A 57,339-nucleotide genomic window follows, 5' to 3' on the forward strand; every position below is an offset into this window, starting at 1 on the left:
GGTTGGTGATGCGAGCCCGACGCAATGGCGACCGCCGCACCTCGATGGTGCGGCTGACCGAAGAAGGGTCGAAGACTTTCGCCGTGATCGCCGCCGCGCATGAGAAATGGGTCGGCGAATTGCTGGGCAATGTGAGCGAGGACGAGGCGCGCCGGCTGACCGGCATGCTGACCTCCTTCCGCAGCAATTGGGAGGGACGGGAATGACGAAGATGGCTGGCCGCAAGCCGAAGCATTTCCTCTGGCAGGTCGAAGGCAAGGTCGCAAAGATCCGGCTCGATCGGCCGGAGCGCAAGAACCCGTTGACCTTCGACAGCTATGCCGAATTGCGCGACATTTTTCGCGATCTCGTCTATGCCGACGATGTCGATGCGGTGGTGTTCCTTCCCAATGGCGGCAATTTCTGCTCGGGCGGCGATGTCCACGACATCATCGGCCCGCTGGTCGAGATGGATATGAAGGCGCTGCTCGCCTTCACCCGCATGACCGGCGATTTCGTCAAGGCGATGCTGAATTGCGGCAAGCCGATTATCGCGGCGGTCGACGGCGTGGCGGTTGGCGCCGGCGCGATTATCGCCATGGCTTCCGATATCCGCATCGCCACACCTCAAGCCAAGACGGCATTCCTGTTCACCCGCGTCGGCCTTGCCGGCTGTGACATGGGCGCCTGCGCGATCCTGCCACGCATCATTGGCCAGGGTCGCGCCGCCGAGCTGCTCTATACCGGCCGCACGATGAGCGCCGAGGAAGGCGAGCGCTGGGGCTTCTACAACCGGCTGGTCGATGCCGCAACGCTCGAGGCCGACGCGCTCGACATGGCTGCGCGCATCGTTTCCGGCCCGACCTTCGCCCATGGCATGACCAAGACGCAGCTGAACCAGGAATGGTCGATGGGGCTTGACCAGGCGATCGAAGCGGAAGCGCAGGCGCAGGCGATCTGCATGCAGACCCGTGACTTCGAGCGGGCGTACACGGCTTTCGTGGCCAAGGAGAAGCCGGTGTTCGAGGGGGATTGAGGATGATCGTTTCCGTGGAGACGTTGGCGGGACAGCGCCCCCCTCTGGCCTGCCGGCCATCTCCCCCTCAAGGGGGGAGATCGAATGTCGCTGCGGCCTTCGCCAATCGCCACCGCCGCAAGATGGGAGCCGACGCCGGAGCTGCCAATTTCCCCCCTAGAGGGGGAGATGTCCGGCAGGACAGAGGGGGGCGCCGTGGAGCGCCAGGGCCGGAGAACTGTGGAGGCAGCAATGCCTGACCGTTCCTTCCTCTCCTGGCCGTTCTTCGAGGACAATCACCGCGAGCTGGCAGAGCGGCTGGAGGCATGGTGCGCCAAGAACCTGCCGGTCGCGCATGACGATGTCGACGCGGCCTGCCGCGAGCTGGTGGCCAAGCTCGGCAAGGACGGCTGGCTGAAGCCGACGGCGCTCGACACCGACAACCCCTCACCGCTCGACGTGCGCACGCTCTGCCTCACACGCGAGACGCTGGCCCGGCATGACGGGCTGGCCGATTTCGCCTTCGCCATGCAAGGGCTCGGCACCGGTGCGCTCAGCCTGTTCGGCACGCAAGACCAGCAGCGCTGGCTGGCGAAGACACGGGCTGGCAAGGCGATTTCGGCTTTCGCGCTGTCGGAGCCGCGTTCTGGCTCGGACGTTGCCAACATGGAAATGACAGCCACGCGTGACCGCGACAGCTATCTCTTGTCCGGCGAAAAGACCTGGATCTCCAACGGCGGTATCGCTGACTTTTATGTTGTCTTTGCCCGTACCGGCGAGGTGCCCGGCGCCAAGGGGCTTTCCGCCTTTGTCGTGCCTTCCGAAACCGAGGGACTGATCGTCGCCGAGCGGCTGGAAGTGATCGCGCCGCACCCGCTCGCCCGGCTATCCTTTGACAACGCACGCGTTCCAGCCTCGGCGCTGGTCGGCAAACCCGGTGACGGTTTTCGCATCGCCATGTCCGTGCTCGATGTGTTCCGTTCGACTGTCGGCGCAGCGGCGCTCGGCTTTGCCCGGCGCGCGCTGGACGAAAGCATCAAAAGAGTGGCCGAGCGCAGGCTGTTCGGTGCGCCGATGGCCGAGCTGCAGATGGTGCAGGGCCACATCGCCGACATGGCGCTGGATGTCGATGCCGCCGCCTTGCTGGTCTACCGCGCCGCTTGGACCAAGGACATGGGGGCCGCTCGGGTTACCCGCGAAGCCGCCATGGCCAAGCTGTTCGCTACCGACAAAGCGCAAGCGGTGATCGACAAGGCTGTGCAGCTGCATGGCGGCGACGGCGTCCGCAGGGGCCATATCGTTGAAAGCCTGTATCGCGAGATCCGGGCGCTGCGCATCTACGAGGGGGCGTCGGACGTGCAGAAGGTGGTGATTGCGCGACAGGTATTGGGAGCGGCCTGAGACCGGAGTTTATGTGGAAGAATTGATTGTCTTCGAGTTTTGAGCGACCGGATTTGAGCATTGGGAGGCTTTGATATGCACACCATCCTGCAGCCGGAAGGCTGGGCGAAACCCGTCGGCTACGCCAATGGCGTCGCCGCGCGTGGGCAGCTTGTCTTCGTCGGCGGGCAGGTCGGCTGGAACGGGCAGGGCCGCTTCGAGACAGATGATTTTGTCGGCCAGGTGCGGCAGACGCTGGCCAATATTGTTGCTGTGCTCGCCGAGGCCGGCGCCAAGCCGGAGCATATCACCTCGATGACCTGGTACTTTACCGACAAGGCAGAATATTTGGCCAATCTCAGGGGGATCGGCGAGGTCTATCGCGAGGTGATCGGCCGGCATTTTCCGGCGATGGCCGCCATGCAGGTGATGGCGCTGGTCGAGGATCGCGCCAAGGTTGAGATCCAGGCCACGGCGGTTATTCCGGACTGACGGCAACATGCGCAATTTTTTAAGCTTAAAACTTTCGCCTTGAAAAGCGCGGTACTTTGGATAGCATCCGATGTCTTGCGACTGCCGTGCCGGGAGGGCTTTCCGGCAGTCCGGTCACTTGGCGCATCAAAACCGTGCGGGGCCAAACCCGCCCGATCACAACCAGAGGGAACGAAAATGAACTTCACCCGTCGCAACCTGCTTCTTGTTGCTGCCGCTATCGGCATCGCCGGCGGCCCGGCCTATGCCGAAGGCACGCTGAATGTCGGCGCCTATCCGACCAATCCGCCTTTTGAATACAAGAACGAGAGCGGCACATTCGAGGGTTTCGAAGTCGACATCATCAACGAAGCGGCAAAGCGTATCGGCATGACCACTGATATCGCCGACCTCGGTTTCCAGGCGCTGTTCGCCGCCACCACCTCGAAGCGCATCGACGTCGCCATCTCGTCGATCACCATCACGCCGGAGCGGCTGAAGTCGCAGTCGTTCACGCAGCCCTACTATGATTCCGACATGGGCATCGCCGCGAAGGCCGACAGCCCAATCAAGGCCGAGGCCGACCTCAAGGGCAAGATCGTCGGCGTGCTGTCCGGCTCGACCGGCGAAGCCTGGGTCAAGGCGCACCAGGAAGCGGACGGGTTCAGTGACGTCAAGGGCTACGACACCCAGCAGAATTTGCTGCTCGATCTCGGGTCAGGCCGCGTCGATGCGGTGGTCAGCGATATTCCGGGCCTGGAATATTCCTTCACCAAGATGAAGGATCTGGCGGTAAAAGAGCGCATCAAGACCGGCGAGCAGTACGGCCTGATGATGACCAAGGACCACCCGCTGCTCGGCAAGCTGAACGACGCGCTGACCGCGATGAAGACGGACGGCACGCTGGCCGCGATCCACAAGAAGTGGTTCGGCAGCGACGCACCGGCCGATTCCTCGACCGTCAAGGAAATGCCTATGCCGAAGGCCTGAACGGCAGTTCGCGCTTAAATGTCGTGCCGGCTTTCGTGCCGGCACGATTTCGGATTTCGGGCTCGGGCTCGAGCGTCGCGGGACGCCAAACGTTTCGGGAATGCTGCGATGTCGCTGCTGGACACCTTCTTCAACGCCGACGTCATGGTCTCCAGCCTGCCGGCGCTGCTGCGCGGCTTCCTGAACACGCTGCTGCTCGGAATCATGAGCATCGGCATCGGTATTCCCGTCGGCCTCGCGGTCAGCCTGGTGCGGCTCTATGCGCCAAAGCCGCTTCGGCTGCTGGCTGTCGGCTACATCGACATTTTCCGGGCGATGCCGGTGCTGGTCGTGCTGATCCTGATCTACTATGCGCTGCCGTTCCTCGGCATTCGCCTGTCATCGTGGACGTCCGCGGTGATGGCCTTCGCCATCATCATGGCGGCCTATTCGGCCGAGGTGTTCCGCTCCGGCATAGAAAGCATTCCGCGCGGCCAGTTCGAGGCGGCGCAGGCACTCGGCCTGCCGTTCTTGCTGACCCTGCGCAAGGTGGTACTGCCGCAGGCGATCCGCGTCGTCATTCCACCGATGACCAGCAATTGCGTTTCGATGTTCAAGGACACCTCGCTCGCCTCCACGGTAGCATTGCCTGAACTGCTGAAGGAAGCGACCAATGCGCAATCGCTCTATGCCAATCCTTCACCGCTGATCGGCGCGGCGCTGGTCTACCTGATCTTTCTCTGGCCGATGGTCCGTCTCGTCAGCCTCCTGGAACGCCGCTTCCAGACCGAAAAGACCCGCTGAGGGCGCGAACGATTTCCATCGGCCAATTCTCCTAAATATCAACTTTCCTATCCGTTAGGCACTTCGCAGGAGACGACCTTGAACCAGCATCAGATTTCGAAAACCGGCGATGCCGCAGCGTTCCCGGTCGAGACGATCCGCGCGATGTTTCCCGCCTTGCAGAAGGCGGGCGACTTCGTCTTCATGGACAACGCCGCCGGCGCGCAGATCCCGCAAAGCGTGCTCGATGCGGTCACCAACCATTTGGTCGCGCATAATGTGCAGCGCGGCGGCCGCTATGGCCGCAGCGTCACCGTCGACCAAGCCGTCGCCGGCGCGCGCGAAAGCGTGGCCTTGCTGATCAACGCCGCCAACCCGGCGGAGATCTGTTTCGGCATGAACGCCACTTCGTTCATCCGCCTGGTCAGCCTCGGCATCGGCCAGATGCTTTCTGAGCGCCCAAACGGGGACCGTGACGAGATCGTCATCACCGACATGGATCACGACGCCAATATCGCGACGTGGCTGGCGCTGGCGCCCGCCGGCGCCAAGTTCAAATGGTGGCGGATGCGCGATGACGGCAATCTGCATGCCGATGATTTGCGCCCGCTGGTCTCCGAGCGCACCCGGCTCGTCGCCTGCACGGTGACGGCGCATTCGATCGGCTCGATTGTCGACGTTGCCTCCGCGGCTGGGATCGCACATGCGGCTGGCGCCGAAGTGTTCCTCGACTGCGTGCATTATGGGCCGCACGGATTGATCGATGTGCAGGCCTGGGACTGCGACTATCTGGTCTGCTCCGGCTACAAGAATTTCTCGCCGCATATGGGCTTCCTGTGGGGCCGCTTCGAAACGTTGAAGCGCCTGCCGACCTTCCGCGAGGATTTCATCCCCGACGAGCCGCCTTACAAGATCGAGGCCGGTACCTTCATCTACGAGAACGTCTCCGGCATGGATGCCGCGGTGCGCTACCTCGAATCGATCGGCCGCAATTTCGCTCCAGCCAATAACCGGTCGCGCCGCGACAACATCGTCGCCGGTATGAATGCCATCCGCGACTACGAGCAGGTGCTGGCGCGCGAAATGCTGGCGGTGCTCAAAGATTGCGGCGCGACGATCTACGGCGTGGCCGAAGAGGCACGCCTCAGCGAGCGCGTGCCGACTTTCTGCTTCAACATCGGCACGCTGTCGCCGCAGAGGATCGTCGAGGAGATGGCCGAGATGCAGATCGGCATCCGCGACGGCCACATGTATGCGCCGCGCCTGATGAAGCGGCTCAATCTCAGCATGGACAGCGGCGCCGTGCGTGCCTCGCTGGTGCATTACAATACGATCGAGGAAGTCCGGCGCTTCGGCGAGGCGCTGCGCACCATCATCGCCCGCCTGTCCTGATCGGGCTGGCCGGCGGCGCCGGCGCGATTCTCGTGGAGCGCGAAGGCCGTCGCACCCGGGTTCTCCAAGCCGGGGCGCAATTGCATGCTTGGGATCAAGTAATCGCCGCCATTCTGCTGCCGATAGGGAATGGGCCGGATTGTCTCGAGCGTCCGCATCCTCTCGCGCAGTCGCTCCGCGACAGGCTCGAAATCGGCCTCCCCGAAACGGTCCACCCTGTAGACCACGAACGGCGGAAGCACGTCGTAGCCCGGATAGTAGAGAATCCCGTGATTGATCGGGAACAGCAGGTCGTCGATCGGGCCGTTGACGCCGCGGGCGGAATAATGCTCCTCCCAGCCGCCGGTGGTCACGATCAGCATTGCGCGCTTGCCGGCGAGCGTTCCCTCACCAAAGCGGTCACCCCACCGCTTGTCGCTGTGCTCGCCAACGCCATAGGCGAAGCCGTAGGCGTACACCCGATCGACCCAGCCCTTGAGGATCGCCGGCATGGCGTACCACCACAGCGGGAACTGGAGGATCAGGGTGTCGGCCCATAGCAGCTTGTCGATCTCGGCTTTGACGTCATCGGTCAGAGTGTTGGTCGCAAAGGCCTTTTTGGAGGCGCCGGCCGGCAGGAAGCGCGCTTCGGGCGGCCACGACGGAAAGTCGGCACGGTCCACCTCGGCTTTCCAGCCATCGGCGTAGAGGTCAGACACCCGCACCTCGTGGCCCTGGGCCTCGAGTTCCCTGATGGCGACGTCACGCAACGCGCCGTTGAGCGAACGCGGTTCAGGATGAGCAAAAATAAGCAGGACTTTCATGGGTCTACTCCGAAGAAGGACGATAGACACCAAAGGTAGCCAGCCGTGGGCTGCTCCACTATATGTAGGAAATGTATAAGATAATGCCGAATAATGGATAGATCTGACGTCACTCTCGAGCGCATGTGCACCTTCGTTCGCGTCGCCGAGCGCGGCAGCCTCTCGGCGGTGGCGCGCGAGCTCGGAGTTGGGCAGTCGACGGTCACACGGCATTTGCGAGAACTCGAGGAGGCCGTCGGCGTGCCCTTGCTCAGCAGGACCACCCGGCGCGTCACGATGACCGATGAAGGCAGCCGTTACTATGCCGACAGCGTCCAAATCCTGCGCCTCGTTGAGCAGGCCGGCGACGAGGCACGGGGCACGCGCGGCGCGTCGGCCGGCACGATCCGGATATCCTGCACGGCGGCGCTCGGGGTCTTGCATGTCAGCCGGCTGATCTTCGGCTTTCAAGACAGCTATCCCGACATCGGGATCGATCTCAGCCTCACCGACGAGCGCATAGATCTTGTGCGGGAGGGCGTCGACATCGCGCTTCGCCTTGGCCCGCTCACCGACAGCTCAATGAAACTGCGGGCGCTCGGCCAGTCCCGGCGTTTGCTGGTGGCGGCGCCGGCCTATCTGGCGGCGCGGGGCAGACCGGCTGTCCCGCAGGATCTGCCTGGCCATGAAGGCATCCGGATGTCGAACATCGCGGGAAGCGACATGCTCGCCCTGCAGGGGCCAGGCGGCGAACGCCACGCAGTGCCTTTCGCTGGCCGGTTTCGGGTCGATCATGGGCTGGCTGCGCGCGAAGCCCTTGTCGCCGGGCGCGGTATCGCACCCGCCCACCACTGGCTTGTCGACGATCTTCTGGCGGCCGGCCGGCTGGAAGTGGTCCTGCCGGGCTATTTTCCGCCTCCCGTCCCGCTGAGCATGCTGATCGTTCCGGAGCGTGCGGGCATTGCCCGGGTGCGGCTGCTGGTCGACTTTCTCGCCGAGCAGATCTCCGGCATTCCGGGGATTGAGAAGCGGTAGCCGGCCGGCAAACCTTGCCGGATCAGGCGGCCTTCTTCTTCGCCAACCTTGCCTTGATGCTGGCAACGTCGGCACGCGGCGTCGCCGCGAACAGCGTCCTGGTGTAGCTGTGCTTGGGGTCGGCGAATACCTCGTCGCGCGAGCCGTATTCGACCGCTTCGCCGAAGTACATTACCATCACGTCGTCGGCGATGTAGCGCACCACCGACAGGTCGTGGCTAATGAAAACATAGGTCAGCTGAAATTCGTCCTGCAGGTCGGCGAGCAGGTTCAGCACCTGCGCCTGCACCGAAAGATCAAGTGCCGAGACCGGCTCGTCCAGCACCAGGAGGCTGGGGTTGAGCATCAGCGCGCGCGCAATGGCGATCCGCTGGCGCTGGCCGCCCGAAAACATATGCGGGTAGCGATTGTAGTGCTCGGGGCCGAGACCGACCTTCTTCAGCATCTTCATGGCAAGATCGCGCCGCTCGTCGGCCGTGCTGTCGGTGTTGATGAGCAGCGGCTCGCCAAGCACGTCGCCGATCTTCTGGCGTGGATTGAGCGAACCATAGGGGTTCTGGAAGACGATCTGCACCTTGCGGCGCATTTCCTTCGACAGGCCGTCCCTGGCTATGTCTACCTTCTTGCCGTCGATGAAAAGCTCGCCGGAGGTCGCCGGATCGATCAGTGTGATTATGCGAGCGAGTGTTGACTTGCCGCAGCCGCTCTCGCCGACGATGGCCAGCGTCTTGCCCTTGTCGACGCTGAACGAAACACCCTTGACCGCATGAACCGTACGGGAGGGGCGGAAAAGCCCGCCGCCGACATGATAGTCGCGCACGATGTTCTTGCCTTCGACTACCGTCACGCTCATGAGGCGGTTCCTCCTGCGGATCGGGCTGCGACTACAGATGGGGCCGGCTCGAACAGCATGTCGGAAACAGTAGGCAACCGGTCGCCGACGGCATTTTCCGGCAGCGCCGACAGGAGCGCGCGCGTGTAGTTGCTCTTGGGGGACTCGAACAGCGACAGCACGTCGGCCTCTTCCATCTTGCGGCCCTTGTACTGGACGATGACACGGTCGGCGGTCTCGGCAACCACTCCCATATTGTGGGTGATCATGATCAGGCCCATGCCATATTTGGCCTGCAGGCCGACCAGCAGATCGAGGATCTGCTTCTGGATGGTGACGTCGAGGGCCGTGGTTGGCTCGTCGGCGATCAAAAGCTTCGGATTGCAGGCGATGGCAATGGCGATCATGACGCGCTGGCACTGGCCGCCCGACATCTGGTGCGGGAAGGAGCCCAGCCGTTCCTCGGGGTCGGCGATGCCGACGAGCTTCATCAACTCGATGGCGCGCGCCCGGCGCTGGGCGCGGTCCATGCCCATGTGGAAGCGCAGCACCTCCTCGATCTGGAAGCCGACGGTGAAGCACGGGTTGAGGCTGGCGACTGGTTCCTGGAAGATCATCGAAATGTCCTTGCCGACGATCTTGCGCCGCTCGGATGGGCCGAGCTTGAGCAGGTCGATGCCGTCGAAGGCCATGCGGTCGGCCCTCACTGTGGCGGTGTTGGGCAAAAGCCCCATCACCGCCAGCATCGCCACCGATTTGCCGGAACCGGATTCGCCGACGATCGCCAGCACCTCGCGCGGTTCGACCGACAGGTCGATACCTTGTACCGCCATGAATGGTCCGGCGGCGGTGTCGAAGGAAACGGTCAGGTTCTTGATCTCGAGAAGAGGCATTGGATTATGACCTCTTCAGTTTGGGATCGAAGGCATCGCGCAAGCCGTCGCCGATCAGATTGATTGCAAGCACAGTGATCAGGATGGCAAGGCCGGGGAAGGTCACCACCCAAGGCGCGCGCAGGATGAACTCGCGCGCCGAGGCGAGCATCGTGCCCCATTCCGGCGTCGGCGGCTGCGCACCGACACCGAGGAAGCCGAGCGCCGCAGCCTCGAGAATGGCGTTGGAGAAGGACAACGTCGCCTGTACGATCAGCGGCGCCAGGCAGTTCGGCAGGATCGTCCTCACCATCAAGCGAAGATGACCGGCGCCGGCCACCTTGGCGGAGATCACATATTCGCGGTTCTTTTCGGCCATCACGGCGGCGCGGGTGAGACGCGCGAAATGCGGCTGCAGCACCAGCGCGATCGCCAGCATGGCGTTGAACAGGCCGGGGCCGAGGATCGCCACCAGCACCAGCGCCAGAAGCAGCGACGGGAAGGCCAGGATGATATCCATGATGCGCATGATCAGCGTGTCGACCCAGCCGCGGAAATAGCCGGCGAGCACGCCAAGCACGATGCCGCTGGTAAGCGAGAAGACGACGACCACCAAGCCGATGAACAGCGAGAAACGCGCCCCGAAGATCAACCGTGAAAGCATGTCGCGGCCGACCGCATCGGTGCCGAGCAGGAACATCGATTTGCCGCCTTCCTGCCAGGCAGGAGGTGCCAGCAGCGCATCGCGAAACTGCTCGTCGGGCGAATGCGGCGCGACGAACGGCGCAAAGATCGCCACCAGCACCAGCGCCGAAAACACGACAAGGCCGATGACGGCCCCGGTGTTCATCGAGAAGTAGTGCCAGAACTCGGCAAACGCCCTTTGCCTGCCGCCTGTCGGGATGGAGGCAGCGGTGGCTTCGGCGGCGGATTCGTCGGTCATCTCACTGCACCCGGATGCGCGGATTGATGACGGCGTAGAGCACGTCGACGATCAGGTTCACCGCCATGACGATCAGCGCGATGATCAGCAATCCGCTCTGGACGACGACATAGTCGCGCTTGCCGATGGCGTCGATCATCCATTTGCCAATGCCTGGCCAGGAAAAAATGGTTTCGGTCAGAATGGCGCCCGCCATCAACGTGCCGACCTGCAAGCCAATGGTGGTGACCACCGGGATCAGCGCGTTGCGAAAAGCGTGCAGCCCGATGACGCGGCGCGGCGCCAAGCCCTTGGCGCGCGCGGTGCGCACATAGTCCTCGCCCAGCACCTCGAGCATCGCCGAGCGCGTCTGGCGCGCTATGACGGCAAGCGGGATCGTCGCCAGGACGATCGACGGCAGGATCAAATGGCTGACGGCGGATCTGAAAGCGCCGCTCTTGCCGGAGATCAGGCTGTCGATCAGCATGAACCCCGTTGTCGGCTTGAAGAAATACTGCAGGCCGATGCGGCCGGAAACCGGCGTCCAGCCGAGATAGCCTGAGAAAAAGATGATCAGCAGCAATCCCCACCAGAAGATCGGCATTGAATAGCCGGTCAGCGCGACACCCATCGTCGCCTGGTCGAACCACGAGCCGCGCTTGACCGCAGCGAAAATGCCGGCGGGGATGCCAAGCAGAATGGCGATGATCAACGCCACCGTCGCCAGTTCCAGCGTGGCCGGAAACAGCGCCTGGAATTCGCCGAGCACTGGCCGCTTGGTGGCAATGGATATGCCGAAATCGCCGGTCAGGACCCTGCCGATATATTCGAGGTACTGGATGACATAGGGCCGGTTGTAGCCAAACTGCTCGATGAGCTGGGCATAGCGTTCGGGGCTGACGCCACGCTCGCCGGCCAGGGCCAGGATGGGATCGCCAGGCAGAAGCCGGACGAAAGCGAACGCCGCCAGCGATATGCCGAACACGGTCGGGATGATCAAAGCGAGCTTGTGGAGGAGATAACGGAGCATCTTGCTTCATAGAACGGCGGCGCGGGAAGTCCAGCGCCGCCATTCAATTTCTCAGGGCTTATTCGGTGACGTCGACGCCGTCAAACCGATGAATGCCGAGCGGGTCCATAACGAAGCCCGTCACTTTCTTGTTCATCGGCATGAAGACCTTGGAGTGGGCGATGGTCAGCCACGGGGCCTCACGCTTGAACACGGCCTGAGCTTCCTCGTAGATCTTGGTGCGCTCGGCGACGTCGGTCGTCGCCTTGCCCTTCTTCAGCAGGCCTTCGAACTCCTGATTGCACCAGATTGCATAGTTGGACTGGCCGATGGCATCGCAACCGAGCAGGAAAAAGAAGTTGTCCGGATCGCCATTGTCACCGGTCCAGCCCAGCTGGAAGGCGCCGTCGCGATCCTTAGCCTTGCCGCGCTGGCGGTACTCGGTCCATTCGTAGCTGACGATCTCCGCCTTGACGCCGACGGCGGCATAGTCGGCCTGGATCAACTCGGCGACGCGCTGGGCGTTCGGGTTGTAGGGACGGCTGACTGGCATAGCCCAGATCTTCATCGACAGATCCTTGACGCCCGCGTCGGCCAGCATCTTCTTGGCCGCCTCTGGATCATAGGGATCGTCCTTGATGTCCTTGTTGTAGGACCACATGGTCGGCGGGATCGGGTTGATGGCCGGCGCGCCGGCGCCCTGATAGACCGCGTCGATGATCGCCTTCTTGTTCACCGCCATGTTGAGAGCCTTGCGGACCTCGACCTTGTCGAAGGGCGGCTGCGTCGTGTTGTAAGCCATGTAGCCGATATTCAGGCCTTCCTGCTCGTCAACCTTGAGGTTCGTGTCGGCCTGCAGTCCGGCGATGTCGGCCGGCGCCGGGTACGACATGATATCGCACTCGCCGGCCTTGAGCTTCTGCGCGCGCACGGCCGGATCGGGCGTGATGGCGAAGATCAGATCGTCGATCTTCTGGCGGCCGCCATAGTAGCCGTCCCATGCCGCGTAGCGGATGACCGCATCGACCTGATAGTCGACGAACTGGAACGGACCGGTGCCGATCGGTTTCTGGGTGAACTGCTGCCGAGTGCCGGCCTTGTCGAGCTGGTCGGCATATTCCTTGGAGACGATCGAGGCGAAATCCATGCCGAGATCCGGCAGGAAGGCAACCTCGGGCTTGTTCAGCACGAATTTCACGGTCAGATCGTCGACCTTGACGATTTCCTTCAGAAGTTCCGGGAAGCCCATGCCGGCAAAATATTCCCAGCCGGTACCTTCCAGATAGCTAAACCACGGGCTTTCCTTCTTCCACTGGCGTTCGAAAGAAAAGATCACGTCGTCGGCGTTAAGGTCGCGCGTCGGCGTGAAATAGTCGGTCGTCTGGAATTTCACACCCGGGCGAAGCTTGAACGTGTATTCGAGACCGTCGTCGGAAACCGTCCAGCTCTCGGCGAGGCCGGGCGAGATGGTGGTCTTGCCATGCTCGAACTCGACCAGGCGCGAATAGATGGTGCGCGACGAGGCGTCGAAGTCGTTGCCGCCGCTCCATGGTGACGGGTCGAAGCCGGCCGGCGATGCCTCCGAGCAATAGACCAGTTGTTTTGCATTGGCCATGCCGCCGAGGACGCTTGCAGCCAGCAACGCGGCTGCAAAAGTCAGTTTCTTTTTCATTGAGCACTCCCTGATGTTCTTCCAAGCCCCTCTGTCAGGCTCGCGAAGCGCGCATATAAGCACCGTTTTTCTAGCTTTGGAACTCCTCGTTTGCCTAACCCACGGGAAGCAGAAAAAAATTCCGACATGCGGCAAATTGTGGAAAAAACTAGCCGAATCCGCAGATCACGGGTTTGTTAACGACCTCAATTTTTTATTGATCGACGACACAGCAAACTCGCAGATTCGAGCCGTTCGGTTCGCCACCGGTACCAAAAAGATGCCTGTCCGAAAACCGGGCGCGGCGGAGAGGTTTGACGGCAAGTCTTGCCGCACTGCCAGGTGGGCGAGGCTTGCACGGCCGCCGCTAGTGGCAATACATAGATAGATGGACGGCGTGCTGGATTTCCCAGGTTCAGGACATTGCGGCAAACGTGGATACCTTTGTTCGTCAGGGGCGGCGGTGGCGCTCAAGCGTGCCGAAACAATAAGAACGATTGAGGGAGCGACAGGTGGCAAAACCGGCAAAGACAACGACCGCGGCGAAAGCAAAGGCCGAGGCAACATCGAAAGTGGTCAAGCCAAAAGCAGCCGCAACCAAACCGAAGGCTACCGCCAGGCCGGCGGCGAAAACCGCGGCTGGAAAGGCTGCCAAGCCGACAGCCGGCAAGACGGCGCCTGCCGCAAAGTCCGCCGCCGCCAAGCCGGCGGCGAAGGCAGTGCCGACAGCGCCCAAACAGGCGGCAGGTCCAGCCAAGAGATTACCGAAGGCGATCACGTCGCTGGCCGCCGGCCTGCCGGAAAAACCGTGGCTCAAGAGTTACCCAAAGATCGTGCCGGCTGAGATCGGCAACCTGCCCTCCAGCTCGATCGGTGACTTTCTCGTCGCCGCCTGCAAGCAGTTTGCGAATCGGCCGGCCTTCGTCTGCATGGGCAAATCGATCACCTATGCCGACCTCGAGCGACAATCGGCGGCCTTCGGCGCCTATCTGCAATCAAAGGGGCTGCAGAAGGGCGCGCGCGTCGCGGTGATGATGCCGAATGTGCTGCAATATCCAGTGGCGATGATGGCAGTGCTCCGCGCCGGCTATGTCGTGGTGAACATCAATCCGCTCTACACGCCGCGCGAACTGGAGCACCAGCTCAAGGATTCCGGCGCTCAAGCCATTGTCATCCTCGAAAATTTCGCCTGCACCTTGCAGGCGGTGATCGCCAGGACCGCGGTCAAGCATGTCGTGGTCGCCACGATGGGCGACATGCTCGGTGGGCTCAAGGGAACGATCGTCAACTTCGTTGTACGCCGCGTCAAGAAGATGGTGCCGGCATGGTCACTGCCCGGCCATGTCAAATTCAACGCCGCATTGAAGGCCGGCTCCGGCGTGACCTTCAAACCCGCCGAGGTCGTGGCCGACGACATCGCCTTCCTGCAATATACAGGCGGTACGACCGGCATCTCCAAGGGCGCGATGCTTTTGCACAGCAATGTCTTGGCGAACGTCGCGCAGAACGCGCTCTGGGTCGAAGACGCCTACACGGTCAAACCGAAACCGGCGCATATGAACTTCCTCTGCGCGCTGCCGCTCTACCATATCTTTGCGCTCACCGTGAACGCGATGATGGGAATGCAGCAGGGCGCACAGAACGTGCTCATCCCCAACCCGCGCGACATTCCCGGCTTCGTCAAGGAGCTGCAGAAATACCCGATCCACATCTTCCCGGGCCTCAATACGCTGTTCAACGCGCTGCTCAACAATGAGGATTTTCGCAAGCTCGACTTCAAGCCGCTGATCCTGACGCTGGGTGGCGGCATGGCGGTGCAGAAGGGCATCGCCGAGCGTTGGAAGGCGCTGACCGGCTGCCCGATCAGCGAGGCCTACGGACTCTCCGAAACTTCGCCGGGGGCGACCGCCAACAAATTCAGCGACGGAGTCTACACCGGCACGATCGGCCTGCCGCTGCCCTCGACCGAGATCGCCATCCGCGACGACGACGGCAACAATTTGCCGCTCGGCGAAGTCGGCGAAATCTGCATCCGCGGACCGCAGGTGATGGCCGGCTACTGGAACCGGCCGGACGAGACCGCCAAGGTGATGACCAAGGACGGCTTCTTCAAGTCGGGCGACATGGGCTTCATGGACGAGCGCGGCTACACCAAGATCGTCGACCGTAAGAAGGACATGATTCTGGTTTCCGGCTTCAACGTCTATCCGAACGAACTCGAAGAGGTGGTGGCGCAGCATCCGGGCGTGCTCGAAGTGGCGGCGATCGGCGTGCCGGACGAGCACTCGGGTGAAGTGCCAAAGCTGTTCGTCGTCAAGAAGGACCCGGCACTGACCGCCGAAGCGCTGGTGGCTTATTGCAAGGAGAACCTGACCGGCTACAAGCGCCCCAGATACATCGAGTTCCGCACCGAGCTGCCGAAGACGCCGGTCGGCAAAATCCTGCGCCGGGCGTTGCGGGGCTAGGCGCAGCTTGAGACATTGCATCGCCGACGCCCACGCCGTGGATACGGGTACGCGTCCAGACCCGGCAGAGTTCATCCAGGCGAACATGCGGATCGCCGCAGTGCCTGCGATTCCCGAAATCCGGCTTTACACTGCCCATCCCGGAAGCGGGCTCAGGCGGCTTGTCGAGGGGAACCAACACGGCATCGAGGAAGACGGACCTGAACCGGAACCACCGTACTGGGCCTATGTCTGGGCCGGCGGCGCGGTGCTCGCCCGCTACATATTCGACCGGCCGGAGACCGTGGCCGGGCGTCGCGTGCTCGATCTCGGCGCCGGCTCGGGCCTTGTCGGCATCGCGGCGGCGAAAGCCGGAGCCAGCGAGGTCGTCGCGGCCGAAATCGATCGCAATGGCGTGGCCGCTCTCGGCCTCAATGCGACCGCGAACGGCGTCGCTATCATGATCATTGGCGAAGACATCACCGGCGGTCCGCCGCCACCGGTGGACATCGTGGTGGTCGGCGACCTGTTTTACGCCCACGATCTCGCCGGCCGGGTCGTTCCCTTCCTCGAACGCTGCCTTGGAGCCGGCATCGCCGTGCTGATCGGCGATCCTGGCCGCGCCTATCTGCCCCGCTCGCGGCTTCGCCTGCTGGCCGAATACGAGGTGCCGGATGTCGGCGAAGGCAGGAATGCGGCGATGAAACCGAGCGGCGTGTTCTCGTTCGGACCAGCTAGCTGCGAGTCTAGACCGTCTCGCTGACTCGGGCCGCAAGAAAATCGGGCAGATCGGCAACCGAATCCAGAATGATATCGGCGATCTGCGACAGCGATTCACGTGTACCGGTGCCGGACAGCACGCCGATCGCCAGGCCGCAGCCGCCGGCGCGCGCCATTTCCAGATCGTGGCGATTGTCGCCGACGACGGCGATCGCCGTTGGCCTGAGTCCTGTCAGATCCGAGAAGGCAAGGATCGTATCCGGCGCCGGTTTTGGATTGGCCACCGCGTCGTAACCATAGGCGGCTTCGAAAAGCTGCGCGACGCCCAGTGTGACCAGGGTCTTTTCCGCGCCGCTGGTCGAGTCGTTGGTGGCGACGCCAAGCCGGTAGGATTTTCTGTGAAGCAGCCCAAGCGTCTCGACCACACCCGGCAGCGCCACCGCCATTGCCGATCCTTGCGCCGAGGTGATGGCGTTGAAGCGGGCGACGGCAAGCATCTGGTCCTCGTCGGACAGCCGCGGAAACCACAGCTCGACGACGTCCATGTTGGTGCCGGAGGCAAAAATCGAATCCGGCTTGAAGCGCTTGGTGGCGAAGTCGAAGCCCGCCGCCGCAAGCAGCCTGTCTGCTTTCCAGCGATCGCCTTCGGCCGCATCCATCGCCATGAAGTCGGCGATGCCCAGCCATGTCGCGTTGAAATCGACAAGCGTGCCGTCCTTGTCGAACAATATTCCCTTGATGTCCGCCAAGCTTTTCACTCCGGGCCGCGCAAGCGGTGAATGTATTCCACCAGTCCGGCAGTCGAGGCATCCCGCTTTGCGGCATTCTCCTTGCCTTCAACGACGGGCAGCAGGCCGGTCGCCAGTTCCTTGCCGAGCTCGACGCCCCACTGGTCGAAGGAGTTGATGTTGAACAGCGTGCCTTCGACGAAGACGCGGTGCTCGTAGAGTGCAATCAGCCGTCCGAACGTGTGGGGGTCGAGTTTCCTGTAGAGGATCGTCACCGAGGGGCGGTCGCCGGAGAAGACGCGATGCGGAGCAATCCTGTCGACATCGGCGGGCTTCATGCCTTTCGCCAGCATCTGTGCTCGGGCTTCCTCCAGCGTGCGACCCTTCATGAAGGCTTCCGACTGCGCCAGGCAATTGGCGAGCAGAAGGTCGTGGTGATGCTTCAGTTCCGGCTCGTGGCCGACGGCAGCGGCAAGGAATTCGACCGGAATGAAATCGGTGCCCTGATGCAGAAGCTGGAAGAAGGCATGCTGGCCATTGGTGCCGGGCTCGCCCCAGACCAGCGGGCCGGTCGGCATCGTTACAGCGCCGCCGTCCAGGGTGACGCTCTTGCCGTTCGATTCCATGTCGAGCTGCTGCAGATAGGCCGGCAGCCTGGACAGACGCTGATCGTAGGGGATGACGGCGCGAGCGGGGTATTTGCAGATCACGCGGTGCCACCAGCCAATTAGCCCCATCAGCGCCGGCAGGTTCTTCGCCAGCGGCGCAGTGCGGAAATGCTCGTCCATCTCATGGGCGCCGTCGAGAAAGGCGCGAAAATCCTTCGGGCCGATGGCGATCATCACCGGCAGGCCGATCGCACCCCAGACGGAATAACGGCCGCCGACCCAGTCCCAGAAGCCGAAGACGCGGTCGGGCGCGATGCCGAATTTGGCGACCAGGTCGAGCGCCGTCGAGACAGCGGCGAAATGCTTGCCGACTGCTTCCTTGCCGAGCGTCTTCTCGACCCATCCGCGCGCGGTCTCGGCATTGGTCATCGTCTCGACCGTGGTGAAGGTCTTGGAGGCGATGATGAACAGGGTGGTTTCGGCGGAAAGACCCTTCAGTGTGTCGTGAATATGGGCACCGTCGATATTGGATACGTAATGCGAGCGCGGCCCGTCATGATAGGGCGCCAGCGCCAGCGTCGCCATGGCCGGGCCGAGATCGGAGCCGCCGATGCCGATGTTTACGATGTCGGTGATCTTCTTGCCGGTCGCGCCGGCCGCCTTGCCGGAACGCACCGCGTCCGCGAAGGCACCCATCGCGTCGAGTACGGCAAGGACTTCCGCCTTCACGTCCTGGCCGTCGAGCACGATGCCCTTGCCGGTCAGGTTGCGCAGCGCCGTGTGCAGCACGGCGCGGCCTTCGGTGACGTTGATCTTCTTGCCAGCAAACATCGCGTCGCGCCGGCCTTCGAGGTCGGCGGCCTCAGCCAGCTTCTCCAGCAACTCCATCGTCCGCGCATCGACCGCGCATTTCGACCAGTCGAGCAGCAGGTCGCCGTCGCTGGCGGAGAATTTCTCGAAGCGCTGCGGATCGGCAGCGAAAGCCTCGCGCATCGAGCCCGATTTGGCCGCACGATGATCGCGCAATGCGTCGAGCTGCTTTTGAAAGGACGATTGATCCACTGCTTCGCTCCGGTCTCTTGAGATGCATCTTATCAGGCCGGATGTTTCCGGCGCGTGTCGTCGCGGCAAACTATCGGGTCGAATTCCATCTGTTTCAATGCGCAGCGATGCCGCAGCGCAGCGTGGGCCGGCTCAAAGGATCACTGGCATAAATCCCAGCGATCAGAAAAATTGATTGGCGCAACACCTTGTGCCACCGGTACATTCGACTGGTCCAGCCAAGTGAAAAAAGCTGGCCATCGAGGAACATCTCCCATGCCACAGCGAAACGACACGGCCATATGGTCCGGCCTGTTCCGGATTTCGGCGGAATCCGGTCAGACCCTGCAGGCGCAGATCCGCCAGGCGATCGTCGCCGCCATCCTCGACCGGCAGATCGCGGCTTCGATGCCGCTTCCCTCCTGCCGGATTCTTGCCGAAAAACTCGGCGTAGCGCGCGGCACCGTGGTGCTGGCCTTCCAGCAGCTGGTCGACCAGGGCTTCCTGGTGGCGCGCGAGCGCCGCGGCCATTTTGTCAATCCCGAAGTGCTGGCGACGCCGGCCAAACCGCACCAGAAGGCGCCCGACCAGGCCAATGAGATCGACTGGAAGGCCCGCCGGCAGATCGCGGCGAGCGACATGCCACCGCCGGCCAAGCACGACAACTGGATCAAGTCGTCCTACCCCTTCGTCTATGGCCAGTTCGACCCGGCGCTGTTCCCGACCGCCGAATGGCGCGAGTGCAACCGCATGGCGCTGGCGGTGCTCGAAATCCGCAACTGGGCGTCCGACATGGTCGACCGCGACGATCCGCTCCTGATCGAGCAGATCCAGGCACGGCTGCTGCCGCGACGCGGCATCTTCGCCAATCCGGACGAGATCATCGTGACGCTGGGCGCGCAGAACGCGCTTTACATGCTGGCGACGCTGTTGATGACCAAGGGCTCGAAGGTGGCGATGGAGGACCCGGGCTATCCCGATGCACGTTCGATCTTCCGGCTGGCCGGCGCCGACATCCAGCCGGTTCCGGTCGACCACTCCGGCATCGTAACCTCGGCCATTCCCAATGATTCCGGCTTCGTCTTCGTCACGCCCAGCCACCATTGCCCCACCATGGTGCCGCTATCGGCGGAGCGGCGGCAGGATCTTCTGGCGCGCGCCAACCGCTACAACCAGATCATCATCGAGGACGGCTATGACAGCCAGCTCCTGGACGAGGCGCCGCAGCAGGCGCTGAAGAGCCTCGATCGGTCCGGCCGCGTCGTCTACGTCGGCTCGATGTCGAAGACGCTGGCTCCCGGCCTCAGGCTCGGCTACATCGTCGCCTCGGCCGGGCTGATCTCCGAGCTTCGGGCGCTACGCCGTTTCATGCTGCGCCATCCGCCGGCGAACAACCAGCGCGCCGTCGCATTGTTCCTGTCGCTCGGCCATCACGAGGCGCTGGTGCGGCGGCTGTCGAGCGCCTTTGATGAGAGGCGCAAGCGTCTGGTCCATGCGATTTCCGCCTTCCTGCCGGAGTGGCGCTCGACCGATTCGGCCGGCGGCACGTCGCTCTGGCTCGAGGGGCCGCGCGGCACCGATTCGCGCGGGCTGGCGGAGGCCGCAGCCTCGCGCAGCGTCATCATCGAGCCTGGCGACCGCTTCTTCGACCGCACCGAAAAGCCATCGCGTTTCATGCGCTTGGGCATTTCCTCGATCGCGTTGCAGCACATCGAACCCGGCATCCGCGAACTGGCGACGGCAGCTGGACGCAGGCCGGCAGCGGCTTGATCACCCTCCCGACCGGAGCCTGGTGCATGTAGTGCGGCTCCGGTTCTTTAGCTCCTTGGCATATGCGACGGGACCGGCTGGCACATAGGCTGTGCCAATGCCGGCGGCATAGTCGGAGTATAGGGGACGAAGCAGGCTGATGGTGGACCAACCCCGCGCCCGCTCCGCAGCTAAAGTTGGAGTGCCTTCATGCCAGTGGCCCATGAGAAGCAGGACGTGTCCGCAGACCAGCGTTCGCGGCGGTCCGGCGGGCGCGAGGCGCGCCGCGCCATGCGGGCGGCACCGCTCGCCGACGACGTCAAGCCGGTGCGCGCCGGCCTCGAAGGCGGAAGCTACAGCCCGCTCAGCGGCAATGATTGCGAACGTATCCACGAGGCCGTGCTTACTCTTTTGGAGACAGTCGGTTTCGCCAACGCCATCCCCTCCTGCATCGAGGCACTGACCAAGGCCGGCGCGACCCTCAGTGAGGACGGCCGCCTGCGCTTTCCCCGCGGTCTCGTGCTCGACACCATCAAGAAAGCGGCACGGCATTTCACCCTGCACGGCCAGGATCCGAAGCATGACATGGTGATCCAGGGCAAGCGTGTGCATTACGGCACGGCCGGCGCTGCGGTGCATCTTGTCGATGTCGAAAAGCGTGAGTATCGCGAGTCGCTGCTGCAGGACATTTACGATGCCGCGCGCTTGGTCGAAGGGCTCGACAACATCCATTTCTTCCAGCGGCCGATGGTGCCGCGCGACATTCCCGACCCGCTCGATATGGATTTCAACACGCTCTACGCCTGCGTCATGGGCACGTCGAAGCATGTCGGCACCTCGTTTACCGTGCGTGAGAACGTCAAGCCGGCGCTCGACATGCTCTATGCGATCGCCGGCGGCGAAGAGAATTTTCGCGCCCGGCCTTTCGTCTCCAATTCCAACTGCTTCGTCGTGCCGCCGATGAAGTTTGCAGAAGACGCCTGCGGCGTGCTCGAAGCCTGCGTCGAGGGCGGCATTCCGATCCTGCTGCTGTCGGCAGGACAGGCGGGTGCGACGGCACCGGCGGCGATTGCCGGCGCCGTGGTGCAGGCGGTCGCCGAAGTGCTCGTCGGCCTCATCTACGTCAACGCCATCAAGCCAGGCCATCCAGCGATTTTCGGTACCTGGCCGTTCGTCTCGGATCTCCGGACCGGCGCCATGTCGGGCGGTTCGGCCGAGCAGGCGGTGCTGACCGCGGCCTGCGCGCAGATGGCGCAATTTTACGACCTGCCGGGCGGTTCGGCCGCCGGCATGACAGATTCGAAACTGCCTGACATTCAGTCCGGCTACGAAAAGGGCATAACCGACGTGATGGCCGGTCTTGCCGGCCTCAACCTCGTTTATGAATCGGCCGGCATGCACGCCTCGCTGCTCGGCTTTTGCCTTGAGAGCCTGATCATCGACAACGACATGCTCGGCCACTGCCTGCGCTGCGTGCGCGGCATCGAAGTGACGGACGAATCGCTGTCGATCGACACCATTGCCGATGTCTGCCTGAAGGGCCCGGGCCATTATCTCGGCAACGAGCAGACGCTGCGGCTGATGCAGACCGAATATTTCTATCCGGCCGTCGGCGACCGCTTTTCGCCGAAGGAATGGAATGAGAAAGGCAGGCCCGATATCCTGCAGCGGGCGATTATCGAGAAGAAACGCGTGCTTGCCGAACGCTTCCCGCGCCACGTGCCAAAGCCGGTCGACGACAAATTGCGCGCCCGCTTCGGCGATATGATCAAGCTGCCGCGCGGCAGAATGGGCGGCTGAGCGTTACCCGCTCGCCGCCAGCAACAAGACACCGGCCAGCGCCGATCCGGCAAGCGTCGGCAGCATACCGATCTTCAGCTTCAGAATGGCGATCATCGAGGCACAGGAAAGCAGCGCCGCGCGCCAGTCTATCGATGAAAGCACCGGCACGTCCATTCCAAGCCCGACATTGCGCACTTCGCCGAAGATGACGTGCAAGCCAAACCATAGAGCGAGATTCATGATGACGCCGACGACGGCGGCGGTGATCGCACCAAGCGCCGCCGACAGCGCCTTGTTGCCGCGCAGCGCTTCGATGTAAGGCGCGCCAAGGAATATCCATAGGAAACATGGGGTAAACGTCGCCCACAGCGTGAACAGCCCGCCAAACAATCCCGCAAGCAGCGGCGCAAGCAAGCCCGGCTGGCGGAACGCGGCAACGAAGCCGACGAACTGCAAGACCAGGATGAGCGGACCCGGCGTGGTTTCGGCAAGCCCAAGGCCGTCGACCATTTCACCGGGTGCCAGCCAGCCGAAGGACTCGACCGCTGCCTGCGCAACATAGGCAAGCACGGCGTAGGCGCCGCCAAAGGTGACGACCGCCATGACACTGAAGAAGCCACCGATTTGCGTCCAAACGCTGGCAGGGCCGGTGACAGCCCAGACCAGCAGAACAGGCCCCAGCCAGATCGGCAGCCAGATCGCCAAAGTGCGCGGCGCATGCCATCGCGTCGGCCTGACGTGGGTCAGTTCGCCGCGCTCGAACATCAGATCGACCACGCCCTTTATGTCGGGAACATCGCCCTTGCCGTGCGACGCGCCGGAAAAAAATACCGGCGCACTATGGTTGCCGATCCAGCCTGCCAGGCCGGCAAGCAGCACGATCAGCGGAAACGGCACGTTCAACGCGTAGATGGCGATGAAGGCGGCGAGTGCGATCGACACCATGACCGGGTTTTTCAGCGCGCGTCTGCCGATCCGGATCACCGCCTCGATGACAATGGCGAGCACGGTCGCCTTGACTCCGAAAAACAGCGCCGCGACGAGTGGTACATCGCCATAGAGCGCATAGAGGCTGCTCAGGACGAACATGACAAGCGCGCCCGGCACGACGAAGAGAATGCCGGCAACAAGGCCGCCGACCGTTTTGTGCAGCAACCAGCCGATATAGATGGCGAGCTGCTGGGCCTCGGGGCCAGGCAGCAGCATGCAGTAGTTCAACGCATGCAGGAAACGCTGTTCGCCGATCCAGCGCCGTTCCTCGACCAGTTCCTTGTGCATGAGCGCGATCTGCCCGGCCGGGCCGCCAAAGCTGAGCACGCCGATTTTCGCCCAGACCTTCACGGCCTGCCGGAAGCTCGGCACAACCGGCTCCTGGATCTCCGGCGGCTTCTTCGAGAGGACGGCGCTCACGATGGTTTGCCTGCGCCGAGACTGACTGCGCCGGCGGCCGGCCAGTTATGCGTCTCCTCGGTGGCATCGCGGCACCAGCGGAAGAACGCATCGTAAAGCAGCATGCCGGCCTCGAGCTGCTCCAGATCATCGCGAAACATCCGTGACAGGCCAAGCGAGGCGGCCAGGAACCCGGCCGCCTGTGGAACAAGATCGAGGCTCGCAGTATCGGCAGCGCGTATGATCGTGGCCAGGCGATCGAGCGCTTCGGATTTAAGCCCGAACTCCTCGATCATGGTGTCGAAAGTACAGCGTTCGCCGCGATGGCTCCAGAACACGTTCTCGATGTCGAAAGGCACGGCCTGAAAGCGATCGGCGACGGCCGCCACTTCGGCCGGCTCGACGAAGAGAAAGACTGCATGAGGATCGATGAAGCGCCGGATCAGCCAGGGGCAGGCGATGCGATCGACCTTCGGGCGCGTACGCGTCACCCAAACGGTGCGGCCCTTGGCATCGGCGGGCGGTATCTTGTCGGCGTGAACGAGAATGCCCTTGGCATCGCGCCATGCTTCAAACCCGCCGTCGAGCGATTCGGCGGCAATGCCGTCCTGCCGCAGCCATGCGGCCACGCCTTGCGAGAGCTTTTTTCCCTGCTGGCAGACGACTGTCACTTGCCTGCCGGCGAAGTCGGCAGCCCAGTTCGAGACAGTCCTGAAATCACGACGATCCGACCCCGGCAGCAGGCGCGGATCGGCGTTGTAGTCATCATCGATGCGGACGTCGATGATTGCGGGTGCACCCGGCAGCCCAATCAGACGGGACAGTTGCGATACAGTGATAGCGGTTGTTGACGGCATGGCGTCCACCTCCTTGAAAGAGAAGCTTGGACGCGAACGTTGGGCTGACGCCTCACGGGGTCGTCGCGATGCACCCCTTGCGATGATCGTGGATTTGTCACGCCCGCTTGTCAAGCATTTGTCCCTGCTGTCGCAGGGCAATCGCTTTTGACAAATGACCGCATCCAACTCTGTGGCGGGCATTTCTCCCCGTTAGCGGGCTGTTAACGGGGAGAAATGAGGTGACCGCAAAATTGGCGACCTGACGGCCGCCTCATGCGACGGACTCTGGTCAGTGATTGTCCCTCGGCACGCCGCTTGTATGAGCCACATCCTGGTATTTCACCGCCGGCTTCAGCACCATGCCTTCGGAAAACTGGTCGACCATGCCGCGCTGGATTTCCTGCCAGGGCGTCTGGTGCTTCGGATAGTGATAACCACCATTGCTCTGCAGCTCGGCGCGGCGCCGCGTGATCTCGTCGTCGCTGACGAGGATGTCGGCGGTGCCCTTGCGCAGGTCGATGCGGACGCGGTCGCCGGTCTTCAGCAGCGCCAGGCCGCCGCCGATGGCGGCTTCCGGCGAGGCGTTGAGGATCGATGGCGAGCCCGACGTGCCCGACTGGCGACCGTCGCCGATACAGGCTAGCGCGTGGATGCCCTTTTTGATCAGATATGCAGGCGGCTGCATGTTGACGACTTCGGCGCCGCCGGGATAGCCGATCGGGCCGGCGCCACGCATGAACAGGATGGTGTGCTCGTCGATGCCCTGTGCCGGGTCGTCGATGCGGGCGTGATAGTCCTCGGGGCCGTCGAAGACCATGGCGTTGCCCTCGAAAGCTTCGGGGTCCTTCGGGTTCGACAGATAGCGCTCGCGGAATTCGGGCGAGATGCCGCTGGTCTTCATGATCGCCGAATCGAACAGATTGCCCTTGAGGTTGATGAAGCCGGCATTGGCTTTCAGCGGCTCGGCAACCGTGCGGATGACGTCGAGGTTCTCGTTGACGGCGCCGCTACAATTGTCGCCGATGGTCTTGCCATTAGCCGTCATGGCTTCCGGATAGGGCAGCAGGCCGCCCTTCATCAGTTCGGCGACCACGGCCGGCACGCCGCCGGCATGGTGATAGTCTTCGCCGAGATATTCGCCCGTCGGCTGCAGATTGACGATGAGCGGTATGTTGAGGCCGACCTTCTGCCAATCGTCATTGTCGAGCGGCACGCCGAGATGGCGGGCGATGGCGTTGAGGTGGATCGGCGCATTGGTCGAGCCGCCGATCGCCGAGTTGACGACGATGGCGTTCTCGAAGGCCTTACGGGTCATGATGTCGGAGGGCTTCAGATCCTCATGCACCATGTCGACGATGCGCTTTCCGGTCTCGTAGGCGATCTGGCCGCGCTCGCGATAGGGGGCGGGGATAGCGGCCGAGCCCGGCAATTGCATGCCGAGCGCCTCGGCCAGCGAATTCATCGTGGTGGCGGTACCCATCGTGTTGCAATAGCCGGTCGACGGCGCCGAGGAGGCAACGATATCCATGAACTCGTCATAGCCAATCTCGCCGGCCGACAGGCGCTGGCGCGATTCCCAGACGATGGTGCCGGAGCCGGTGCGCTTGCCCTTGTGCCAGCCGTTGAGCATCGGGCCGACCGAAAGCGCGATAGCCGGAATGTTGACGGTGGCCGCGGCCATCAGCATGGCCGGCGTCGTCTTGTCGCAGCCGATGGTGAGCACCACGCCGTCGAGCGGATAGCCGTAGAGCACCTCTACTAGGCTGAGATAGGCAAGGTTGCGGTCAAGTGCAGCCGTCGGCCGCTTGCCGGTTTCCTGGATCGGGTGGCAAGGGAACTCGAAAGGAATGCCACCCATCGAGACGATGCCTTCGCGCACGCGCTTGGCCAGTTCGATGTGATGGCGGTTGCAGGGCGACAGGTCCGAGCCGGTCTGGGCGATGCCGATCAGCGGCTTCCCGGACATCAGTTCGGCCCGCGTCAGCCCGTAGTTCAGGTAGCGTTCCAGATAGAGTGCCGTCATGCCCGGATTGTCGGGATTGTCGAACCACTCCTGCGAGCGAAATTTTTTCTTGTGGGTGGGGGCGCCTGCCATCGTGGTCTCCGTATTTGTATGACAAATCGATATGACAACGCGCGGAAGCAGGCAAGGGGCACGCGCCATCCGAATCCGCACTTTGGTGCGATAGACATACATCTGCCCCCCACGCTAGATGGGATCGCGGTTTCTCAGCCCGCTATCCCGGAAAAGTTGGAGCGTGTCGCCGCGGACCCTACCTGACCCTTCCGGCCACCCTCCCCCTCAAGGGGCCCACTTGGGGGAGGGACATCCGCCTCACTCGAATACGATGCTCGGCACTGCAGCCTCGGCCGCGCCGCGCTCTTCATTGACGCGGTCCCAGACCTTGGCGGCGATGTCGCGATAGATTTTCGCCTCAGCGCCATCCGGCTTGGAGACCACCACCGGCGTGCCGGCATCGGAGCTTTCGCGGATGCCCATCTCGAGCGGCACTTCACCAAGGAAGGTGACACCGAGACGCTCGGCCTCGCGGCGCGCGCCGCCATGGCCGAAGATGTCGTAGCGTTTTCCCGTATCGGGGGCGAGAAAATAGCTCATGTTTTCGACGATACCCAATAGCGGCACGTCGACCTTTCTGAACATGTTGAGGCCTTTGCGCGCATCGATCAGGGCCAGGTCCTGTGGCGTCGAGACGATGACGGCGCCGGCCAGCGGCACCTGTTGGGCCATGGTCAGCTGGGCGTCGCCGGTGCCGGGCGGCATGTCGACGACGAGCACATCGAGCGGTCCCCATTCCACCTCGCGCAGCATCTGCGTCAATGCCGACATCACCATCGGCCCGCGCCAGATCATCGGCGTCTCCTCATCGACGAGGAAGCCCATCGACATGACCTTGAGGCCATAATTCTGCATCGGTTTCAGGATCTTGCCGTCGACGGTCTGCGGCCTGCCACGAATGTTGAGCAGACGCGGCATGGAGGGGCCATAAATATCGGCATCGAGCACGCCGACCCGCAACCCGTTGGCGGCAAGCCCAAGGGCGATATTGACGGCGGTAGTCGACTTGCCGACGCCGCCCTTGCCGGAAGCAACAGCGATGATCGCCTCGATGCCGGGTACGCCGCGCTTGCCCTGGCTGTGTGAGGCCGGCGCCTGGGGCATGGGACGCGCAGGTGCGGCCGGTGGAGCGGGCCTCTGAGCCGGTCTTTGCGGAACCGGCGCCTCCATGCCGCCGCCCTTCTTTTCCGCCGTCAGCGCGACCACGGCGCCGGCGACACCGGGGATCGCCTTGACGACACGTTCGGCCGCCGCACGCAGCGGCTCCATCTCCTGGGCACGGGCAGCGGGAACGGTGATCGAGAAGAACACCTTGGCATCGGCAATGAAAATCTCGGACACCAGGCCGAGGTCGACGATATTGCCGGTGAAATCCGGCCCATTGACCGTTTTCAGGCGCTCGATAACGATTTCCTTGGTCACGTTTTCATGGGCGGCGGGCATGAGTTTTTCCTCTACTTTTCCGCTCCAGATAATGCAGTTCCGGAATAGAACCAAGCGATGGACCAACAGTTGCAGCGGCGTACCGGGGAGGCAGCGAACATATGACGGCATTTCCAGTGGGAGTAGCCGTCGCCAAATCGTCAACGCAGCCTATTTCAATGGACATGGAATGACCGTCAGGGAAGGAGACGAATCATGCTCGCAAACAGCAACGCAACGGCCAATCTCGCTGTGAAGGACCTGGCCAAGGCCAGGGCTTTCTACGAAGGGACGCTCGGCCTCAAAGAGGTGCACAATGAGGGTGGCGAACTGATCGTCTATGAAAGCGGCGATACCGCCATCAACGTGTACCGTTCGAACTTCGCTGGGACCAACAAGGCGACGGCTGTGACCTGGACGGTCGGCGATGAACTCGGCAAAATCGTCGAGGCATTGAAATTGAAGGGCGTGACCTTCGAGCATTACGACATGCCGGGCCTGACGCTGGAGGGTGACGTTCATGTCGGTCAGGGCATGAAGGTCGCATGGTTCAAGGATCCGGACGGCAACATCCTGAACCTCGTGGATAGGTAGATACGGCGCATCGCCTGCCGCGCAGTGCTGCGGTGCTGTCACCATGCCAGGCCGACCGCGAGGTAGGTGAGAGCCGCGATCGCCGCGGTTGCCGGCAGGGTGACGATCCATGCCACCACGATGTTGCCGGCAATGCCCCAGCGAACGGCGGAGACGCGGCGGGCGGCGCCGACGCCAATGATGGCGCCGGTGATCGTGTGCGTGGTCGATACCGGAATTCCGAGCCAGGTGGCGGCGAACAGGGTGATCGCTCCGCCGGTCTCGGCGCAGAAACCCTGCATCGGGTTCAGCCGGGTGATCTTCGAGCCCATTGTGTGGACGATGCGCCAACCGCCGAGCAACGTGCCCAGCGCCAGCGCCGACTGACAGGTGATGACGACCCACAGCGGCACGTAAAAATTCGCGCCGAGCATGCCTTGCGAATAGAGCAGCACGGCGATGATGCCCATGGTCTTCTGCGCGTCGTTGCCGCCATGGCCGAGCGAATAGAGCGAGGCGGAAAAGAACTGCATGACGCGGAACGTGCTGTCGACTGCGAACGGTGTCTGCCGCACGAACAGCCAGGAAACCGCAAGGATCAAGATGAGCGCCAGCAGAAATCCCGCCGCCGGCGATAGTACGATGGCTGCCGTGGTCTTGCCCAATCCGGCCCAGACGATAGCGCCGGTGCCTGCCTTGGCAACGCCGGCGCCGACCAAACCGCCGATCAGTGCGTGTGAGCTGCTGGACGGGATGCCGATGAGCCAGGTGACGATATTCCAGACGATGGCGCCGACAAGTGCTGCGAAGATCACTGCCGGTGTGACGATGCTGGCGTCGATGATGCCGGTTCCCAGCGTCTCCGCCACGTGGAGACCGAAGAACATGAAGGCGATGAAATTGAAGAAGGCCGCCCAGAACACCGCATAATGCGGCCGCAGCACCCGGGTGGAGACGATGGTGGCGATGGAGTTGGCGGCATCGTGCAGGCCGTTAAGGAAATCGAAGAACAGCGCGACGACGACAAGGCCGACCAGCACGGGAAAGGCTATTGCGGCTTCCACTATACGTTCTCGATGACGATGCCGCTGATTTCGTTGGCGACCTCCTCGAAGCGATCGACCACCTTTTCCAGCTCGCCGTAGATCTCGCTGCCGATCAGATAGGCCATCGGATCGCTGCGGCCGTGCCGCTTGAACAGGTCCTTCAGGCCCTGCTCGTGCAGGTCGTCGGCCCGGCCTTCCGCGCGCATGACCTCCTCGGCGATGGCGTTGAGGCGCACCGTATGCGCCCCGACCTCGCCGAGCAGCGGGATCGCCTCGGCCACCAACTTGGCGGCCTCGACGATGACGCCCCCCATTTCCTGCATCAGCGGGTCGAATTCCTTCTTTTCGAACAGCCTTACCGTCTTGACGGTCTTGTGCATCATGTCGATGGCATCATCCATCGACTGGATCAGGTCCTTGATGTCGCCGCGGTCGAAGGGCGTGATAAAGGAGCGGCGCACGGCCAGCAGCACTTCCGCGGTGATCTGATCGGCTTCGTCCTCGAGATCGATGATCGTCTGACCCCAGCGGTCGATGTCGTTGCCCTGCAAAAGCTGCTGCAGTGCCTCGGCGCCAGCGACCACGGTGCGGGAATGCCGCTCGAACAGGTCGAAGAAGCGATCTTCGCGCGGCAAAAGCTTGCGGAACCAGCCCAGCATGTTCGGTCTCCCGTCGTGTCCAGTCCACGACCCCCGTCCCCTCCACGACCCCGTCCCATCCACATAGCGCTGCATGCCATTGCGGGAAACAGTAAGCCGGCTGAAAGATGTGGATGCGGGCGATTGCACAGGCGGCTTGCAGCCGAAGGCGATTTCCCCGACCTTGCGCGCTACGATCGGACACAGCGTCCGTGACAGGCTCCCGACGGCATGATCGACAAGCTGGAATTCTTCATAGCACTTGCCAGGGAAGAACATTTCGGCCGGGCGGCCGAGGTGTGCGGCGTCACCCAACCGACGCTTTCGGCCGGCATCAAGCAGCTGGAGGGCCAGCTCGGCGTGATGCTGGTGCTGCGCGGCTCCCGCTTCCAGGGGCTGACTCCGGAAGGCAAGCAGGTGCTGGTGTGGGCGCGCCGCATCGTCGGCGATAGCAGGACCATGCGCGAGGAGATGCGGGCGGCGCGCCACGGCCTGTCAGGGCGCATCCGCATCGCGGCGATCCCGACGGCGCTGGCCATGGTGGCGCGATTGACGACGCCGTTTCGGGCAAAGCACCCCGGCGTCACCTTCTCGGTGCTGTCGCGGACATCGATCGAGGTGCTGTCGCTGCTCGGCAATTTCGACATCGACGCCGGCATCACCTATCTCGACAACGAGCCGCTCGGACGCGTCACCAGCGTGCCGCTCTACGACGAGCGCTACCAGCTGATCACCGCCGTCGGGAACCCCTATTTCGACCGCGACAAAGTGACATGGGCGGAACTCAGCCAGCTGCCGCTCTGCCTGCTGACACCGGACATGCAGAACCGCCGCATCATCGACCAGCATCTGGCCGAAGCCGGCGTGCAGGTGCGGCCGACTTTGGAATCTAACTCGATGATCGTGCTGTTTTCGCATATCCGCACCGGCAAATGGTCGTCGATCATGCCGCTTAACCTTGCGGAAACGTTCGGCTTTTCCGAGCCGATCCGGGCTATCCCGATCGTCGAGCCGGATGCCAGCCACACCGTCGGGCTGGTGGCGGCGCCGCGCGAACCGCACACGCCACTGGTCTCGGCGCTGTTGGACGAGGCAATGGCGCTGGCGGACGATTTCCGCGCCCGTCGCTAGGCTAGAAAATACAGGTGACCGCGAACGATAGAAAATTTCTATCGAGCAACGGATCGGCTTTATTGATTTGGCGGGTTTCCTCTGATTTCCTAAGCACTTAGCGGAAGACCGCCACGACCAGGGAGGGCGCTGCATGACGATGCAGCCTGCAAGTACCGAGATCGCATCTCGCACGGCGGCGATCATCCAGGAGCTGAAAGGCCTCGAAGGCCCGCTGTTGCCGATACTGCACGGCATACAGGAAGAGTTCGGCTATGTACCGCAGGACGCGCTGCCGGTCATCGCCGAGGCGCTGAACATCTCCAGGGCCGAGGTGCATGGCGTCGTCACCTTCTATCACGATTACCGCAGCCAACCGGCCGGCAGGCATGTGCTGAAGCTCTGCCAGGCGGAAGCCTGTCAGTCGATGGGTTCGGATGCGATTGCCGCCAAGCTCAAATCATTGCTGGGCATCGGTTTCCACGAGACAACCCGCGACGGGTCGGTGACGCTGGAGCCGGTCTATTGCCTCGGCCTTTGCGCCTGCTCGCCGTCGGCGATGCTGGACGGCGAGGTGATCGGGCGGCTCGACGACGAAAAGCTCAATGAAATCGTAGCCGAGGTGCGCTCATGATCCCGCGCATCTATATTCCCGGCGATTCCGGCGCGCTGGCGCTCGGCGCGGAAAAGGTCGCCAAGGCGGTTCGGGCGGAATTGGCCGAGCGCGGCATCGAGGCCAAGATCGTGCGCAACGGCTCGCGCGGTGCCTATTTCCTCGAGCCGACGGTCGAAGTGGCAACAGCCACTGGCCGCGTCGCCTACGGGCCGGTGAAGCCCTCCGACGTCAAAAGCCTGTTCGACTGCGGCTTCCTCACCGGCGGCCACCACAAGCGCTGGCTGGGCGCGCCGGACAAGATCCCGTTCCTGGCCAGGCAGACGCGGCTGACCTTTGCGCGCTGCGGCGTCACCGATCCGCTGTCGCTCGATCATTACAAGGCGCATGGCGGCCTGAAGGGCCTGCAGAATGCAGTGGCGATAACGCCGGCGGACATCGTCAAACAGGTGACCGAGTCCGGGCTGCGCGGTCGTGGCGGCGCCGGCTTCCCGACCGGCATCAAGTGGAAGACGGTGCTCGACACGTCGGCCGACCGCAAATACATCGTCTGCAATGCCGATGAAGGCGATTCCGGCACGTTCGCCGACCGCATGATCATGGAAGGCGACCCCTTCGTGCTGATCGAAGGCATGGCGATCGCCGGCATAGCCACCGGCGCGACCAAGGGCTTCATCTATATCCGCTCCGAATACCCGCATGCGGTGGCGGTGATGCAGAAGGCCGTCGAGATCGCCCGCAAGGCCGGCGTGCTCGGCGTCAATGTGCTCGGCTCGCCCAATTCATTCGACATGGAAGTCCGCGTCGGTGCCGGCGCCTATGTCTGCGGCGAGGAGACCGCGCTGCTCGACAGCCTCGAAGGCAAGCGCGGACAGGTGCGGGCCAAGCCGCCGCTGCCGGCGCACAAGGGCCTGTTCGGCAAGCCGACGGTGATCAACAACGTCATCTCGCTGGCCTCGGTGCCGGTGATCATGGACAAGGGCGCCGCCTTCTACAAGGATTTCGGCACGGGCCGTTCGCGCGGCACCATCCCGATCCAGATTGCCGGCAACGTCAAGTATCCCGGCCTCTACGAGGCGGCGTTCGGCATGACGCTGGGTGAGATCGTCGACGATATCGGCGGCGGCACGGCGACGGGGCGTCCGGTCAAGGCGGTGCAAGTGGGTGGCCCGCTCGGCGCCTATTTCCCGCGCGCCCTGTTCGATACGCCGTTCGACTACGAGGCGTTTGCCGCCAAGGACGGGCTGATCGGCCATGCCGGCATCGTCGTTTTCGACGACAGCGCCGACATGCTGAAGCAGGCACGCTTTGCCATGGAATTCTGCGCTATCGAAAGCTGCGGCAAGTGCACGCCGTGCCGCATCGGCTCGACGCGCGGCGTCGAGGTGCTGGACCGACTCGCCCAGAACGTCGAACCGGAAAAGCAGATCGCGCTGGTCACCGACCTTTGCAACACGATGAAGTTCGGCTCGCTTTGCGCTCTCGGCGGCTTCACCCCATATCCAGTGATGAGTGCACTCAACCATTTCCCGGACGACTTTCGGCCGACGCCGGTCGCCGAAGCAGCGGAATAGGAGCGGACAGGCATGAACGCGGCATTCGACATCAAATCGCTGGTCCAGGAAATCGACTACGGCACACCCGCTTCGGAAGCGGAACAGCAGGTGACGCTGACCGTCGACGGCAAGTCGGTGACGGTGCCGGCGGGTACGTCGATCATGCGCGCTTCGATGGAAGCGGGCGTCGAAATCCCGAAATTGTGCGCGACCGACATGCTGGACTCGTTCGGCTCCTGCCGGGTCTGCCTCGTCGAGATCGATGGGCGCGGCGGCACGCCGGCCTCGTGCACGACGCCGGTCGGCGAAGGCATGGTCGTGCATACACAGAGCGACCGGCTAGACGCCATCCGCCGCGGCGTGATGGAACTCTATGTCTCCGACCACCCGGCGGCGTGGGGCGAGAAGGCCGGCACCGGCGCCAGCGAGTTCGACAAGGTCGCCAGGACGGTCGGCCTGACCGAGAACCGCTATGGCGTGGACGGCCGCAACCACGTCCAGCAGGAAAACGGCGTGGCGCCCGGCCATGGCTCGCTGACCATCGACTATATCGCCCGCGATGAATCGAACCCCTATTTCACCTACGATCCGGCGCAGTGCATCGTCTGCTCGCGCTGCGTGCGCGCTTGTGAAGAGGTACAAGGCACGTTTGCGCTGACCATCGAGGGCCGCGGCTTCGAATCCAGGGTCTCGGCCGGCATGCACGAGGCGTTCGTCGATTCCGAATGCGTGTCGTGCGGGGCCTGTGTGCAGGCCTGCCCGACCGATGCGCTGAGGGAAAAGACCGTGCTGGCGAAAGGCGTGCCCGAGCGCTCGACCGTCACCACCTGCGCCTATTGCGGCGTCGGCTGTTCGTTCAAGGCCGAGGTCAAGGGCGACGAGGTCATCCGCATGATGCCCTACAAGGCAGGCAAGGCCAACCACGGCCACTCCTGCGTCAAGGGCCGCTTCGCCTATGGCTATGCGACGCACAAGGACCGGATCCTGAAGCCGATGATCCGCGAGAAGGTCAGCGATCCGTGGCGCGAAGTGTCATGGGAAGAGGCGCTCACGCATACCGCGAATGAATTCCGTCGCATCCAATACCAGTACGGCCGCACCTCGATCGGCGGCATCACCTCGTCGCGCTGCACCAACGAGGAGACCTACCTCGTCCAGAAGCTGGTCCGGCAGGGCTTCCGCAACAACAATGTCGATACCTGCGCCCGCGTCTGCCATTCGCCGACCGGCTATGGCCTCGGCCAGACCTTCGGCACCTCCGCCGGCACGCAGGATTTCGATTCGATCGAGCAGACGGATGTCATCCTGCTGATCGGCGCCAATCCAACGGATGCGCATCCGGTGTTCGCCTCGCGCATGAAAAAGCGCATGCGCCAAGGCGCCAAGCTGATCGTGCTCGATCCGCGCCGTACCGATATCGTGCGCTCGGCCCATGTCGAGGCGCAATTCCATCTGCCGCTGAAGCCGGGCACCAACGTCGCCATGCTGACAGCGCTCGCCCATGTCATCGTCACCGAAGGCCTGTTCGACGAGGCCTTCATCCGCGAGCGCTGCGACTGGGACGAGTTCCAGGATTGGGCATCGTTCGTGGCACTGCCGGAAAACAGCCCGGAGGTCGTCGGCGAGCTTGCCAATGTCGATCCCGACGACATACGCGGTGCAGCCCGGCTCTATGCCCGCGGCGGCAACGGCGCGATCTATTACGGCCTCGGCGTGACCGAGCACAGCCAAGGCTCGACCACCGTCATCGCCATTGCCAACCTCGCAATGGCGACCGGCAATATCGGCCGGCCGGGCGTCGGCGTGAACCCGCTGCGCGGCCAGAACAATGTGCAGGGCTCCTGCGACATGGGCTCGTTCCCGCACGAGCTTCCCGGCTATCGCCACATCTCAGGCGACGCCGTGCGCGCTATCTATGAGAGCCTGTGGGGCGTCAAGCTCGACGAAGAGCCCGGCCTGCGCATCCCCAACATGTTGGACGCAGCCGTCGACGGCTCGTTCAAGGGCCTCTATGTGCAGGGCGAGGACATCCTGCAGTCGGACCCCGACACCAAGCATGTCGCCGCGGGTCTCGCCGCGATGGAATGTGTGGTCGTGCACGACCTCTTCCTCAACGAAACGGCCAACTACGCGCATGTCTTCCTGCCCGGCTCGACCTTCCTCGAGAAGGACGGCACCTTCACCAATGCCGAGCGCCGCATCAACATGGTGCGCAAGGTGATGGAGCCGAAATGCGGCTATGCCGACTGGGAGACGACGCAGGAGCTCGCCAAGGCGCTCGGCCTCGGCTGGAACTACACGCATCCGTCGCAGATCATGGACGAGATCGCCAAGACGACGCCGAGTTTCGCCGGCGTTTCCTTCGACCTTCTCGACCGGGTGGGCTCGGTGCAGTGGCCCTGCAACGAGAAGTCGCCGGAAGGCACGCCGATCATGCATATTGGCGGCTTCGTGCGCGGCAAGGGCAAGTTCATCCGCACCGAATACGTGGCGACCGACGAAAGGACCGGACCGCGCTTCCCGCTGCTGCTGACCACCGGCCGCATCCTGTCGCAATACAATGTCGGCGCGCAGACCAGGCGCACGGAGAACGTCGTTTGGCATAGCGAGGACCGGCTCGAGATCCATCCGCATGACGCCGAAAATCGCGGCCTGCGCGACGGCGACTGGGTGCGGCTGACCAGCCGCTCGGGCGAGACGACGCTGCGCGCGCTGATCACCGAGCGGGTGTCGCCGGGCGTCGTCTATACGACCTTCCACCATCCCGACACCCAGGCAAACGTCATCACCACCGACTTCTCCGACTGGGCGACCAACTGCCCGGAATACAAGGTGACCGCGGTGCAGGTGGGTGCATCCAACGGCCCGTCGGAATGGCAGCGCGACTATGACGAGCAGGCGAAGCAAAGCCGCCGCATCGCGAAGTTGGAAGCGGCGGAGTAGTCCTTGACCGCGCGCCGCAAAGCCATTGCGCAGATCTCGCGGCTGGCGCGCCGCGCCGGCGGCACCGCGGCCGCCAACCGCATGGTGCCGGAAGAGACGCCGGTAGCATTCTCCTTTGCCGGCACCACGCATGCGGTGATGATGGCAAGCCCGGCTGATTTCGAGGATTTCGCGCTCGGCTTCTCGCTGACCGAAGGCATCATTGCCTCGCCAGATGAAATCGAAGCGATCGAGGTCGAGGATCACGGCGCCGGCATCGATATCCAGATCAGGCTGAAGGACAGCGCCAACACCCGCTTCGAGGCGCGTCGCAGACGGCTGGCCGGCCCGGTCGGCTGCGGGCTGTGCGGCATCGAATCGATCGAGGAAGCAATGCGCTCGGTCGATCCGGTCGGCGCGTCAACACTTACGCTTCAGGCCGACGACATCGTTCGCTCGGTCAAGCTTTTGTCGAAAGTGCAGCCGCTGCACGCCGAGACCGGCGCGGTCCACGCCGCCGGCTTCTATATGCCCGGCAAGGGCATCGTCATGGCGCGCGAGGATGTCGGCCGTCACAATGCGCTGGACAAGCTGGCCGGCGCGCTGGCCAAAGCCGGTATCGACGGCAGGTCGGGGGCCGTCGTCGTGACGTCGCGCGTTTCGGTCGAGATGGTGCAGAAGACCGCGGCGATCGGTGCTGCCGTCATCATCGCCGTCTCGGCACCGACGGCACTTGCCATCCGCACCGCAGACGACGCCGGCATGACGCTGGTGGCGCTGGTGCGCGGCGATGATTTCGATATTTTCACCCATCCTGACCGCGTGGTTTCCGGAGTTGCCAAGCATGTCGCATGACGAGGGCCACCTCATGAGCACCAGCGAAAAGCTGGTTCGCATGGCCAACCAGATCGCTGCCTTTTTCCACTCCAAGCCGCGCGAGCAAGGCATTGCAGGCGTCGCCGAGCACATCAACAAATTCTGGGAGCCGCGGATGCGCCGGCAATTGTTCGAGATGCTCGACAGCGGCGGCGAAGGCTTCAACGAGCTTGTCGTCGCGGCCGCGCCACACATCAAGCGGCCGGGCGCGCCGGAGGGCGCAGGTTTTAGCGTCGGCGGAGCGAACACCGAGACTGCCGCCGCGTCACAGAAATAGCCGGCGGCGGCCTACATTCACACTCTCTGTAGTTTCATCTGCCGCAAGCTGTGCGCCTCTGCTATGATCCGGCGATAAGAAATCGTCGGGTCGGGCGGACAAACCTCGTGAGGCCGATCGAAACTCGATACGCGCTTAGCGGCGACGTGCGGATCGCCTATCAGGTGGTCGGCCAGGGATCGCTCGATCTGGTGTTCGTGCCGGGTTTCATTTCCAATCTCGACCTGCACTGGGAAAACGAGGGCTACACCCGGCTGTTGGCGTTCCTTGCGGAACACCGCAGTCATACATCATCTCTTATGCAAGGTGGCGGCAGCCGGGGCAGCGCAAGCCTCCAAGATTACGAAGCGAAAAACCCCTACTCGCTCTCACCCTCCAGCGCCGGCACCGACACACCGGCAAGCTCCGCTGCCAGCAGCCGCGCAGCACCGGCGCGCGCGATCCTCAGCATCAGCGCCTTGCGCGTCGCCGCCGCTATGCGGTGCTCGGGCGCATCGCGCAAAATCTCGGCGCCGTAGCCGTCGGAGAGGATGAAGCCGCACTCCTGCGGAAAGATCTCGGAAGGCACGCCGGGATGGGTGGCGAAGAAGAAGCGGTCGGAGTGCAGCCGGTAGTCCGGCCATTTGCGGTCGACCCTGAAATCCTCGATCGAGGATTTGATCTCGATGATCCAGATGTCGCCCTGGCGGGTCAGCGCCACGAGGTCGGCGCGGCGGCCGGTGGCCAGCGACAGTTCGGGCAAGACATGCGCGCCCATCTGTTTGAGCAGCCGCTGCACGCCACGCCTGACCAGCATGGCGCGTTCCGACTGGCGACCGTCGATGAGCGGGTTGAGGGGTAGAGGTGAGATGATCGGCATGGCCGCACCATGCCAGATTTTGTTCACGGTTTGAACCCGGTTTTTGCTGGCGATTATCTGGCTGACAAACCTAATCTGCAAAATACTGTGGAGCGAGCGCTACAAGGCCCGCCCTTCCACAAGGCGGGCCGCTCGCGTTATGAATGCGGTTCTTACTGGTGAGGGGAGCTATGTTTTCGCGAGGCGTCGCGGTTGATCTAATATTCACCGCTGCAGGCCCGATAGTGGTCGCAGCATAATCAAAAAGGTGGCGAAGCATGGTTACTGAGATTGCAAGTTTGACGGTCGACCAGACTAGGCTCAATAGGATGCTCACGCGGGGCGTCGTATTTTCCGTTATTTGGCTCGCCGGTTTCGGGTCTTCTTATGCACTCTACCAGGGGCTTCTGGCGCGACGGATGATAAAAATGAATCCCATGCTTCGGGGAAATGGCCGCGCCTGGTGGTGCATCATTGTGGGAGGGCTTGGGGCCGCAGCCTTATGTGCGATAGTTGGCGCCGGCATTTTCAACGCCATGACACAACCCTAGGTCACACTGTAACACCGCCTGCCGATCCGGTGTTGGGTCATATTGATATGTAGGTCCCATTCAATGAGCGCTTCCGGCGTCATCCTCCCATCGTTGGCCGTCATTCCCGGCCGCAAGTTTGAAGCTTGCTGATTCATATCAAAATGCTCCTGTCCTGTCGCCGGGCCGCACCAGATATGGCAACTCAGATTTGCCATTGTCATCGAACAGGCCTCAACTAACCGGCATCATGCCCTCGAGAGCAATGATCCTGGTCTTTGCGCAGCGTTCGCGGATGGCCTTGAGCCGGCCGTATTCTGGAGAGTCGTACCATGCCAGGAGGGAAGCCATGTCGGGGAATTCGACAATGACAAGGCGATGAGGTTCCCAATCGCCTTCCAGCACTTTGGTGGCTCCGCCGCGAGCGATGTACCTACCCCCGTAGCGGGCTTCGGTTGCAGGCACGTCCCGGCGGTATTCCTCGAAAACGGCGGCGTCGGTTATGTCTACGTCAGCAATGAGATATGCGGCCATTGACCTTACTCCCCTTGGGAAAGGCAATTGAAACAGGTCTATTAGCGGTCCCGCAACTAAGCCAGCGGTACTACGCCTCGGAAACGACTCGCGTTCTCCCGGATTGCGGCGCTTAACTGTCTTGGTGGGGGCAGCTCTGGGAGGAGACGAACCATGCCGATGTATCTCACGCGATTCAGCTACAGGCCCGAAACCTGGGCGCGCTTGATGGACAATCCCGAGGATAGACGCGAGGCTGCCCGTTCCTACATCGAGTCGGTGGGCGGAAAGCTGCACGGGTTCTGGTATGCCTTCGGAGAGTACGATGGCTGGAACCTGTGGGAGGCGCCGGACAATGTGTCGATGGCATCCGTCATGCTCGCAATCGGTGCGGGAGGCGCGCTCAGCTCGTACGAGACCACCGTGCTGTTAAGTGTCGAAGAGACGATGGACGCGCTTGGGAAAGCGAAGTCGATCCGCTATCGCCCACCGGGATCGTGACGGCCGCCCCTGCTTTGCGGAGTGTCGAAGGCTGGGGAACGCTTGCTCTCGAACGGCGCCCGTTCCTACACTTTTGCGCAAAAAATGTCCGCTGCACCCTCTTGGCAGCGCCGGCAGCTTGCGCTTTCAATGTCGGCCACGGGATTTTTTACGAGGAGCACACCATGGACGGAAGATGACGACCGGAAATCGGCGACGCCGGAGGAAATCCGCTCGGCCATCAGAGGCTGGGCGGTGCTTGGGGCAATCATCGTCGCCGTGTTTGGCGCCGCCTACGTCATGATCGATAGTTGAATGGCCGACGATCCTGGTCGCCCCGATGGACTGCCTGAAAAGATCGGCACGGTCCTTGGTGCATTGGTGGTGATCGGCACGTTCGGGCTTCTGGCTTGGACCGTGCTTCGCGGCGTCCTTTATTGAACCCGGCCCGTCAGGATTATCTCCTGCAGCGGCCGCGTCTCAGGCCGATCTCCTCGTAGGAACGGATGGTCTTGGCCGGCAGGCCAGAGCGCTGGGCAGCGTCACCGACATTCATGGTGATTTCCTTGTCTTCCGGTTCCTGTTCTTGGCCCATTGATTTTGCAGCATAATCCTGCGGGGGCTGTTGCCGAAATGCCATAGTCGCAGGTTTACCAGCACGCAAGCCCAAGGATATAGGCATCGCCCGCTTGGCAAGCAAAGCAAATGCCAGCATGAATGAAGATGAAAAAGCGGCCGACTCGAGCCGCTGTTGTTTGGGCAGGGCATCGGACCTTTTCATGCGCATGAAGTCACTTGCAATCGTCGCGGCCCTGGCGCTGTCGACGGCTGTCGCCGGTTGCAGCACCATCGGCTCGCAGATCTTCACCAACAACTACGGCGCGGTGACCGATGCCGGCTATCACCTGCCGCGCATCACGATCGAAAAGGTGCCGTTCAAATACCGCCGGCAGATCGTCGACTACGACACCAGGGAAAAGCCGGGCACCATCATCGTCGATACGCAGAACAAATTCCTCTATTTCGTCATGGGCGACGGCGAGGCGATGCGTTACGGCATCGGCGTCGGCCGTGAGGGTTTCGAATGGCACGGCACCGCCCATATCGCGCTGAAGCGCGAATGGCCGACCTGGACGCCGCCGTCGCAGATGATCAGGCGGCAGCCGGAGCTGGCCAAGTTTGCCGGCGGCATGGAGCCGGGGTTGAAGAATCCGCTCGGCGCCCGCGCCATGTACCTGTTCAACAAGGGCGGCGATATGGGCTATCGCCTGCATGGCAGCCCGGAATGGAATTCGATCGGCAAGGCGATGTCGTCGGGCTGCATCCGGCTGATGAACCAGGACATTATCGACCTCTACGACCGCACCTCGGTCGGCGCCAAGGTCATTGTAATATAAAGCCCTCATACGCGGACCGTCTAGGCAACAACACAGACGTCGCAAACAGAAAACCGGGCCACTTGAGCCCGGTTTTTTGTTGCCTGCGGAAGTTGAAGATGGAACGGCGCGTCAGGAAACCTGTTCGACATGCTGCACTTCCGGCACAAAGTGCCGGAGCAGGTTCTGGATGCCGTGCTTCAGCGTCGCGGTCGAGGACGGGCAGCCGGCGCAGGCGCCCTTCATGTGCAGGAACACGGTGCCGTTCTCGAAACCGCGGAAAGTGATGTCGCCGCCATCCTGGGCGACGGCCGGGCGCACCCGCGTGTCGAGCAGCTCCTTGATGGTGACGACCAGCTCCTCGTCGGCCTTGTCGTAGAATTCGCCGGTCTGGCTGGTCTCGGCGGCGGGGCCGGCCTTGGCCATCACCGGGGCGCCGGACATGAAATGCTCCATGATGGCGCCGAGGATAGCCGGCTTCAGATGCTGCCAGTCGGGGCCGTCTTTGGTCACGGTGATGAAATCATAGCCGAAGAAGACGCCGGTGACGCCGGGGATCTCGAACAGCCGGCCGGCAAGCGGCGAAGCCGTCGCGGCGCTATCGGCATCGCGGAAATCGGCGGTGCCTTCTTGCAGCACTTCCTTGCCGGGCAGGAATTTCAGCGTCGCCGGGTTTGGCGTCGACTCGGTCTGGATGAACATGGCCGTCTCCGTGCCCGTTTCGGGCAGCTAGTTTGGAATAATTCTAATTAGGCTTTATCCGCCCGACATTCAAGCGAAAGGCATCGCGGGGAACGGCTGGCTGGTGGAATGAATTTTCTTCTGTAGCGCCGTGCGTCTTCCTGAAGCGCCAACGATGCCGTTCATGGATGATACTCACCGGCCGTAAGCAACCACTGCATCGCTGCGTTCTTGGACCACTGTAACGGCATGGATCCCAGGGTCTGCGCCGCGTCGCTTCGCTCCTTGCTCCGCCCTGGGATGACGAAAGGAGGGACGCTCCGGCTCATTTTGAACGCCTGCGACTTGCCATCGGCCCACCCGAGAGCCGTATCTCTGACGCCTGCGTTAGCCATAAGCCACCACGCCTTCGTCATCCCAGGGCGAAGCAGGAGCGAAGCGACGTAGCGGAGACCCTGGGATCCATGCCGTGACCTTCGAGCGTCGCGGCGCTGAACGACAGGGTCCTTTTTGGCCCCGCAACATTGGCCCGATCGGTTCGTCGCAGGCCCGCTGAACGTACCCTAGGCCAAGCTGTCGATCTCCTCGTCCGACAGGTTCTGCGGCACCACCGTGACCGGGATAGGAAAGGCGGCGCCCTTGCCGGCGACCGCGCCGACCAGCGGCCCAGGCCCTTCCTTGCCGGCGCCTGCCGCCAGCACCAGGATGGCGATGTCCTGGTCTTCCTCGATCAGCTTGTGGATCTCTTCGGTCGGCTTGCCTTCGCGCACCACCAGCTCCGGCTCGATGCCGAGCTTCTGGCGCACCTTGTTGGCGTAGCTGTCCAGTGCCGCGCGCGCCGTGGCGGTCGCCTCCTCGCGCATGATCTTCTCGACGCCCAGCCAGTGCTGGAAATCATCCGGCTCGATGACATAGAGCAGCACCAGCACGCCGCTCGTGCTTTGCGCCCGCTTCGAGGCGTAGGCGACGGCGCGCTCGCATTCGGGCGTGTCGTCGATGATCGCCAGGAACTTGCGGCGATGACCGGCTTCGCGGCTGAGGCGTTTGGAGACCATATTCACCCTGTTCGATGGTTTCGATCGCAATCTGCCACCGCCGCAGCCCGCCCGCAAGCGACCGGCGGCTGTGGCAATGCTGGTGCAGCCGTTTCAGGTTGGCGCTGCCCCTCATCTGCCTGCCGGCATCTTCTCCCCGTATAGTGACGGGGAGAAGGGGCTGGCCGCAGACTCGGCTCCCTTTCTGCAATGCTGGAGATTGGTGAAATCTTTTGCGAAGGCGTCCTTCTCCCCGTCACTATACGGGGAGAAGTGCCCGGCAGGGCGATGAGGGGCGGCGCCATCGTCGAGAATTAGTCATTCGCAATTCAGCCTTGCAGCAGGCCGATAATGTCGCGCACGGTCTTCATCGTCGCTTCGGCCAATGTGCCGGCACGCTCGCCGCCATCCCGCAACACCGCGTCGACATAGGCGCGGTCATCGGAGATGCGGCGCATCTCGCCGGCGATCGGCGCCAGCTTTTCCACGGCGAGATCGGCCAGCGCCGGTTTGAACACCGAAAACTGCTGGCCGCCGAATTCCTTCAGCACGGCCTCTTTCGAGAGTTCGGCGAGGCCGGCATAGATGCCGACGAGGTTTTCCGCTTCCGGCCGGCCGGCAAGCCCGTCCAGTTCGCCGGGCAAAGCCTCCGGGTCGGTCTTGGCCTTGCGGATCTTCTTCGAGATGGCATCGGCATCGTCGGTCAGGTTGATGCGCGACAGGTCCGACGGGTCCGACTTCGACATCTTTTTCGAACCGTCGCGCAGCGACATGATGCGCGCCGCCGGGCCGCCGATGACCGGCTCGGTCAGCGGGAAATAGCCGTTCACCGTCTCCTCGCCGACCTGCATCTCGACGCCGACGCCAAGCGCTGCGATGCGGTCCGAAAAGTCGTTGTTGAATTTCTGCGCAATGTCGCGGGTCAGCTCCAGATGCTGCTTCTGGTCGTCGCCGACCGGCACGTGGGTGGCGCGGTAGACGAGGATGTCGGCGGCCATCAGGGAGGGATAGGCGAGCAGGCCGAGCGAGGCGTTCTCGCGGTCCTTGCCGGCCTTGTCCTTGAACTGCGTCATGCGGTTCATCCAGCCGATGCGCGCCACGCAGTTGAAGATCCAGGCAAGCTCGGCGTGCTGCATCACCCGCGACTGGTTGAAGACGATGTGCTTGGTCGGATCGATGCCCGAGGCGAGAAACGCCGCGGTGATCGAACGCGTCTGGTCCTGAAGATCCTCATAGACGAGCTGCGCGGTCAGCGAATGCAGGTCGACGACGCAATAGATGCAGTCGGAGGTGTCCTGCAGGGCGACGAATTTCTTGATGGCGCCGAGATAATTGCCGAGATGCAGATTGCCGGTTGGCTGGACGCCGGAAAAGACGAGTGGCTTGAAGGCGGGCTGGTTGAGGTCGGTCATGGTGTTTCCCTGGCTTGTGGAGGGCCGTTTCGCGCGCGGCGAAAGTCTTGCGACGGCGCGCTTATGGACGAGAGCGAGGAGACGATCAAGAGGGGGCGTTGGCCAGGGCACGGGGCTTTGGCTTCGGCCGAACAGAAGGCTGTTTGAGGGGATGGCGCCGATCAGAAACAAAAACCCGCCTCGGCAGGCGGGTCGTTGGAGCCAATTAGCACCATACCAAAATTAGTAGCATAGCTGCCGGCACAAAGCAAGAACAAAATAGCTCGCCTTGGCAATCGCTTCGATTTGGCTAGGCCACATTGACGGACTGATGTAGATAGCTACATAGAATTTGCTACACCGCGGAAGCAAAACAATGACGATCAACATCAACAACAAGGAAGCTGACAGCCTGACGCGGGCTTTTGCCAGGCTTGAAGGTGTCGGCATCACCGAGGCAATCGTGATCGCCATGCGCGAAGCTCTGGAGCGCCGCCGCAATCGCGAGACGCCGCTGGAGACGGCGGCACGGCTCCGGGCTGAATTCGGTATTGAGCTGAGCGAGCAGGCGCGCAAGCCGTTGCCGCGCTCGGTCTACGACGAATTGTCCGGTGAAGACTGATGTTCATCGATGCAGCCGCTATCGTTGCAATACTGAGCAACGAGACCGAAGCCCAGCGCTGCGCGCAGGCGGTCATGAAAGCGTCGGCTCCGTTCACGTCGGCCATCGCGGTTTGGGAAGCCGCGATGGCGCTTTCGCGATCGGAAAAGCTAGCCATCCCGGTCGCCACAAGCCTGGAGATAGTCAGTCGTTTTCTCGAAGAGCGTGGAATCACCTTGCGGGAGCTTCCGCCTCCCTCTGACGCAGCATCTCTGTCTGTCGAGGCAGCGTCGCGGTTTCGCAACAACGCTGGCCGACTGAACATGGCCGACTGTTTCCACTACGCCTGTGCGCGCTACTACGCCGTTCCGATGCTTTCGACGGCGGACGAATTCCGCTTTACGGATCTGGAGACTGTTGCTTGACCGGCTGGGATCCCTTCCGCCCGATATTGCGGCGGATCATGCCGAAATCCGCGCCGCCTGTGGCGAAGGCGGTGACGAAATAAAGCAGCGCCCCGCCGGCGACCAGCGCAAGCAGGGTTACCGTCTTGATCACCAGAGGCGAGCCGGAAGCCAGCCTTGCGGCGAACCAGTGCTCGGCAAAATAGAGCGCCGCGGCCATCACCGCCGCCGACAGCACCAGCCGCGGGATGCGTTTCAAGAGCGGCACGTCGCGGCCCCAATGGCCGCGCCGGATCAGCACGGCGAGCAGCATGAACGCATTGACCCAGCCTGCGACGGCGGAGGCAACGGCAATGCCGGGCGCGCCCATGGTCGGAAACAGCGTCAGCGCCGTCGTAATGTTAACCGCCACCGAGATGGCGGCAAAAATCATCGGCGTGCGCGTGTCCTCGCGGGCGAAATAGCCGGGAGTGAACGCCTTGATCAGCACGAAGGCCGGCAGGCCGAGGCCGAAAATCGCCAGGATTGCCGCGACCGTCGGCGTCGAATTGTTGGCGGCGAAGGCGCCGCGCTCATAGACCAGCCGCACGATCGGCTCGGACATGACCAGCAGGGCGGCCGCCGCCGGCAAGGTCATGAACAGGGTAAACTCGACCGAGCGGTTCTGCAGATTGGCGGCCTCGACCAGATTGCCTGATTTCAGCGCCCGCGACAGTTCCGGCAAAAGCACGATGGCGACGGCGACGCCGACGACGCCCAGCGGCAGCTGGTAAACGCGGTCGGCATAGGCCAGCGACGACACTGCGCTGTCCTGCGCCGACGCGATCGCCGTGCCGATCAGCTGGTTGATCTGGGTGATGCCGCCGGTGATCGCCGCCGGCAGCGCCAGGATCAGCAGCCGCTTGACGTTCGGCGTCATCTTCGGCCGCCGGAAGCCGATCGAGATGCCGGCATGGCGCACCGCCGCCCAGACGATCGCCAGCTGCACCAAGCCGGCCGCCAGCACGCCCCAGGCCAGCCCGAAACCGACGGTGCGGGCGTCCGAACCCTTGTACCAAGCATAGGCAAGCACGGCGATGAGGATGACGTTGAGGAACACCGGCGCAACCGCGGCGGCGAAATAGCGGCGCAGCGAATTCAGCATGCCGGCCATCATGGCGCCGAGCGACATGCAGATCAGGTATGGGAACATGACGGTCGCCAGCGCCACCGTCGTCTCGAATTTTCCCGGCGTGTCGGCAAAGCCCGGCGCCACCAGGTAGCGCACGATCAGCGGCATCGCCAGTTCCATGGCGATGGTCAGCGCCAGAAGCGCCGTGAACAAGACGCCGAACACCTCTTCGGAAAAGCGCTTGGCGCCGTCGGTGCCGTGTGTCTCGATCTCCTTGGCGAACAGCGGCACGAAGGCGGCATTGAAGGCGCCTTCGGCGAACAGCCGGCGAAAGGTGTTGGGGAACTGGAAGGCGGCGTTGAAGGCGTCGGCGATCGGCCCGGTGCCGAGTGCGGCAGCCATCAGCATCTCGCGGCCGAAGCCGAGGGCCCGGCTCATCAGCGTGCCGGAAGCGACCGTGGCGAATTTCTTGACAAGGCTCATGCGCTTGAAGACTGCCTGTGCGATTGGGGCAAATGGAAGGTAACAGTCACTCGGCGGCCGTTTTGGTCTTGCCGCGCTCGGACGCCGTGCCCTCGAGCACCGCGATCAGCCTGTTGCGGATGGTCGCCGTACGCGACGGGCTGTCGATCTTCTGGCCGGTGAGATCGGTGACGTAGAACGTGTCGATGACTTTTTCGCCGAAGGTGGTGATGTGGGCCGAGGCGATGTCGAGCGACAGGTCCGACAACATGCCGGTGATCTCCGACAGAAGGCCCGGCCTGTCCAGCCCCTCGACCTCGATCACCGAGAAACGGTTCGACAGGGTGTTGCGGATCTCGGCGCGTGGCGGGATGCGGAAGACCTTGGCGCCGCGCCGCGGCTTGGTTCGTTTCTCGATCATTTCGGGCAGCCAGCTCTTGCCCGACAGCACGTCCTCGATCAGCCGGCCGACGCGCTCGGCACGGCGGCGCTCGTCCTCGTCGCGGTCGAACTCCCTCGAGATCAGGATGGTGTCGAGCGCCCGACCATCCGAAGTGGTGAAGATCTGCGCGTCGACGATGTTGCCGCCGGCCGCAGCACAGGCGCCGGCAATCACCGAGAGCAGGCGTGGATGGTCCTGCGCCAGCACCGTGATCTCGGTCACCGCCTCGAACTGGTGGGTCTTGACCATTGTGGCCAGCTTCTTGCCGGCATGGTCGGCCTCGCGGATGAATTCGGCATGGCGCACCTGGTCGGGAAGATCGACCGCCAGCAGATAGTTCTCGTAGTGCTGGCCGACATAACGCTTGCGGGCCTTTTCCGGCCAGTCGGCAAGCGCCTCGGCCAATTGTTCGCGCGCCGCCGCCGTCCGCTTGGCGCGCGACACCTCCGAAAACCCGCCGGTCAACAAAAGCTCGGTCTCGTAGTAGAGCGTACGCAGCAACTGGCCCTTCCAGCCGTTCCAGACACCAGGCCCAACACCGCGGATATCGCAGACGGTAAGCACAAGCAGCATCTTCAGCCGTTCGACCGACTGCACGATGGCGGCAAAATCCTCGATCGTCTTGCGGTCGTTGAGATCGCGGGTCTGCGCCGTCATCGACATGACGAGGTGGTTCTCGACCAGCCAGGCGACCGTTTCGGTGTCGGCCGGCGAAAGCCCCATATGCGGGCAGATGCGCCGGGCGATCCTGGCGCCGGCTTGCGAATGGTCCTCCGGCCTGCCCTTGGCGATGTCGTGCAGCAGCACGGCGACATAAAGCGCCTCGCGGCTCTTCTTCAGCCCCGGCATCAGCGCGTGGGAAAGCGGATGGACCTTTTCGCCGTCGCCGCGTTCGATCTCGGCCAGCACGCCGATGCAGCGGATCAAATGCTCGTCCACGGTGTAGTGGTGGTACATCGAGAACTGCATCATGGCGACGATCTTGCCGAAATCCGGGATCAGCTTTGCCAGCAGTCCGGCCTCGTTCATGCGCCGCAGATTGAGCTCGGCGTTACGGTCCGAGGTCAAGATATCGAGGAACAGCCGGTTGGCCTCCTCGTCGCGCCTGAGCGCCTTGCCGACGAGGCCGAGCGAGCGGGTCAAAAGCTTCAGCGCATCGGGGTGGAATTCCAGGCCGTGCTTGTCGGCGAACCAGAACAGCCTGAGCAAGTTGACCGGGTCGCGCTCGAACACTTCGTCGTCGGCGATGTTGATGCGGTGGTTGTCGACGATGAAATCGGCCGTGCCGGCGAGCTTGCGCTTGCGGCGCGAGAAGGTGAGAAAGATGCGGTTGAAGCCCGGCACATGCTTGGCCTGCTCCTCTTCCAGCGCGGCACAGAAGATGCGGGTCAGGTCGCCGACATCCTTGGCGACGAGGAAGTAGTGCTTCATGAAGCGCTCGACTGCCGAGAGGCCGGGATGGGTGGTGTAGCCGAGCCGCTCGGCAATATCGCGCTGGATGTCGAAATGCAGCCGCTCCTCGGCCTTGCCGGTGAGGAAATGCATGTGGCAGCGCACCGCCCACAGGAAGTCCTCAGCCTTCTGGAATTCCCTGTATTCGGCGTCGGTGAAGACGCCCTTGTCGACCAGTTCCTCGCCGGTGCGCACCCGGTAGAAATATTTGGCGATCCAGAACAGCGTCTGCAGGTCGCGCAGGCCGCCCTTGCCGTCCTTGACGTTGGGTTCGACCAGATAGCGGCTCTCGCCGGCCTTGGCGTGGCGCTCGTCGCGTTCGGCTAGCTTGGCCTGGACATATTCGGGGCCGGTGGTGCGCACCACTTCGTGGTCGAAGCGCTGCAGAAGCTCGTCATAGAGCTTTTGCTCGCCCCACAGGAAGCGCGCTTCCAGGATCGAGGTGCGGATGGTGATGTCGGTGCGCGACAGCCTGAGGCATTCGTCGATGTTGCGCGTCGCGTGGCCGACCTTCAGGCCGAGGTCCCACAGCATGTAGAGCATGTATTCGACGATCTGCTCGCCCCACGGCGTCTGCTTGTAGGGCAGCAGGAACAGCAGGTCGATGTCGGACCCCGGCGCCAGCGTGCCGCGGCCATAGCCGCCGACGGCGACGACCGCCATGCGCTCGGCCGATGACGGGTTTTTCACGCGATAGACATGGGTGGCGGCGAAATCGTAGAGCGCGCGGATGATCTCATCCATCAGATGCGACAGCCGGGCGGCGCAGGCGGTGCCGCTGCCATCGTCCATCAGCATGCGTTCGGCGACCGTGCGGCCGTCGGCGAGCCGGCTTTTGAGAAGCTTGAGAACGCCGCTGCGCGCGGCCTTGCCGGTACCGTCGCCTGCGGTGGCCGCGGTCAGTTCGGTCATCTCGCGGCGCAAGGCTTCGCCGTCGATCAGTTCCTCGAGCTTCAGGGATATTCTTGCCATAAATGCCGTTCGGCCTCGCCGTTTTGGCGGCGTCTATAGCGCGTTTTCGCGGCGCTGGGTATGGGGCGGACGGACGCGTTCTCCACGGCCGCCGACAGGACGATCGTCGGGTGCCCGCAGCCTGTTGGGTTTGGGCTTGGCCGCCAAAAATCGAAATCGGCCCTTGACCTTCCAGTTACTGGAAGCACTACCTCCGCCGTAACATCGAAATACAGGGGCTTTCGGCATGACGCATTCCGATCACCATCATCACGCCCATGGCAGCTGTTGCTCGGCAAAGGGCGCCTCCTCTGCTGCGGACGCCGTCGTCCGCGATCCGGTCTGCGGCATGACCGTCGATCCGGCCGCCGGCAAGCCGACGACCGAGCATGGCGGCCATCGCTATCATTTCTGCAGCGAAAGCTGCCGTTCGAAATTCGTTGCAGAGCCGGAAAAATACCTGACGGCCACCGACCCCGTCTGCGGCATGAGTGTCGACCGCGCCACGGCCAGGCACTTTTTGCGGCACGAGGGCCAGGGTTTCTATTTCTGTTCCGCCGGCTGCAAGGCGAAATTCGAGGCCGAGCCGGCAAAGTATCTCGGCGACGGGCCGGCGCTGCAGGCGATGCCGAAAGGCACGCAATACACCTGCCCGATGCATCCGGAAATCGTCCGCGACAAACCCGGCTCTTGCCCGATCTGCGGCATGGCGCTGGAGCCAATGGGGGTGCCGACCGGCGACGAGGGGCCGAACCCGGAACTGGTCGACTTCACCAGGCGCCTCTGGGTGAGCGCGGTGCTGTCCGTGCCGTTGCTGGTCATCGCCATGGCACCGATGCTCGGCCTGACGTTCGAGGCCTTCATCGACGATCGCGCGAAGGTCTGGCTGGAACTGGCGCTGGCCAGCCCCGTTGTGCTGTGGGCGGCATTCCCGTTCTTCCACCGCGGCTGGGATTCGATCCTCAATCGCAGCCCCAATATGTGGACGCTGATTTCGCTCGGCGTCGGTGCCGCCTATTTCTACAGCGTCGTCGCCACGCTGTTTCCAGGCCTCTTTCCGCACCAGTTCCGTGGCCATGACGGCACCGTGCCGGTCTATTTCGAGGCGGCGGCGGTAATCGTCGCGCTGGTGTTCCTCGGCCAGGTGCTGGAATTGCGTGCCCGCGAGAAAACCGGCTCGGCGATCCGTGCGCTGCTCGACCTGGCGCCGAAGACGGCGCGGCTGATCGGCGCGGACGGTTCCGAAAACGACGTGCCGCTCGATACGGTCAAAGCCGGCGACCGCTTGCGCATCCGCCCCGGTGACGCAGTGCCGGTCGACGGCATTGTGCTCGAAGGACGTTCTTCCGTCGACGAATCGATGATCACGGGCGAGCCGCTGCCGGTCGAAAAGACCGACGGCGACAACCTAACCGGCGGCACGCTCAACAAGAACGGTTCGCTGGTCATGCGCGCCGAAAAGATCGGCGCCGAGACGACGCTGGCGCGCATCGTCGAGCTGGTCGCCAAGGCGCAGCGCTCGCGCGCGCCGATCCAGGGGTTGGCCGACCGCGTCTCGTTCTACTTCGTCCCGTCCGTCGTTCTGGTCGCGATCATTGCGTTTATCGCCTGGGCGACTGTCGGACCGGAACCCAGCCTGGTCTTTGCCATCGTCTCGGCGGTCTCGGTGCTGATTATCGCCTGTCCGTGTGCACTCGGCCTTGCCACGCCGATGTCGATTATGACCGCCACCGGGCGCGGCGCGCATGCCGGCGTGCTGATCAAGGAAGCGGCGGCGCTCGAGCGCTTTGCCTCGGTCGATACGCTGATCGTCGACAAGACGGGAACGCTGACTGAAGGCCGGCCGCGACTGACCGACGTCGTTGCCGCCGAAGGCATGGCGCAAGACGATCTGCTGGCGCTCGCCGCCGGGCTGGAAAAAGGCTCGGAGCATCCGCTGGCCGAGGCTATCGTCGAAGGCGCCCGCGAACGCGGCGTGAAGGTCTCCGACGCGAGCGGTTTCGAGGCTATCACCGGTAAGGGTGTTTCCGGCACGGTTTCGGGACAGAAGGTGGCGCTCGGCAATGCCGCGATGATGGCCGATCTCGGCATCGATACGGCTTCGGTCCTGGCCAGTGCCGAGGCGCTACAGGCCGACGGCAAGACCGCGATGTTCGTCGCTGTCGCAGGCAAGCTCGCCGGCCTCGTTGCCGTCGCCGATCCGATCAAGGCGACGACCGCCGAGGCGATCAAGGCGCTGCATGACAGCGGGCTGAAGATCGTCATGGCGACGGGCGACAATGAGCGCACCGCCAAGGCCATCGCAGCCAAGCTCGGCATCGACGCGGTGCGTGCGGGGCTTTTGCCCGAACAGAAGAACGCGCTGGTCGAGGAGTTGCGCGCCGGCGGTGCCGGCGTCGCCATGGCCGGCGACGGCGTCAACGATGCGCCGGCACTTGCCGCCGCAGATGTCGGCATCGCCATGGGCACAGGCGCCGATGTTGCGGTCGAAAGTGCCGGGATTACCCTGGTCAAAGGCGATCTCAACGGCATCGTCAGGGCGAGGACGCTGGCCCGCGCGACGATCCGCAACATCCGCCAGAACCTGTTTTTCGCTTTCCTCTACAATGTGCTTGGCGTGCCGGTTGCTGCCGGCGTGCTTTATCCGCTTACCGGCACGCTGTTGTCGCCGATGATTGCGGCGGCGGCGATGAGCCTGTCTTCGGTTTCGGTGATAGCCAACGCATTGCGGCTCAGGACGTTGAAACTCTGAGTAAACCTTCCAGATAGACCCTGTTCAAAAAAGGAGACGATGAATGACCTTGGCCAAGAAGATCGTGCTGCTGATGATGGCGGCGGGAATGCTGCTTGCCGTTTTCCTCGAAAGCGTTCCGGCACAAGCCGAGGAGATGAAGCACGACATGGGCGCAATGGGCGCGCAGAGCCCCTCGACCGAGGGCTACAAGGCGGCGATGGACAAGATGCACACCGACATGATGGCAATCGAATATTCCGGCAATGCAGATGTCGATTTCGCCCGCGGCATGATCCCGCACCACCAGGCGGCCATCGACATGGCCAAGATCGAGCTCGCCAATGGCAAGGATCCGGAAATCCGCAAGCTGGCCGAAGCGGTGATCGCCGCGCAGCAAGCCGAGATCAAGCAGATGCAGGACTGGCTGGCCGCCCATCCGGTGAAGTAGCGGTTCACGCTATCAGAGCGAATCCGGGGAAGAGGCTTCACCTGGATTCCCTTGCGCGGCTATGATGCCGCCTGACTGGAGCATGCCATGCCATCGACGATAAGAACGACCACCCTGCCCTGCGGCGAAGCCGTGCCGGTGCTCGGCCAGGGCACCTGGAAGATGGGCGAAGACGGGCGCCGCCGTGGCGACGAGGCCAATGCCCTGAAGCTCGGGCTGGATCTCGGCATGACGCTGATCGACACCGCCGAAATGTATGCCAGCGGCGGTGCCGAGGAGGTGGTGGCCGAGGCCATCGCCGGTCGCCGCGACGAAGTGTTCCTCGTCTCCAAGGTGCTGCCGTCCAATGCCTCGCGCACCGGCGTGAAACGGGCCTGCGAGAATAGCCTGAGGCATCTCGCTACCGACCGCATCGATCTTTATCTGCTGCATTGGCCGGGCAGCGTGCCTTTGATGGAAACGGCAGAGGCGTTCGAAGCGTTGAAGGCAGCCGGCAAGATCCGCCATTGGGGCGTCAGCAATTTCGATACCGGCGAGATGGAAGAGCTGGTCCGATTGCCGGCCGGCGGCAACGTCCAGACCAATCAGGTGCTCTACAATCTGTCGCAGCGCGGCGTCGAGTTCGACCTCGCCCCGTGGAGCCGGCAACGCGGCATGCCGCTGATGGCCTATTCGCCGGTCGATCAGGGGGTATTGGCGCGCAAAGCCAGGCTCGATGCCATCGCCGCTCGCCACGGTGCGACGCCGGCGCAGATCGCGCTTGCCTGGGTGATGGCGCAGGACGGGGTGATCGCGATTCCCAAAGCTAGCCGCGCGGAGCATGTCCGGCAGAATGTCGCGGCGTTGGACATCGAGCTCACGAGCGAAGATTTCGCCGAAATTGACCGCGCCTTCCCGCCGCCGAGGCGGAAATCGGGCTTGGCGATGATTTGAGGGGTGGGCGGAAGGCAAGCCAAAGCAGCGTTCCGTCACACCCCCCTCTGTCCTGCCGGACATCTCCCCCTCAAGGGGGGAGATTGGATCTCGCATCGGCTTTCGCCAACTTCGAACGTCGAAGGAAAAAGCGCTGTAAGCGAAACTGCCAATCTCCCCCCTTGAGGGGGAGATGTCCGGCAGGACAGAGGGGGGCGCCGTAGAGCGCTATCGGACGAGCACTACTTCCCCAGCATCCCCTTCAACCGGTACAGCGCCTCCAGCGCCTCGCGTGGCGTCATCTCGTCGGGGTTGATCGCGCTCAGCGCCGCGCCCAGCCCATCACTCTTCGCCGGCTTCAACGCTTCCCGCTTCGCCGCCACGGAAAACAGCGGCAGGTCGTCGACCAGGCGGTTGGCCTTGCCCGAGACCTCGCCTGCTTCAAGCTGGTGCAGCACTTCCTTGGCCCGGCCGACGACGGCTTCCGGCAGGCCGGCCAGCCGCGCTACCTGGACGCCGTAGGAACGGTCGGCGGCACCCTTGCCGACCTCGTGCAGAAAGACCACGTCGCCCTCCCATTCCTTGACCCGCATGGTGACGTTGGAGAGCCGCGGCAGTTTTCCGGCCAGCGCCGTCATCTCGTGGAAATGCGTGGCGAAGATCGCCCGGCAGCGGTTTTTCTCGTGCAAATATTCGACCGCCGCCCAGGCGATCGACAGGCCGTCGAAGGTGGCGGTGCCGCGGCCGATCTCGTCGAGGATGACCAGTGCGCGTTCGCCGGCCTGGTTGAGGATCGCCGCCGTCTCGACCATCTCGACCATGAAGGTCGAGCGGCCGCGCGCCAGGTCGTCGGAGGCGCCAACCCGCGAAAACAGCCGGTCGACGACGCCGATATGGGCTGATGCGGCCGGCACGAAGGAGCCGGTCTGGGCGAGGATGGCAATCAACGCGTTCTGCCTGAGGAAGGTCGACTTGCCGCCCATATTGGGGCCGGTCAGCAGCCAGATCGCGCCGGCCTTGGCATCGCCTTGCGGCGACAGATCGCAATCATTGGCGACGAACGGGCCTTCGCCGGAACGCCGCCGCGCCTGTTCGACCACCGGATGGCGTCCGCCGGCAATCTCGAAGGCAAGGCTCCCATCGACCAGCGGCCGGCACCAGGCCTCGCTTCCGGAAAGCAAGGCAAGTGCGGCCGAAACGTCGAGCACGGCGAGCGCTTCGGCGCCGGCACGGATCGCGTCGGCCTGGCCGACCACTTCCGCCGTCAGCGCCTCGAAAGCGGCAAGCTCGATCGCCAGCGCCCGGTCGGCGGCGTTGGCGATCTTGGTTTCCAGTTCTGCGAGTTCCGTGGTGGTGAAGCGCATGGCGTTGGCCATGGTCTGGCGATGGATGAAGCGCGCCTTGGCGCCGTCGCTGCCGGTCATCAGCGCATGGTGGTTGGCGGTGACCTCGATGTAATAGCCGAGCACATTGTTGTGCCTGATCTTCAGCGAGCGGATGCCGGTCTCGTCGATCAGCGAGCGCTCCAGCCCGGCGATCACTTTTCGCGACTCGTCGCGCAGTGCCCGCATCTCGTCGAGTTCGGCGTGGTAGCCGGAACGGACGAAGCCGCCGTCGCGCTTGAGCAACGGCAGCTCGTCGCTGAGCGCCTGCGCCAGATGCGCCGCCAGTGCGCCGGGCAGTGCCTTGATAGCTCCCAACGCCGCGGTCAGTTCGCCCGGCAAGGCGGTTTGGCCGAACAGTTCGGCGATGGCGCCGGCCGCTTCGAAACCGGCGCGCAGCGCGCCGAGGTCGCGCGGGCCGCCGCGGTTGAGCGCAAGCCTGGACAGCGCGCGCGGCATGTCGGCGACGCTCTTCAGGCTTGCCCGCACCGCCTGGCAGAGGCGCGTTTCGGAGCGGAAGAACGACACCGAGTCCAGCCTTGCTGCGATTGCCGCCGGGTCGGTCAGCGGCGCCATCAGCCGGTCGGCGAGCAGCCTTGCGCCGCCACCGGTCACCGTGCGGTCGATCGCCTTGAACAGCGACCCTTCGCGGCTGCCGGACAGCGTGCGCAGCAGCTCCAGATTGGCGCGCGTCGCGGGGTCGATGAACAGCGTCGAGCCCTGCTCCTCGCGCTGCGGCCGCGACAGCGGCGGCCGCTCGGCCTTCTGCGTCTTCTCGACATAGGCGATGATGCCCGAGATCGCCGACAGCTCGGCGCGCGAAAACGTGCCGAAACTATCCGGCGTCGCCACCTCGAAGAAGCGGGCGATGCGGCCAGCGGCTGAAGCCGAATCGAACAGCGACGGCGGCTGCGGGCTGGCGACGCGGCCGAGCACGTCGAACACCGGTTTCAGCTCCGGGTCGTAAAACACCGGTTCGGCGACGATCAGCTCGCGCGGATCGACACGGAAGACATCGGCGAGCAGCCGGTCGGCGGTGGTCTCGGCGACGCGGAAGACACCGGTCGAGATCTCGATCCAGGCCAAGGCAAAGGAATGCTCGGCGCCGCCCTTGACCCGTCCCAGCGCCATCAGAAAACTCGATTCCGATGGCGCCAGCAGTTTGTCTTCGGTGATGGTGCCGGGGGTGACCAGCCGCACCACGTCGCGGCGCACCACCGATTTGCCGCCGCGCTTCTTGGCCTCGGCCGGATCCTCGATCTGCTCGCAGACGGCGACGCGGAACCCCTGGCCGATCAGCTTCTGCAGATAATCGTCGGCGGCGTGCACCGGCACGCCGCACATCGGGATGTCGAGCCCCTGGTGCTTGCCGCGCTTGGTCAGCACGATGCCGAGCGCCCGGCTTGCCTTCTCGGCATCGTCGAAGAACAGCTCGTAGAAATCGCCCATGCGATAGAACAGCAGCGAATCCGGGTTCGCCGCCTTGATCTCGATATACTGCTCCATCATCGGCGTCGCCGGCGCGAAGGCCGGGGTGGCGTTGTCGCTTCGAATGGGCGTCTCGTCGTTCAAGAAGCTGCTTCCAAAATTTTGCAAGCCATGCTTGGCGGTTTACAGCGGCGAAGTGTAGCCTTAATCCCGAACCTTCCACAAAAGAAAGCATGCGCACCCATCTCAAGCGGGGCCGTACGGGCGAGGAAACCAAAAGTACCATGGCCAAGAAAACCGAAAGCAACGGGCCTTCCGTCAGCGCCCAGGAGGCATTGGAATTCCATGCCATGGGCCGCCCCGGCAAGCTGGAGATCGTCGCTACAAAACCAATGGCGACGCAGCGCGATCTCAGCCTTGCCTATTCGCCGGGCGTCGCCGTGCCGGTTCTCGCCATCGCCGAGGACCCGAGCCGCGCCTTCGACTACACGGTTCGCGGCAACATGGTCGCCGTCATCTCCAACGGCACCGCCATCCTCGGCCTCGGCAACCTCGGCGCGCTGGCCTCGAAACCGGTGATGGAAGGCAAGGCGGTGCTGTTCAAGCGCTTCGCTGATGTCGATTCCATCGACCTCGAGGTCGACACCGAGGATGCCGAAGAATTCAT

52 protein-coding genes and 1 pseudogene (2 of these 53 only partly in view) are annotated in these 57,339 nt (G+C 63.4%); 29 read left to right on the forward strand and 24 right to left on the reverse strand.

Annotated features, from left to right (window positions below; genetic code table 11):
- The 7 genes from RQ479_RS18205 to RQ479_RS18235 all read left to right on the forward strand — a co-directional run.
- Positions 1-206, forward strand: partial view of a MarR family winged helix-turn-helix transcriptional regulator gene (locus RQ479_RS18205; protein ID WP_254816232.1) — the 3' portion only. It extends 265 nt beyond the left edge of the window; 206 of the gene's 471 nt are visible here — the last part of the coding sequence; its start codon lies off the left edge, out of view; its stop codon occupies positions 204-206.
- The gene (locus tag RQ479_RS18210) at positions 203-1,015 is read left to right on the forward strand and encodes an enoyl-CoA hydratase family protein (RefSeq protein ID WP_376702089.1); all 813 of its coding nucleotides are present in this window, start codon (positions 203-205) and stop codon (positions 1,013-1,015) included. Before RQ479_RS18205 ends, RQ479_RS18210 begins: the two co-directional genes overlap by 4 nt.
- 231 nt (positions 1,016-1,246) lie before the next feature.
- The gene (locus RQ479_RS18215) at positions 1,247-2,395 is read left to right on the forward strand and encodes an acyl-CoA dehydrogenase family protein (protein WP_376702090.1); all 1,149 of its coding nucleotides are present in this window, start codon (positions 1,247-1,249) and stop codon (positions 2,393-2,395) included.
- 75 nt (positions 2,396-2,470) lie between these two features.
- Entirely contained in the window at positions 2,471-2,866 is a 396-nt protein-coding gene (locus RQ479_RS18220; RefSeq protein ID WP_352467500.1) for a RidA family protein, read from the forward strand.
- A 177-nt stretch (positions 2,867-3,043) separates the two neighbouring features.
- Positions 3,044-3,835 (forward strand): ABC transporter substrate-binding protein, encoded by a 792-nt coding sequence (locus tag RQ479_RS18225; protein WP_352467501.1) that lies wholly within the window; start codon positions 3,044-3,046, stop codon positions 3,833-3,835.
- 108 nt (positions 3,836-3,943) lie between these two features.
- A complete protein-coding gene (locus RQ479_RS18230) occupies positions 3,944-4,618 on the forward strand; it encodes an amino acid ABC transporter permease (protein WP_352467502.1) in 675 nt (224 codons plus the stop codon).
- Positions 4,619-4,696: 78 nt separating this feature from the next.
- The gene (locus tag RQ479_RS18235) at positions 4,697-5,989 is read left to right on the forward strand and encodes a cysteine desulfurase-like protein (RefSeq protein WP_376702091.1); all 1,293 of its coding nucleotides are present in this window, start codon (positions 4,697-4,699) and stop codon (positions 5,987-5,989) included.
- Here the strand turns inward: RQ479_RS18235 and RQ479_RS18240 are convergent.
- Positions 5,920-6,792, reverse strand: a complete 873-nt coding sequence (locus RQ479_RS18240; RefSeq protein ID WP_376702092.1) for an NAD(P)H-dependent oxidoreductase — start codon at positions 6,790-6,792, stop codon at positions 5,920-5,922. The two genes, RQ479_RS18235 and RQ479_RS18240, sit on opposite strands and share 70 nt — an antisense overlap.
- A gap of 93 nt (positions 6,793-6,885) precedes the next feature.
- Here RQ479_RS18240 and RQ479_RS18245 point away from each other — a divergent pair, with 93 nt between their 5' ends.
- Complete coding sequence (locus RQ479_RS18245) at positions 6,886-7,806, forward strand: LysR family transcriptional regulator (protein WP_376702093.1); 921 nt, start codon at positions 6,886-6,888, stop codon at positions 7,804-7,806.
- Between the two features lie 22 nt (positions 7,807-7,828).
- On the opposite strand, the gene RQ479_RS18250 is transcribed toward RQ479_RS18245, so the two are convergent.
- Genes RQ479_RS18250 through RQ479_RS18270 form a run of 5 tightly spaced genes read right to left on the reverse strand, consistent with a single transcriptional unit; the run spans position 7,829 to position 13,113 of the window.
- Entirely contained in the window at positions 7,829-8,659 is an 831-nt protein-coding gene (locus RQ479_RS18250) for a dipeptide ABC transporter ATP-binding protein (protein ID WP_254816240.1), read from the reverse strand.
- Positions 8,656-9,531: an ABC transporter ATP-binding protein gene (locus RQ479_RS18255; protein WP_023676824.1), complete on the reverse strand. Its 876-nt coding sequence runs from the start codon at positions 9,529-9,531 to the stop codon at positions 8,656-8,658. The genes RQ479_RS18250 and RQ479_RS18255 overlap by 4 nt, the downstream gene beginning before the upstream one ends.
- A gap of 4 nt (positions 9,532-9,535) precedes the next feature.
- Positions 9,536-10,453, reverse strand: a complete 918-nt coding sequence (locus RQ479_RS18260; protein WP_023676823.1) for an ABC transporter permease subunit — start codon at positions 10,451-10,453, stop codon at positions 9,536-9,538.
- Between the two features lies 1 nt (position 10,454).
- Positions 10,455-11,462 carry an ABC transporter permease subunit gene (locus RQ479_RS18265; RefSeq protein ID WP_376702094.1) on the reverse strand — a complete coding sequence of 336 codons (1,008 nt, stop codon included), beginning with the start codon at positions 11,460-11,462 and terminating at the stop codon, positions 10,455-10,457.
- Positions 11,463-11,520: 58 nt separating this feature from the next.
- Positions 11,521-13,113, reverse strand: a complete 1,593-nt coding sequence (locus tag RQ479_RS18270) for an ABC transporter substrate-binding protein (protein WP_376702095.1) — start codon at positions 13,111-13,113, stop codon at positions 11,521-11,523.
- Between the two features lie 491 nt (positions 13,114-13,604).
- Here RQ479_RS18270 and RQ479_RS18275 point away from each other — a divergent pair, with 491 nt between their 5' ends.
- Together RQ479_RS18275 and RQ479_RS18280 are read left to right on the forward strand one after the other, a co-directional pair.
- Positions 13,605-15,557, forward strand: coding sequence for a long-chain fatty acid--CoA ligase (locus RQ479_RS18275; RefSeq protein WP_376702096.1), 1,953 nt, complete (start codon positions 13,605-13,607; stop codon positions 15,555-15,557).
- Positions 15,558-15,564: 7 nt separating this feature from the next.
- Positions 15,565-16,299: a methyltransferase gene (locus RQ479_RS18280; protein WP_376702097.1), complete on the forward strand. Its 735-nt coding sequence runs from the start codon at positions 15,565-15,567 to the stop codon at positions 16,297-16,299.
- On the opposite strand, the gene RQ479_RS18285 is transcribed toward RQ479_RS18280, so the two are convergent.
- Complete coding sequence (locus tag RQ479_RS18285) at positions 16,283-17,005, reverse strand: HAD family hydrolase (protein ID WP_376702098.1); 723 nt, start codon at positions 17,003-17,005, stop codon at positions 16,283-16,285. The genes RQ479_RS18280 and RQ479_RS18285 overlap by 17 nt on opposite strands.
- 5 nt (positions 17,006-17,010) lie before the next feature.
- A complete protein-coding gene (pgi, locus tag RQ479_RS18290; RefSeq protein ID WP_376702099.1) occupies positions 17,011-18,654 on the reverse strand; it encodes a glucose-6-phosphate isomerase in 1,644 nt (547 codons plus the stop codon).
- A gap of 255 nt (positions 18,655-18,909) precedes the next feature.
- Here pgi and RQ479_RS18295 point away from each other — a divergent pair, with 255 nt between their 5' ends.
- Positions 18,910-20,403, forward strand: a complete 1,494-nt coding sequence (locus tag RQ479_RS18295) for a PLP-dependent aminotransferase family protein (protein ID WP_352467513.1) — start codon at positions 18,910-18,912, stop codon at positions 20,401-20,403.
- Positions 20,404-20,592: 189 nt separating this feature from the next.
- Entirely contained in the window at positions 20,593-22,182 is a 1,590-nt protein-coding gene (locus tag RQ479_RS18300) for a trimethylamine methyltransferase family protein (RefSeq protein WP_353016320.1), read from the forward strand.
- A 3-nt stretch (positions 22,183-22,185) separates the two neighbouring features.
- Here the strand turns inward: RQ479_RS18300 and chrA are convergent, their stop codons facing one another.
- The 4 genes from chrA to RQ479_RS18320 form a co-directional block, all read right to left on the reverse strand.
- Positions 22,186-23,574, reverse strand: coding sequence for a chromate efflux transporter (chrA, locus tag RQ479_RS18305; RefSeq protein WP_376702100.1), 1,389 nt, complete (start codon positions 23,572-23,574; stop codon positions 22,186-22,188).
- Positions 23,571-24,410 carry a chromate resistance protein ChrB domain-containing protein gene (locus RQ479_RS18310; protein ID WP_376702101.1) on the reverse strand — a complete coding sequence of 280 codons (840 nt, stop codon included), beginning with the start codon at positions 24,408-24,410 and terminating at the stop codon, positions 23,571-23,573. Before RQ479_RS18310 ends, chrA begins: the two co-directional genes overlap by 4 nt.
- Before the next feature lie 271 nt (positions 24,411-24,681).
- Positions 24,682-26,487 (reverse strand): IlvD/Edd family dehydratase, encoded by a 1,806-nt coding sequence (locus RQ479_RS18315; RefSeq protein WP_376702102.1) that lies wholly within the window; start codon positions 26,485-26,487, stop codon positions 24,682-24,684.
- Between the two features lie 240 nt (positions 26,488-26,727).
- Complete coding sequence (locus tag RQ479_RS18320) at positions 26,728-27,912, reverse strand: Mrp/NBP35 family ATP-binding protein (RefSeq protein WP_376702103.1); 1,185 nt, start codon at positions 27,910-27,912, stop codon at positions 26,728-26,730.
- A 195-nt stretch (positions 27,913-28,107) separates the two neighbouring features.
- Between RQ479_RS18320 and RQ479_RS18325 the strand changes: the two genes are divergently transcribed.
- Complete coding sequence (locus RQ479_RS18325) at positions 28,108-28,485, forward strand: VOC family protein (protein ID WP_352467519.1); 378 nt, start codon at positions 28,108-28,110, stop codon at positions 28,483-28,485.
- Positions 28,486-28,523: 38 nt separating this feature from the next.
- Here the strand turns inward: RQ479_RS18325 and RQ479_RS18330 are convergent, their stop codons facing one another.
- Together RQ479_RS18330 and RQ479_RS18335 are read right to left on the reverse strand one after the other, a co-directional pair.
- A complete protein-coding gene (locus RQ479_RS18330) occupies positions 28,524-29,528 on the reverse strand; it encodes an inorganic phosphate transporter (protein WP_352467520.1) in 1,005 nt (334 codons plus the stop codon).
- Positions 29,528-30,169 (reverse strand): DUF47 family protein, encoded by a 642-nt coding sequence (locus RQ479_RS18335; protein WP_376702104.1) that lies wholly within the window; start codon positions 30,167-30,169, stop codon positions 29,528-29,530. The genes RQ479_RS18330 and RQ479_RS18335 overlap by 1 nt, the downstream gene beginning before the upstream one ends.
- Positions 30,170-30,379: 210 nt before the next feature.
- Here RQ479_RS18335 and RQ479_RS18340 point away from each other — a divergent pair, with 210 nt between their 5' ends.
- The 6 genes from RQ479_RS18340 (at position 30,380) to RQ479_RS18365 (ending at position 37,502) form a co-directional block, all read left to right on the forward strand.
- Entirely contained in the window at positions 30,380-31,279 is a 900-nt protein-coding gene (locus RQ479_RS18340; RefSeq protein ID WP_023717897.1) for a LysR family transcriptional regulator, read from the forward strand.
- Between the two features lie 133 nt (positions 31,280-31,412).
- A complete protein-coding gene (locus tag RQ479_RS18345) occupies positions 31,413-31,892 on the forward strand; it encodes a formate dehydrogenase subunit gamma (RefSeq protein ID WP_292656094.1) in 480 nt (159 codons plus the stop codon).
- Entirely contained in the window at positions 31,889-33,445 is a 1,557-nt protein-coding gene (locus tag RQ479_RS18350; RefSeq protein WP_376702105.1) for a formate dehydrogenase beta subunit, read from the forward strand. The genes RQ479_RS18345 and RQ479_RS18350 overlap by 4 nt, the downstream gene beginning before the upstream one ends.
- Positions 33,446-33,457: 12 nt before the next feature.
- Entirely contained in the window at positions 33,458-36,370 is a 2,913-nt protein-coding gene (fdhF, locus tag RQ479_RS18355; protein ID WP_376702106.1) for a formate dehydrogenase subunit alpha, read from the forward strand.
- A gap of 3 nt (positions 36,371-36,373) precedes the next feature.
- Positions 36,374-37,204: a formate dehydrogenase accessory sulfurtransferase FdhD gene (fdhD, locus tag RQ479_RS18360; protein WP_376702107.1), complete on the forward strand. Its 831-nt coding sequence runs from the start codon at positions 36,374-36,376 to the stop codon at positions 37,202-37,204.
- Complete coding sequence (locus RQ479_RS18365; protein WP_352469984.1) at positions 37,194-37,502, forward strand: formate dehydrogenase subunit delta; 309 nt, start codon at positions 37,194-37,196, stop codon at positions 37,500-37,502. Before fdhD ends, RQ479_RS18365 begins: the two co-directional genes overlap by 11 nt.
- Before the next feature lie 17 nt (positions 37,503-37,519).
- Here the strand turns inward: RQ479_RS18365 and RQ479_RS18370 are convergent, their stop codons facing one another.
- The 3 genes from RQ479_RS18370 to RQ479_RS18380 form a co-directional block, all read right to left on the reverse strand.
- Complete coding sequence (locus tag RQ479_RS18370; RefSeq protein ID WP_376702108.1) at positions 37,520-37,789, reverse strand: hypothetical protein; 270 nt, start codon at positions 37,787-37,789, stop codon at positions 37,520-37,522.
- 71 nt (positions 37,790-37,860) lie between these two features.
- Positions 37,861-38,361 carry an MmcB family DNA repair protein gene (locus RQ479_RS18375; RefSeq protein WP_376705969.1) on the reverse strand — a complete coding sequence of 167 codons (501 nt, stop codon included), beginning with the start codon at positions 38,359-38,361 and terminating at the stop codon, positions 37,861-37,863.
- Between the two features lie 743 nt (positions 38,362-39,104).
- Complete coding sequence (locus RQ479_RS18380; protein WP_023717905.1) at positions 39,105-39,404, reverse strand: DUF1330 domain-containing protein; 300 nt, start codon at positions 39,402-39,404, stop codon at positions 39,105-39,107.
- Positions 39,405-39,557: 153 nt separating this feature from the next.
- Here RQ479_RS18380 and RQ479_RS18385 point away from each other — a divergent pair, with 153 nt between their 5' ends.
- The 3 genes from RQ479_RS18385 (at position 39,558) to RQ479_RS18395 (ending at position 40,304) form a co-directional block, all read left to right on the forward strand.
- On the forward strand, positions 39,558-39,884 hold the full coding sequence (locus RQ479_RS18385; RefSeq protein ID WP_023717906.1) for a GYD domain-containing protein: 327 nt from the start codon (positions 39,558-39,560) through the stop codon (positions 39,882-39,884).
- An 84-nt stretch (positions 39,885-39,968) separates the two neighbouring features.
- Entirely contained in the window at positions 39,969-40,178 is a 210-nt protein-coding gene (locus RQ479_RS18390) for a hypothetical protein (protein ID WP_376702109.1), read from the forward strand.
- Positions 40,179-40,304 (forward strand): hypothetical protein, encoded by a 126-nt coding sequence (locus RQ479_RS18395; protein WP_352467528.1) that lies wholly within the window; start codon positions 40,179-40,181, stop codon positions 40,302-40,304. It begins immediately after the preceding gene.
- A gap of 40 nt (positions 40,305-40,344) precedes the next feature.
- Here RQ479_RS18395 and RQ479_RS18400 read toward each other — a convergent pair.
- Positions 40,345-40,419 (reverse strand): annotated as a pseudogene (locus tag RQ479_RS18400) (MerR family DNA-binding transcriptional regulator); the annotation flags it as partial.
- Between the two features lie 223 nt (positions 40,420-40,642).
- Here RQ479_RS18400 and RQ479_RS18405 point away from each other — a divergent pair.
- Complete coding sequence (locus tag RQ479_RS18405) at positions 40,643-41,260, forward strand: L,D-transpeptidase (protein WP_376702110.1); 618 nt, start codon at positions 40,643-40,645, stop codon at positions 41,258-41,260.
- A gap of 111 nt (positions 41,261-41,371) precedes the next feature.
- On the opposite strand, the gene RQ479_RS18410 is transcribed toward RQ479_RS18405, so the two are convergent.
- The 3 genes from RQ479_RS18410 to trpS form a co-directional block, all read right to left on the reverse strand.
- Entirely contained in the window at positions 41,372-41,941 is a 570-nt protein-coding gene (locus RQ479_RS18410; protein ID WP_023676386.1) for a NifU family protein, read from the reverse strand.
- A 542-nt stretch (positions 41,942-42,483) separates the two neighbouring features.
- The gene (locus RQ479_RS18415) at positions 42,484-42,975 is read right to left on the reverse strand and encodes a universal stress protein (protein WP_107649287.1); all 492 of its coding nucleotides are present in this window, start codon (positions 42,973-42,975) and stop codon (positions 42,484-42,486) included.
- A gap of 308 nt (positions 42,976-43,283) precedes the next feature.
- Entirely contained in the window at positions 43,284-44,366 is a 1,083-nt protein-coding gene (gene trpS / locus RQ479_RS18420; protein WP_376702111.1) for a tryptophan--tRNA ligase, read from the reverse strand.
- A gap of 355 nt (positions 44,367-44,721) precedes the next feature.
- On the opposite strand from trpS, the gene RQ479_RS18425 reads away from it, so the two are divergent.
- Together RQ479_RS18425 and RQ479_RS18430 are read left to right on the forward strand one after the other, a co-directional pair.
- Entirely contained in the window at positions 44,722-44,967 is a 246-nt protein-coding gene (locus RQ479_RS18425) for a type II toxin-antitoxin system VapB family antitoxin (protein WP_023676383.1), read from the forward strand.
- A complete protein-coding gene (locus RQ479_RS18430) occupies positions 44,967-45,371 on the forward strand; it encodes a type II toxin-antitoxin system VapC family toxin (RefSeq protein ID WP_352469266.1) in 405 nt (134 codons plus the stop codon). The genes RQ479_RS18425 and RQ479_RS18430 overlap by 1 nt, the downstream gene beginning before the upstream one ends.
- Here the strand turns inward: RQ479_RS18430 and murJ are convergent.
- Together murJ and RQ479_RS18440 are read right to left on the reverse strand one after the other, a co-directional pair.
- Positions 45,346-46,944: a murein biosynthesis integral membrane protein MurJ gene (gene murJ / locus RQ479_RS18435; protein ID WP_376702112.1), complete on the reverse strand. Its 1,599-nt coding sequence runs from the start codon at positions 46,942-46,944 to the stop codon at positions 45,346-45,348. The genes RQ479_RS18430 and murJ overlap by 26 nt on opposite strands.
- 46 nt (positions 46,945-46,990) lie before the next feature.
- Positions 46,991-49,789 (reverse strand): [protein-PII] uridylyltransferase, encoded by a 2,799-nt coding sequence (locus RQ479_RS18440; protein ID WP_376702113.1) that lies wholly within the window; start codon positions 49,787-49,789, stop codon positions 46,991-46,993.
- A gap of 226 nt (positions 49,790-50,015) precedes the next feature.
- Between RQ479_RS18440 and RQ479_RS18445 the strand changes: the two genes are divergently transcribed.
- From RQ479_RS18445 to RQ479_RS18455, 3 genes are all read left to right on the forward strand, one after another.
- Positions 50,016-52,520 (forward strand): heavy metal translocating P-type ATPase, encoded by a 2,505-nt coding sequence (locus RQ479_RS18445; protein WP_376702114.1) that lies wholly within the window; start codon positions 50,016-50,018, stop codon positions 52,518-52,520.
- 43 nt (positions 52,521-52,563) lie between these two features.
- A complete protein-coding gene (locus RQ479_RS18450) occupies positions 52,564-52,950 on the forward strand; it encodes a DUF305 domain-containing protein (RefSeq protein ID WP_352455040.1) in 387 nt (128 codons plus the stop codon).
- 87 nt (positions 52,951-53,037) lie between these two features.
- The gene (locus tag RQ479_RS18455) at positions 53,038-53,883 is read left to right on the forward strand and encodes an aldo/keto reductase (RefSeq protein ID WP_376702115.1); all 846 of its coding nucleotides are present in this window, start codon (positions 53,038-53,040) and stop codon (positions 53,881-53,883) included.
- Between the two features lie 221 nt (positions 53,884-54,104).
- On the opposite strand, the gene mutS is transcribed toward RQ479_RS18455, so the two are convergent.
- Positions 54,105-56,753, reverse strand: a complete 2,649-nt coding sequence (gene mutS / locus RQ479_RS18460; protein WP_376705970.1) for a DNA mismatch repair protein MutS — start codon at positions 56,751-56,753, stop codon at positions 54,105-54,107.
- A 203-nt stretch (positions 56,754-56,956) separates the two neighbouring features.
- Between mutS and RQ479_RS18465 the strand changes: the two genes are divergently transcribed.
- Positions 56,957-57,339 carry the start of an NADP-dependent malic enzyme gene (locus tag RQ479_RS18465; protein WP_376702116.1) on the forward strand. 1,897 nt of this gene lie beyond the right edge of the window, so only the first 383 of its 2,280 coding nucleotides appear in the window; the start codon lies at positions 56,957-56,959; its stop codon lies off the right edge, out of view.

Source organism: Mesorhizobium sp. ISC25 (assembly GCF_042295465.1).
GTDB lineage: Bacteria > Pseudomonadota > Alphaproteobacteria > Rhizobiales > Rhizobiaceae > Mesorhizobium.

Coding starts and splice junctions, on each gene's coding strand:
- RQ479_RS18210 (WP_376702089.1), top strand. CDS start 203: ATGACGAAGATGGCTGGCCGCAAGCCGAAGCATTTCCTCTGGCAGGTC.
- RQ479_RS18215 (WP_376702090.1), top strand. CDS start 1,247: ATGCCTGACCGTTCCTTCCTCTCCTGGCCGTTCTTCGAGGACAATCAC.
- RQ479_RS18220 (WP_352467500.1), top strand. CDS start 2,471: ATGCACACCATCCTGCAGCCGGAAGGCTGGGCGAAACCCGTCGGCTAC.
- RQ479_RS18225 (WP_352467501.1), top strand. CDS start 3,044: ATGAACTTCACCCGTCGCAACCTGCTTCTTGTTGCTGCCGCTATCGGC.
- RQ479_RS18230 (WP_352467502.1), top strand. CDS start 3,944: ATGTCGCTGCTGGACACCTTCTTCAACGCCGACGTCATGGTCTCCAGC.
- RQ479_RS18240 (WP_376702092.1), bottom strand. CDS start 6,792: ATGAAAGTCCTGCTTATTTTTGCTCATCCTGAACCGCGTTCGCTCAAC.
- RQ479_RS18245 (WP_376702093.1), top strand. CDS start 6,886: ATGGATAGATCTGACGTCACTCTCGAGCGCATGTGCACCTTCGTTCGC.
- RQ479_RS18250 (WP_254816240.1), bottom strand. CDS start 8,659: ATGAGCGTGACGGTAGTCGAAGGCAAGAACATCGTGCGCGACTATCAT.
- RQ479_RS18255 (WP_023676824.1), bottom strand. CDS start 9,531: ATGCCTCTTCTCGAGATCAAGAACCTGACCGTTTCCTTCGACACCGCC.
- RQ479_RS18260 (WP_023676823.1), bottom strand. CDS start 10,453: ATGACCGACGAATCCGCCGCCGAAGCCACCGCTGCCTCCATCCCGACA.
- RQ479_RS18265 (WP_376702094.1), bottom strand. CDS start 11,462: ATGCTCCGTTATCTCCTCCACAAGCTCGCTTTGATCATCCCGACCGTG.
- RQ479_RS18270 (WP_376702095.1), bottom strand. CDS start 13,113: ATGAAAAAGAAACTGACTTTTGCAGCCGCGTTGCTGGCTGCAAGCGTC.
- RQ479_RS18295 (WP_352467513.1), top strand. CDS start 18,910: ATGCCACAGCGAAACGACACGGCCATATGGTCCGGCCTGTTCCGGATT.
- RQ479_RS18300 (WP_353016320.1), top strand. CDS start 20,593: ATGCCAGTGGCCCATGAGAAGCAGGACGTGTCCGCAGACCAGCGTTCG.
- RQ479_RS18310 (WP_376702101.1), bottom strand. CDS start 24,410: ATGCCGTCAACAACCGCTATCACTGTATCGCAACTGTCCCGTCTGATT.
- RQ479_RS18315 (WP_376702102.1), bottom strand. CDS start 26,487: ATGGCAGGCGCCCCCACCCACAAGAAAAAATTTCGCTCGCAGGAGTGG.
- RQ479_RS18320 (WP_376702103.1), bottom strand. CDS start 27,912: ATGCCCGCCGCCCATGAAAACGTGACCAAGGAAATCGTTATCGAGCGC.
- RQ479_RS18325 (WP_352467519.1), top strand. CDS start 28,108: ATGCTCGCAAACAGCAACGCAACGGCCAATCTCGCTGTGAAGGACCTG.
- RQ479_RS18335 (WP_376702104.1), bottom strand. CDS start 30,169: ATGCTGGGCTGGTTCCGCAAGCTTTTGCCGCGCGAAGATCGCTTCTTC.
- RQ479_RS18340 (WP_023717897.1), top strand. CDS start 30,380: ATGATCGACAAGCTGGAATTCTTCATAGCACTTGCCAGGGAAGAACAT.
- RQ479_RS18345 (WP_292656094.1), top strand. CDS start 31,413: ATGACGATGCAGCCTGCAAGTACCGAGATCGCATCTCGCACGGCGGCG.
- RQ479_RS18350 (WP_376702105.1), top strand. CDS start 31,889: ATGATCCCGCGCATCTATATTCCCGGCGATTCCGGCGCGCTGGCGCTC.
- fdhF (WP_376702106.1), top strand. CDS start 33,458: ATGAACGCGGCATTCGACATCAAATCGCTGGTCCAGGAAATCGACTAC.
- RQ479_RS18365 (WP_352469984.1), top strand. CDS start 37,194: ATGTCGCATGACGAGGGCCACCTCATGAGCACCAGCGAAAAGCTGGTT.
- RQ479_RS18370 (WP_376702108.1), bottom strand. CDS start 37,789: ATGACTGCGGTGTTCCGCAAGGAACGCCAACAGCCGGGTGTAGCCCTC.
- RQ479_RS18375 (WP_376705969.1), bottom strand. CDS start 38,361: ATGCCGATCATCTCACCTCTACCCCTCAACCCGCTCATCGACGGTCGC.
- RQ479_RS18380 (WP_023717905.1), bottom strand. CDS start 39,404: ATGGCCGCATATCTCATTGCTGACGTAGACATAACCGACGCCGCCGTT.
- RQ479_RS18385 (WP_023717906.1), top strand. CDS start 39,558: ATGCCGATGTATCTCACGCGATTCAGCTACAGGCCCGAAACCTGGGCG.
- RQ479_RS18390 (WP_376702109.1), top strand. CDS start 39,969: ATGTCCGCTGCACCCTCTTGGCAGCGCCGGCAGCTTGCGCTTTCAATG.
- RQ479_RS18395 (WP_352467528.1), top strand. CDS start 40,179: ATGGCCGACGATCCTGGTCGCCCCGATGGACTGCCTGAAAAGATCGGC.
- RQ479_RS18405 (WP_376702110.1), top strand. CDS start 40,643: ATGCGCATGAAGTCACTTGCAATCGTCGCGGCCCTGGCGCTGTCGACG.
- RQ479_RS18410 (WP_023676386.1), bottom strand. CDS start 41,941: ATGTTCATCCAGACCGAGTCGACGCCAAACCCGGCGACGCTGAAATTC.
- RQ479_RS18415 (WP_107649287.1), bottom strand. CDS start 42,975: ATGGTCTCCAAACGCCTCAGCCGCGAAGCCGGTCATCGCCGCAAGTTC.
- trpS (WP_376702111.1), bottom strand. CDS start 44,366: ATGACCGACCTCAACCAGCCCGCCTTCAAGCCACTCGTCTTTTCCGGC.
- RQ479_RS18425 (WP_023676383.1), top strand. CDS start 44,722: ATGACGATCAACATCAACAACAAGGAAGCTGACAGCCTGACGCGGGCT.
- RQ479_RS18430 (WP_352469266.1), top strand. CDS start 44,967: ATGTTCATCGATGCAGCCGCTATCGTTGCAATACTGAGCAACGAGACC.
- murJ (WP_376702112.1), bottom strand. CDS start 46,944: ATGAGCCTTGTCAAGAAATTCGCCACGGTCGCTTCCGGCACGCTGATG.
- RQ479_RS18440 (WP_376702113.1), bottom strand. CDS start 49,789: ATGGCAAGAATATCCCTGAAGCTCGAGGAACTGATCGACGGCGAAGCC.
- RQ479_RS18445 (WP_376702114.1), top strand. CDS start 50,016: ATGACGCATTCCGATCACCATCATCACGCCCATGGCAGCTGTTGCTCG.
- RQ479_RS18450 (WP_352455040.1), top strand. CDS start 52,564: ATGACCTTGGCCAAGAAGATCGTGCTGCTGATGATGGCGGCGGGAATG.
- RQ479_RS18455 (WP_376702115.1), top strand. CDS start 53,038: ATGCCATCGACGATAAGAACGACCACCCTGCCCTGCGGCGAAGCCGTG.
- mutS (WP_376705970.1), bottom strand. CDS start 56,753: ATGATGGAGCAGTATATCGAGATCAAGGCGGCGAACCCGGATTCGCTG.